Here is a 47,998-nt window from a genome sequence, read left to right as displayed (position 1 = left end):
GATATCTGGCTGTTCACGAACTATGCCTCGCAAAACCCGGGAACGGTCTATTACGATAACTTTACAATAGAAAAGATAAATACGACGACTGCGAAAAGTGTTGTGGCATCTAAACCCAATTCATTTGATCTTTATCCTAATCCTAGTTTTGATATTGTTACTTTGAATAATTTAGAGGAAATTCAAATCAAAGAAATTTATATTTACGATATCACGGGAAGATTAATTAAAAATATTAAACCTAAAATAGCACAAACAGATTTAAATGTGACAATAGATTTATATGATTTTACCGAAGGATATTACATCCTTACTATTCTCGATGTAAATGGTGAGAGGTATCAAAAAGAACTTTTAATTAAATAATACTATTTAAAACTATAAATGGTCTTAGTGATAATAGGGAATAATAAATCTAATAAAGAAGTAGTGACCGTTATTTTTTTCAATTGATTTATATGATTAATGGAGTGTGTGTCACTTGCAATAAAATCAATTAAATTTTCCTTGATCAAATGAATTGCTACTTTATTTACATCTTTACCGTAATAATTGCTTAAGGATAACATATTTAATTGAAAGAACACACCATTTTCCTTTATTCTATTCAGTTTTTTTAATTTACTATGAAAATACACATAACGCTCTGGGTGCGCCAAAATGGTAGAGTAATTTGTACTTTTTATTTTTTTTACGGCTTCGTCAAAATTAATGGAGGCTTGTAAATAAGACATTTCTACCAATAAGTAATTTTTAGCTAAAGGCATAATATTCTTTTCTTCAAGAATTTTTTCAAAACCAGAATCGATCATATGTTCTGCCGCAGCCTCAATATGTACGTGCTCTAAATTATTCATTTTTAAAGCATTTTTTAGTAGTGATAGAGAGCTGTTAATAGAATTGGGGTTGTTAGGGTGGTAATTTTCCATTATATGCGGAGTACATATAAAATCGGTTACTCCAAAATCATTGAAACCTTTTATAAGTTCAATTGAATTTTCAACGGTTTTTGCGCCATCATCTATACCAGGTAAAATGTGATTGTGAATATCTATAAATCCTTCTAAATGATCAATTAAGAAATGTTTTTTAGAGAAAAAGCTGAACATAAATTGAAATTAGGTTTTTAGTTATTTGAGGCTTTATTTTAAAACAAAGTTACTATTTATTACCATTATAGTTATTTAAGAAAACTTCAATATCTAATTGGCATTCTTTTATCAACAGTATGCTACCACATCTCTATAGCAATTAGCTATTTAAGTCATATATTATCTTAAACAAGCTGTTTAAAATATAGCCAGGTTTTTTATTGGCACCGCCAAAAGGTACAATACTCCTAGACTTGCCTCGAAATAAAATGATAATATCTTTGAATGCATCATGGGCTTGCCCTGAGGTGTTTTACTTAAGTATGTAATTGTCTAGACCCATACCAAGAAAAAAATTCTCCGTCAACTAATTCTACTTCCGTATTGTTAAGAAATTTCTTGATTGTATTTAGGTGTACTTCTTTAAAAGGATAAGGTTCTGATGATAATAATACCACATCAGGATTGTGTTCTCTGATTTCCTCTAAAGTTATGATAGGGTAGCGCTTTTGGTTTGCGTATGTATTGATGTATCCACATCGGTGAAGTATGTCGCTAATATAGGTATCGCCACCTACGGTCATAAATGGGTCTTTCCAAATTAAGTATATGGCTTTTTTCTTAGGTTTCTTTGGCTTTAAGTTGTTGATTAATAGATCGGTAATTTCAGAAGCTCTAGTAGCACGATTTGTTATTAAACCAATTTGCTCAATCATTTTTAGACTATCGTCAAAAGTTTTTACATCACTTACCCATACTGGAACAGATGAGCTTAAAAATGATATTTGTTCTTTGTTATTCTCTTCTTTGTTCGCTAGAATTAAATCGGGATGTAAATCTAGAATTTTTTTCAAATTCAAATCTTTAGTTCCTCCGATCATCTGTTTTGTGAGATATGGCTTATTAGGGTGTATGCAGAATTTGGTGCAGCCAACCACATTATCGCCCAACCCTAAATCAAACAATAATTCTGTAATAGAGGGTACTAGGCAAACTATTCTAGATGGAGTGCTGGGAATATTAATTAGAGTTCCTAGTTGATCAGTATACATCATTTGTAAAGCACTAAAAAAGAATTTGTAAATCTACCATTTTTATAAGCCACGTATTAAGGTGATTAATAATCATATCTGTAAAATGTCAATTCTTTAAATTTTGAATCAATAATTATTAATTAATCATATTATGGGACTGGAATCGATAAAAATTTAAAAAATACTAAATTTAATCTCTATTTTCGTAGTCCGCAAAATTGTTGTTGCAACATCAAAAAAAGAAGTGAGAACAATTTTTGTAGCAAGTTGGAATACTATGAATTTTATAAATCCATCTAACGGAAAAACAAACTGAGCATTCAAAATGAACGATACTATTCAAACCCCTTATAAACCAATTAATCATATACGAATTGTTACCGCGGCATCCCTTTTTGATGGACATGATGCAGCTATAAACATTATGCGTAGAATTATTCAATCTACTGGATGTGAGGTTATTCATTTAGGACATAACCGTTCGGTACAAGAAATTGTTGATTGTGCTATTCAAGAAGATGTACAGGCAATTGCAATAACTTCTTATCAAGGCGGGCATGTTGAGTATTTTAAATATATGTATGATTTGTTGAAGGAGAGAGGGGCATCTCAAATTAAAATATTTGGCGGCGGCGGCGGTACTATTCTTCCTGAGGAAATTGAAGAACTACATGCTTATGGTATTGAAAGAATTTATTCGCCCGATGATGGTCGTGAAATGGGACTTCAAGGCATGATCAATGACCTCATAGAAAAAAGTGATTTTGCGGTAGGAGAAATTCTTGCTCAAGAATCAAAAGATTTAGAACAACTTAGTTATGCAGATATAGCAAAACTTATTTCTTGTGCCGAGAATTTTCCGCAAAAACATGAAGATGTTTTAAATAACATCAGACAAAAAGTAGAAACCAAAAAAATTGCTCCTGTTTTAGGTATAACCGGTACGGGAGGTTCAGGAAAATCTTCTTTGGTAGATGAATTGGTTCGTCGTTTTCTTGCCGATTTTGATGATAAAAAGATTGCAGTAATCTCGGTAGACCCGTCCAAAAGAAAAACTGGTGGGGCGTTATTGGGAGACCGTATTAGAATGAACGCAATTTTTAATGATAGGGTGTACATGCGATCTTTGGCTACGAGACAATCAAATTTAGCATTGTCCAAGTATGTAAAAGATGCCGTAGATATTACAAAGGCAGCTGGTTTTGATCTCATTATTTTGGAGACCTCAGGTATTGGGCAGTCCGATACGGAGATTACCGAACATTCTGATGTGTCTTTATATGTTATGACTCCTGAATACGGAGCAGCTACACAGCTTGAAAAGATTGATATGCTTGATTTTGCCGATTTAATCGCTTTAAACAAGTTTGATAAACGAGGAGCTTTAGATGCTTTACGAGATGTAAAAAAGCAATACCAACGTAATCATCAGTTGTGGGAGACTCCCGCAGAAGAACTTCCGGCTTACGGCACCATTGCTTCTCAATTTAATGACCCGGGCATGAACCAGTTGTACAGGGCCGTTATAGATACTTTGGTGAACAAAACGGGAGCAGAAGATCTTAGGTCTAGTTTTCAAAGTTCAAGAGAAATGTCCGAGAAAATCTATATCATCCCGCCAAAGCGTACCAGGTATCTTTCTGAAATAACCGATACTATTCGAGATTATAATGAAAGGACCGAAGATCAAAAAGCTATTGCCCAAAAACTATTTAGCCTTACAGAATCAGCTGAAATACTAAAAGACAAAGATGATGTATTAAAAGCTATTGAAGCTGCGAAGGAAGAACTGCGATTAGACCTTGACCCACACAATCAAAAAATAATTGATGAGTGGAATGAGAAGAAGGCTAATTATGAAGGAGAATTTTTCACCTATATAGTAAGAGGTAAAGAGGTGAAGGTAGCAACCACGACAAAATCTTTATCCCAGACACAAATACCAAAAGTAATCTTACCAAAATATGAAGGTTGGGGAGATATCCTAAAATGGTCTTTACAGGAAAATGTACCTGGAGAGTTTCCTTTTACATCGGGCGTTTTTCCTTTTAAAAGACAAGGGGAGGATCCAACCCGAATGTTTGCAGGGGAAGGCGGACCTGAAAGAACGAATAAGCGGTTTCATTACGTTTCTAAAGGATTGCCTGCAGCTAGGCTGTCTACGGCATTTGATTCCGTAACCTTATATGGCGAAGACCCTGGAAATCGTCCTGATATTTATGGTAAAATTGGTAATTCTGGTGTAAGTATTTGCTGTTTGGACGATGCTAAAAAACTATATTCAGGTTTTGATCTATGTGCGCCCACAACTTCTGTTTCCATGACCATTAACGGACCTGCAGCTACTATAGCAGCATTTTTCATGAACGCAGCTATTGATCAGCAATGTGAAAAGTATATTAAGGCCAATGGATTAGAAAATGAAGTAAATAGAAAAATTGACGCAATTTATAGTAAGTTAGGTGCTAAGCGTCCTGCCTATTCAGGAGAACTGCCAGAGGGTAATGATGGTCTTGGTCTATTACTTTTGGGTGTGACCGGTGATCAAGTATTAAAGGCTGATATCTATGAAGAATTAAAATCGGCAGCATTGTCTAAGGTTAGAGGTACGGTACAAGCGGATATTTTAAAAGAGGATCAGGCACAAAATACCTGTATTTTTTCAACTGAATTTTCATTACGTTTAATGGGTGATGTACAACAGTATTTTATTGATCAAAAAGTGCGTAATTTTTATTCGGTCTCCATTTCTGGATATCATATTGCAGAAGCTGGTGCAAACCCTATTAGTCAGTTGGCTTTTACGCTTGCAAATGGCTTTACTTTTGTAGAATACTATATTTCTAGAGGCATGCACATTGATGATTTTGCGCCAAATCTATCTTTTTTCTTTAGTAACGGACTTGATCCTGAATATGCCGTAATCGGTAGAGTGGCACGTAGAATTTGGGCAAAAGCCATGAAGTTGAAATATGGGGGTAATGAAAGATCACAAAAATTGAAATACCATATTCAAACATCTGGTCGCTCTTTACATGCCCAGGAGATAGATTTTAATGATATTAGAACTACGTTACAAGCACTTTACGCTATTTATGATAATTGTAATTCTTTGCATACCAATGCTTATGACGAGGCAATTACCACACCTACGGAGCATTCTGTACGAAGAGCGATGGCAATACAATTAATAATTAATAAAGAGCTTGGGTTGGCTAAAAATGAGAATCCTATGCAGGGATCTTTTATAACGGAAGAACTGACCGATTTGGTGGAAGAGGCCGTTATGGTTGAGTTTGATAGAATTACCGACCGTGGCGGAGTTCTTGGGGCAATGGAAAGTATGTACCAACGTAGTAAAATTCAAGAAGAGAGTCTTTATTACGAAACTAAAAAGCATACGGGTGAATTGCCTATTATTGGGGTAAATACATTTTTGTCTTCAAAAGGTTCACCTACCGTAATACCTGATGAAGTTATTCGCGCAACAGAAAATGAGAAGAAGGTTCAGATCAGTAATCTTCAAGAATTACAGCAAAGAAACGCTGCAAATGCAGAAGTATCATTAAAAAAATTACAAGATATTGCCTTAAAGAATGAAAATACTTTTGAGCAATTAATGGAAACAGCTAAATACTGTTCTTTAGGGCAAATTACACATGCTATGTTTGAAGTAGGAGGACAGTATCGTAGAAATATGTAGCTATTTTAAGGTTTATACGTTGCTACTGATATCCTGTTTTCAAAAATTAAAATCACATTGTTTGTTGTAATCTCTTAACTGACACCTACTTTTACATAAAACGAATATCATGCTGCATTTAAAACTTGCTACTGATCCGCGCTGGGTCAATATTGTTGAGAAAAATCTAGAAGAGATTTTAACTGATCATGCATGGTGTGAACAGAAAGCGGCAACCAATGCCATTACTATAATTACACTTAATTCTGAATATCCTGATTTGGTGACTGATCTGCTTCTTCTAGCTCAAGAAGAATTAGTGCATTTTCAAATGGTTCATAATATAATCAAAGAAAGGGGTTATACACTGGGTAGAGAGCGTAAGGACAGTTACGTGAACGAGTTGTATAAGTTTATGAATAAAGGAGGAAGCCGATTGCAGTCTATGGTAGATAGGCTGTTATTTTCTGCTATGATAGAGGCAAGAAGTTGCGAACGCTTTAAATTACTTTCAGAACAAATTAAAGACCCTGAATTAGCTGAATTTTATCGAGATTTAATGATTAGCGAAGCGGGTCATTATACCATATTTATTGGTTTTGCCCGTAAATATGGTCAAGATGTTGATGTAGATAAACGTTGGCAAGAGTTAGTTGAATTTGAAGCAAAAGTAATTCAGAATTACGGTAAGGACGAAACCATACATGGTTGATCTATAGTATTGATATTTTATTTCCCGATACAAAAATTAGCAAATATATTTCCCAATAATTCGTCATTGGTAACTTGCCCGGTAATTTCCCCTAAATGGTAAAGTGCTTCACGAACATCAATTGCCATTAAATCGCTAGAAAGTTCTGCTTTCATGCCAAATTGTACTTTTTCTATCTCTTCTAATGCTTTTAACAAAGAGTCGTAGTGGCGTGTGTTGGTAACTATGGTTTCGTTATTGCGTAATGCACCGGTATTTACAAATTCTAGAAGGCTATTTTGTAAATCTTTTACACCTTCACCTGTTTTTGCAGAAAGGTATTTTACATCATTTAAATAGGTGCCTATTTTATTTTTATCGTCTTCGGAAAGGGTATCGGCTTTATTAACTAGTAGAACTAAAGGTTTTAAAGGATTCTTGTTCTTTATTTTTTCAAAATCTATAACCGTGTTTTTTAACTTTTGGTCATCCGCCAAAAGCTTTGATCCATCAACAAGTAATAGAATAACTTGTGCCTGTTCTATTTTTTCAAAGGTTTTTTTAATACCCATACCTTCAACAATATCTTCGGTTTCTCGAATTCCGGCGGTATCAATAAATCTAAATCCTATACCTCCTATGGAAATTTCGTCTTCTATAGTATCTCTGGTAGTTCCTGCTATATCTGATACCAAAGCACGTTCTTCATTTAAAAAGGCATTTAAAAGAGTAGATTTACCTACGTTTGGTTCACCAACGATGGCAACTGGTATTCCATTTTTAATAACATTTCCTACGGCAAAGGAATCTATTAAGCTTTGTAGAACTTTTTGAATACGGGTCAGTAATTCCTTAAATGCGGAGCGATCGGCAAACTCTACATCTTCTTCAGAAAAATCGAGTTCCAATTCAATCAAAGAAGCAAAATTCAACAATTCTGTACGTAGCTGCTTTATCTCGTTACTGAATCCGCCGCGCATTTGTTGAACTGCAATTTGATGACTGGCCGCGTTATCACTCGAAATTAAATCGGCAACAGCTTCCGCCTGGCTTAAATCCATCTTACCGTTTAAAAAGGCCCTTAATGTAAATTCGCCTGCATCTGCCGTTCTACAACCGTTTCTAAGAAACAATTGAATAATTTGTTGTTGAATATAAGGAGAGCCATGACAGGATATTTCTATGACGTTCTCCCCGGTATAAGAATGCGGATTTTTAAAAATTGAAACAAGTGCTTGGTCCAAAACATTCTCTCCATCCTTAATATAGCCTAAGTGTATGGTATGGCTTTTTTGATTTTTTAAAATCTTACCGGAAACTGATTCAAATTGTTTAGAGGCGATGGTAATTGCATCTGCACCTGAAAGCCTAATAACCGCAATAGCTCCTGCGCCTGCCGGTGTTGCTAATGCTATAATAGTGTCTGTTTGAATCATGCTGCAAAAATAATCAATTATTACTGTTGTAGTTTTCTTAATTTATCGCGATTTTATTTTCGGTATATAATTATGTATTAATTTCGCATGCAATAAAATGTATATTAAATATGAAAAAAGTAATTCTATTGTTGGCGTTCATGTTTGTTGGTGCTATAGCCGTTGCCCAAGATAATGCCCCTGAAACATCTGAGGAAGTTTCCGTAAATTATGATAACGAGTTGGAGCAGGTGAAGAAAGATGTTGAGGATGCTAAAGCCGAAGCTAAAAAAGCAAAAAAGGAAGCTGCTGAACAAAAGAAAAAAGATGCCGCAAAAAAGAAAGAAGAGAAGCTAAAAAAACAAATTAAGGCAAAAGAGAAATCTATTTCTAGTTCAGAGAAACAAATTGAGAAGTTAAAAGGACAGCTAGAAAAAGGGAAGGTAAAAGGTACATTGTCTCCGGTTGATATTCAGAAAAAAGAAGATAAGATCGCTAAGAGTCAAATGAAGATTATGAAAGAGCAGGAAAAACTTAAAAAGTTGAACAGAAAACTATAATTTTCCTAAAATTTGTAACAAATTGAGCGTTTGTGCGTCATATTTATAGTATTCATCATTAAATCAATCAAAAATGGAACTAGTAAATAAAAACGCAGTAGTTGTTCGTGAAGACCGTAATTTGTTGGTCATTACACATTTGTCTCAGTATTTAGATTTTATAACAGGTTTTGGCGGACTTATAGTTCCGCTAGTTATTTGGCTAACTACCAAAGATTCAGTTATAGGTATGGATGAGCATGGCAAATCTGTTATCAATTTTCAGTTATCTTTAATATTGTATTTGGTAATTGGTATTCCTGGTATATTGTTATTTGGGCTTGGAATATTGTTATTGATCTTTGCAGGTATTTTGTCAATCGTTATGCCGGCCGTCAATGCTATAAAAGCTAGTAATGGAGAATCACCAAGTTATTTTGGCACTATAAGATTCATATCTTAATTAGATTATAAAAATAAAAAAAGGGTCAGTTTTTTAACTGACCCTTTTTTAGTTTATGAGTATTTGGTATTAACCGTTAAGCATTACCGGCATTACCAGCATGGTTACAAATTCACCCTCGTCTAAGCCATCTGTTGGTGTCAAAATACCTGCACGGTTTGGTAAACTCATTTCTAAAGAAACCTCATCTGAACCTAAATTGTTCAGCATTTCAGTTAAGAATCTAGAGTTAAAACCAATTTGCATGTCATCACCTTGGTAAGAACACGTTAACCTTTCTTCTGCCTTGTTAGAGTAATCTAAATCTTCTGCAGATATATTCAATTCTGCCCCGGCTATTTTTAAACGTATTTGGTGTGTCGTCTTATTTGAGAAAATAGAAACCCTTTTAACTGAACTTAAAAACTGATTTCTAGCGATCGTAAGTTTGTTCGGGTTCTCCTTTGGTATAACCGCTTCGTAATTGGGGTATTTACCATCAATAAGTCTACAGATAAGTTCGGTTTCGTCAAAGCTAAACTTCGCATTACTTTCATTATACTCAATAAGAACATCAGACTCGCTACCTGCCAATATACCTTTTAACAAAGTCAAAGGTTTTTTAGGCATGATAAATTCCGCTACCTGAGAAGCCCTAACATCTGTACGTTGATATTTAACCAGTTTATGTGCGTCTGTAGCAACAAACGTTAAGTTCTCTGGAGAAAATTGAAAGAAAACTCCGCTCATTACAGGTCTTAAATCGTCATTACCTGCAGCAAAAATTGTTTTGTTGATTGCTGTTGCCAAGATATCGCCAAGCAAGGTCGTAGAACTTGGACTCGTCAATTCTACAGCTTTAGGAAATTCGGCTCCATCGGCATATGCAAGGGCATATTTACCATGGTTAGAGCTAATTTCTACCGTATTGTTATCCTCTACTACAAAAGTAAGAGGTTGTTCTGGAAAAGTTTTTAAAGTTTCTAAAAGCAATCTTGCCGGTACAGCTATAGTACCTTCGTTGTCAGAATCTACTTTTATAACTGAACTCATAGTGGTTTCCAAATCGGAAGCAGAAACGGTCAGTTTGTCCTTCTGCAAATCGAACAGAAAATTATCCAATATCGGTAATGTATTACTGTTGTTGATTACACCTCCTAATATTTGAAGTTGTTTTAGCAAATAGGTACTTGAAACTATAAATTTCATTCTTTAATTTTTATTGATATTTCTCCTGAAATTCTCAAGGGAAATAGGTTTAAACTCCTTTTTAGTTGGCAGTTTTCGTTACCAACAAAGATATTTTAATTGCCCTTTTTAAGGAAACAAACTTATTAACAGTTTGTTATTGCTCAAGGTAGTGTATATTTCTAGTTATTAATAAGTTAACATGATAATATTTGTGTTTGTCTATTAGTTATTAACTTTTGCGGATCTTAATTAATTTAAAAATAAGCCTAATTTCTCAGGTGATCATATTTGCTTCATTATTCAAAATCTATCATTATAGTATCCCTATAATCTAAACCTAATAATGTAGAAGCACCACCTACTGTGGTAAGATTACTTTTGTAAATGGCCAATTCAATATAATTGGATGAATTAAATATTGCCAAAAGGTCACCTGCACTTTTGCGTTGGTTCTTTTCTAGACTGTAATCTATAAATTCATTATAAGCTCTATGAATCTTTGTTATTTTATGATTTCGTGCCAAAACGGTATAGTCCCTGCCTTTTCTGTAGGCATCGAACAAGTTTTTACGAATATTGGTAATTACATTTCCATAGTTGTCAATATAGATAACACTACCAATAATTTTTTTGCCGTCTTCTACAATTCTAGGAGCAAATTCTCTTAAATCGTTAAGTTCGGTAAAAGGTTTGCCAACTAATTCCAATGTGCCGCCACGAGCTATATGGCAGGCAACTTGTATAAAAACATTTAAGACGGGAAAAGAGTTGGCAATAGAATCAGGTAAATTTATTTCAAATACTTTTTCAGGAGTCATTTCAGAAGTGATGAGCCCAATGACACCAGTGTTTGCACCAATAAAATAGTGTCCGTTGATTAGAGCGACAATGTGCTTGTTTTCTGGTGTTTCTTCAGAATCCACACCTACAATATGTATAGTTCCTTTAGGAAAACTGTTGTAAGAGTTAGAAAGAATATATGCACACTCTTGAATGTTAAAAGGCATGATATCATGCGATATATCAACAATTTTGGCATCGGGCAATTCTGTGTATATGGAGCCTTTTAAAACAGCTACAAAGTGATCTTTTAATCCGAAATCTGTTGTGAGGGTGATAATTGCCATACAGCAATGTTGATATGTTTTTGGTTAGTCGAATTTAAAATTTGCTTAAATTTGATATACAAAATTAAACAAAAAACAGCGATTAGAAACTAATCTTCGCTAACTATAAATCATTATAAAACCGACTGTTTGAACGAGATAATTCTAGAACTTACCGAAATAAGCCCAAGAGAGTTTTTTGGGCAGCAAAATGAGCATATTGATTTATTAAAAAAATACTTTCCTAAATTGAAAATTGTTGCCCGTGGTAACAAGATCAAAGCTTTTGGGGATGAAGAACTTTTGGAAGAGTTTGAAAGGCGGTTCGATTTGCTGACGCAACATTTCATTAAATACAACAAATTAGACGAAAACAGCATAGAAAGAGTGTTGACAAGTTCTGAAGATGAGGAACTAAAATCATCTAAGAATAGCGGAGAAACATTGGTTCATGGTGTAAGCGGCAGGTTAATAAAAGCACAGACTGCCAACCAACGTCGTTTGGTAGACGCCTCTAAAAAGAACGATATGGTTTTTGCCATTGGTCCGGCCGGTACCGGTAAGACCTACACTGGTGTTGCGCTTGCCGTTAAGGCCTTAAAAGAAAAACAGGTAAAGAAAATTATATTGACCAGGCCTGCCGTTGAAGCCGGTGAAAATCTAGGTTTTTTACCGGGTGACCTTAAAGAGAAGCTTGACCCTTATATGCAACCATTGTATGATGCCCTAAGGGATATGATCCCTGCGGAGAAGTTGGTACATTATATTGAAAATGGTACCATACAGATAGCACCAATGGCATTTATGCGTGGTAGAACTTTAGATAATGCCTTTGTAATTTTAGATGAGGCACAGAATACTACCCATGCACAGATGAAAATGTTCTTAACAAGAATGGGTAGAAACGCCAGATTTTTAATTACCGGTGATCCCGGGCAAATAGATTTACCTAGAAGAACAATTTCCGGTTTAAAAGAAGCTTTGCTAATTTTACAAAATGTACCAGGTATAGAGATTATTTATCTAGACGATAAAGATGTAATTCGTCATAAACTGGTTAAAAAGGTTATTGAAGCATACAAAACTATAGAACACCACAATTAAGAATTAACATGTCAAAGAATACTATTTACGAAACCGAATTTAATTTTCCGGGTCAAAAGAACGTCTATAAGGGCAAAGTAAGATCTGTGTATACTTTAGAGAACGATATGTTGGTCATGGTGGCAACCGATCGGTTGTCTGCGTTTGATGTGGTAATGCCTAAGGGAATACCTTATAAAGGGCAGATTCTAAATCAGATCGCGACCCAAATGATGGCTTCTACCGAAGATATCGTGCCTAATTGGTTATCGGCCACACCTGATCCCAATGTTGCCGTTGGTGTTGCTTGCGAGCCATTTAAAATTGAAATGGTAATCCGTGGCTATTTATCTGGTCATGCCGCTAGAGAATATAAACTTGGAAAAAGATCGTTATGTGGTGTTGCTATGCCCGATGGACTGAAAGAGAACGATAAATTTCCAAAACCAATTATTACTCCTGCCACCAAAGCGGAAATGGGTGATCATGATGAGGATATTTCCAAAGAGGATATTCTTGGTAAAGGCATAGTTTCCGCAGAGGATTATGCGCTGCTAGAAAAGTATACTTATGCGCTTTTTCAAAGAGGAACGGAAATCGCTGCCGAAAGGGGCTTGATACTGGTGGATACCAAATATGAATTCGGAAAGACAAAAGATGGTGAAATTGTTTTGATAGATGAGATACATACCCCGGATTCTTCTAGATATTTTTATTCACAAGGGTATCAGCAAAGACAAGAGGCCAATGAACCTCAAAAACAACTTTCTAAGGAGTTTGTAAGGCAATGGCTTATTTCAAATGGTTTTCAAGGTCTAGAAGGACAAACCGTTCCTGAAATGTCCGATGAATATATTGAATCCGTATCTGAACGTTACATTGAGCTTTACGAACACATTACGGGCGAAACTTTTGTAAAAGCCGATACTACCCATATACACGACCGGATCAATAGAAATGTTTTAAATTATTTGGAAAGCCTTTAAGTTTATCTAAGCAAATATTTGAGGGAAAAGTTTTTCTTTTCTTTTAACCGAGAGGTAATTTTTAAAAAGGCGACGGCTGTTATGTAGGCGTCGCCTAGTGCTGTGTGCCTATCTTTTCTAGAAATAGAGAATTTTTCGGCAAGTTCGTCCAAGGTGTAATTTGGTTTTGGTTGTACCAAGTAAGATTTTATGAGCGTTTTTTTATAAATGACTCCGGTATCAAGTACCGTATTTTTTAATTTAGGTAAACCATGTCTCTCTAGAGCGTTGTTTAGCATGCCTATATCAAAACCTGCATGGTGTGCTACAATAATGGCGTTGCCAACGTAGGCCAAAAACTTTTCAAGAGCCAAAATTTCACTAATACATTCTCGTTGTCCATTTTTTAATAGACCGTGAATGTGCACCGTCTCTTTACTGAATTTTTCTTGTTCTAAGTAGCTATCGAAAACTTCTTGAACCGAGATGGTCCCATCTTTGATTTTTACGGCGCCAATTGAGAGTATACGATCATCTTTGAAACTAAACCCTGTAGTTTCTGTATCCAAGACAACAAAAGTTAATTCCTTAAAATTTTTACTTTGTGTTTCCTTAAAAAGATTCTCATAGTTTTTCCAAAAAGTGGGTAGGTTTTTAGATGTTCTATTAAATAATCCCATTAGCCTAAAATATTTGTGATCTTAAAACGAAGTGTAATTAATTCCTGTATCTCTTTAATAGCTTTAAAGGTGCGCTTTAATTTCATTTTTTCTTGCTTGCTCAATTGATCCAATTGAATGAACCTGCCCGAATCATGATTGGCCAAGCCCTGTCTTGTTCTAAATTTCAATAAAGCTTTTGTGGCATAAGAGCAGGCCATATACAATTCTTTGTTGTTAGGTTCAAGTTCCGCTAATTTTTCATAGCGTTCCCAAGTGTTGCTAATTGCCTTAACGGAATGTGATAGTATTAAAACACGCGCAGCATCTACCAAGGGTCTTAAAGCCCTACTTTTTAGGTCAAAGGAATCTTTATGTTGCCCATCTTGTTCAACAACAAATTGCCTAAAAAAACCTGTGGGTGACGGACTTTGAAGTGCTCCATTTGCCAAATGCACTAAAAATATAGGATAGTTCTTAACGGTTCTAAAAATATGGTCGGACATGTTGTCCAAAAGGCTTCTTTCGCCGTATGCCAAACTGTAATCAAAAAAAATAGACGACATCAGTACTTCGTTTGGTCCGGGGTTGCCGATCCAGTAGGATAGCTTATTTTTCCATTCTTCTAAACTTAGGCACCATTTTGGGTTAGAGGCCATCATATCTGCAGGGCAATACTCATAACCAATGGTGTTCAATCCTTTGGTAACATGTTTGGAAAGTTCAAGAAAATAAGTGGTTGTTTTTGGTAGGTCTTCTTCCGGTACATTTTCAAACACCAAGGCGTTGTCTTGATCGGTATGTAAAAGTTGCTCGCTTCTGCCTTGGCTTCCCAGCGCAAGCCATGCAAATTTAACGGGTGGGGGCGAGTCCATTTTGGCAAGAGAAATTTCTACTACCTGTTTTATACACGTGTCGTTTAGTTCGGATATGATTTTGGCAATTAATCCCAACGGAATGTTTTGCTCCAGATAGCCGGTCAAAAGCACCATAACACTTTTGCGTATCTGCTTAATCTTTTTAATTCTAGAGGTGCGTTTTATTGCTTTTACCAGTACTGCGGGATTATCACCTAAAGAAACCATTACATCATGCTTGGACAGGATGCCCAATGCTGATGAATTTGGCGTACCGTCTTCGGTGATGACCAAGTGGCTAATGTTACTTTTCATCATAGCCATTTGTGCTTGGGTAATGGTCAGGTTTTTTGGGTAAGTGATGACCGGTGTGGTCATTATTGATTTCACAGAAGCCGATATGGGCTGTTCTCCAGATATTACCTTGTTTCTAAAATCTTTATCTGTTATAATACCTACGGGCAACTCATTAGTAGTAATCAATAATGATCCAATATTCTTTTTGGTCATCATATCGGCAGCCTTTTTAATAGTGGTTCTTGTGGAGCACGTCACTAATTTCTTTGAGTAGCTGGCCAACTGTAAATCTGGCAGTGCTATTTCTTCGGTGAGCTCTTCTTGATCTTCATTATCGTAAAGCTGTCCTTTTTGACTTTTTGCGTATGGATTACGGGTGTTACTGGCAAAACTTTCCATTAGAAATATAGTTACCTGATCGTTCTGTTTTGCAATCGGTTTAAAAATATCTATTGGAATTGCATATAGAATGCACTCTTCATGCGCTCTAGCTTCTAATTTATAATTTTCATTGGCGAAAAGCGGGCGTAAACCGAAAATATCTCCTTCATCACAGTAATCTACAATATTTGAGGTTGACGGATTGTTTAAGGTAACGGCTCCTTTATGAACCACATAAAAATGAGAATGCTGAGGTTCATCTATAGTGAAAATAATACTGTTCTTTTCTTTATAGATGATAAGTACCTGTTCTGCCAACTGAAAGAGAGATTTGCTGTCAAGAACATTAAACGGAGGGTAGTTCTTAACAAAATCGGCTACCCTTTCAGAAATCAGATTTTTCATAAATTAAAGTTAGCTGAATAATTGCGGATTTAAAAGATTCAGGTGCATATGAAAATATTAAATAAACTGAGGCTTGTTATAGAACATGCTTAACAATCACTCAGAAAAACACCTACCGCTAATCCGCCTTCAGAGGTTTCTTTATATTTTGAGCTCATGTCTTTTGCTGTTTCCCACATGGTCTGTACAACCTTGTCCAATGGTACCTTAGCTGCTGTAGGATCGGAACCTAGGGCAAGTTCGGCCGCGTTAATAGCTTTTATGGCACCCATAGAGTTACGTTCAATACATGGTATTTGCACCAATCCGCCAATTGGGTCGCAGGTAAGCCCTAAATGATGTTCCATGGCAATTTCCGCAGCCATAAGTACTTGTTCTGGTGAACCGCCCAATAACTCCGTAAGTGCACCTGCGGCCATAGCGGAAGAAACTCCAATTTCAGCTTGGCAGCCACCCATTGCTGCTGAAATGGTGGCTCCTTTTTTAAAGATGCTCCCAATTTCACCGGCTACCAGTAAAAATTGTTTTACATGCTCAAAATTACCGGCATGGTTTTCAATGACCATATAGTACATTAGTACTGCAGGTATTACACCGGCGCTTCCATTAGTTGGTGCCGTAACTACACGCCCCAAAGATGCGTTTACTTCATTTACACTTAGTGCAAAACAACTTACCCATTGTAAGATTTGCCTAAATTTAACTTCTGTCTGTCTAATACTTTGTAACCATTCTTCGGGGGTAGAATAGGGCAGGTTACTCTTTAACTTATTGTGCATTTCAAAAGCCCTGCGTTTTACGTGCAAGCCGCCAGGTAAAGTTCCTTCCGTATGGCATCCCGTATACATACATTCTAGCATGGTAGACCAAATACGGTTTAGTTCATGATCAATTTTCACATCATCCCGTAGAGACCTTTCATTCTCCAGGACAAGTTCTGAAATTTTAAGGTTTTTATTTCTGCAAAAATCTAAAAGTTCTGTTCCCTTTTGAACAGGAAACGGAAACTTTGCAAACATATCAACCTTACGCTTGGCATTTTTGCGTTCTTCACTAATGACAAATCCGCCTCCAATGGAATAATAAGTCTTTGATATTTTTCTGCCCGATTTCAATTTGGCTTGAAACTTTAATCCGTTCGCATGAAAAGGAAGAAATTTTTTGTTGAATATAATATGTTTGCTAGGGTCAAAAGAAATACTGTATTTACCATCTAAAAGTAGCACATGTTCTTTTTTTATTTTATCTATCAAGGAATCGATAGTGTCAATAGGAATTATTTCAGGGTCCGTACCCAATAAACCTAGCATTACGGCATAGTCAGTGGCATGGCCTTTACCTGTCAAAGATAAAGAGCCATATAAGTGAACTTCTACTTCTTCTACTTTTTCAAGATTGTCTTTAGAATTTAATCTGGCCAACCACCTTTCGGCAGCGCGCCATGGACCTAATGTATGTGAACTAGAAGGACCTACGCCTATTTTTAGCATATCAAAAACACTAATGCTTTCTATCTCCAAATCGTATAAATTTTGTAGGCTAAGGTACAATGTTTTGGTAATGTTTTACTATTCTGTATTGGCATAATTATACCGTGTAAATTCACTTTAGTGACATCATGTCAGTTTTTGTGGCTTGGCATATTGTTTGTCATTTACATATCGATTGTAAAATAAAGCACTTAATTTAAAACATATAAAATGAGTAAGATTATAGGAATAGATTTGGGTACTACCAACTCCTGTGTTTCCGTAATGGAAGGTAATGAGCCAGTAGTAATTCCAAATGCAGAAGGAAAAAGAACTACACCATCTGTCATCGCTTTTGTTGATGGAGGTGAAATTAAAGTAGGGGACCCGGCCAAAAGGCAAGCGGTAACCAACCCACATAAAACCATTTATTCTATTAAAAGGTTTATGGGCAATAAATATTCAGAATCAAGTAAAGAGGCTGAAAGAGTACCGTATAAAGTAGTTAAAGGTGATAACGATACACCAAGAGTTGATATAGACGGTCGTTTATATTCTCCACAAGAATTATCGGCTATGATTCTTCAGAAAATGAAGAAAACGGCTGAAGATTATTTAGGTCAAGAAGTTTCTCGTGCAGTAATTACCGTACCTGCATATTTTAATGATGCGCAAAGACAAGCTACTAAAGAAGCTGGTGAAATTGCTGGTTTAACTGTAGAACGTATTATTAACGAGCCAACGTCTGCTTCTTTAGCATACGGTATGGACAAAAAAGATACAGATCAGAAGATAGTTGTTTTTGACTTTGGTGGTGGTACACATGATGTATCTATCCTTGAGTTAGGTGACGGTGTATTTGAAGTATTGGCTACTGATGGTGATACTCACTTAGGTGGTGATGATGTTGATCAAAAAATTATAGATTGGTTAGCTGAGGAGTTTAAATCTGAAGAAGATATGGACCTTAGAAAAGATGCAATGGCGTTACAACGTTTACGTGAAGCTGCTGAAAAGGCCAAGATTGAATTGTCATCTTCTGCACAAACAGAAATTAACTTGCCATATGTTACCGCTACGGCTTCAGGACCTAAGCACTTGGTAAGAACTTTGACAAGATCTAAGTTTGAGCAACTGATCGCTGATTTGGTAAAAAGAACTATTGAGCCATGTGAGACTGCCATGAAATCTGCAGGACTTTCAAAGAGCGATATTGATGAGATTATCCTAGTTGGTGGTTCAACTAGAATACCTGCGGTACAAGAAGCTGTTGAGAAATTCTTTGGTAAGAAACCTTCTAAAGGTGTAAACCCAGATGAGGTTGTTGCAATTGGTGCGGCAATACAAGGTGGTGTTTTAACCGGTGATGTTAAAGATGTATTGTTATTAGATGTTACTCCGCTTTCATTAGGTATTGAAACTATGGGTAGTGTAATGACTAAATTAATAGAGGCTAACACAACGATACCAACTAAAAAGTCTCAGGTATTCTCTACTGCTGCTGATAACCAACCATCGGTTGAAATTCATGTATTGCAAGGAGAAAGACCAATGGCAAACGATAACAAGACAATTGGTAGGTTCCACTTAGATGGTATTCCACCGGCAAAGAGAGGTACTCCACAAATTGAAGTAACTTTTGATATTGATGCTAACGGTATTATCAAGGTTTCTGCTACTGATAAGGCTACGAACAAAACTCAGGATATTCGTATTGAAGCTTCTTCTGGTTTAACTGAAGAAGAAATCAAGAAGATGAAAGCTGAGGCTGAAGCAAATGCAGAATCTGATAAAAAAGCGAAAGAAACTGCTGATAAGTTGAACGAAGCAGACGGAATGATTTTCCAAACTGAATCTCAACTTACTGAATTTGGCGATAAATTATCTGACGATAAGAAAAAACCAATTGAAGATGCTTTAGCAGAATTGAAAGCGGCATATGAAACTAAAGATTTGGCTGTTATTACACCAGCTTTGGATAAAATCAATGAAGCTTGGAAAGTTGCTTCTGAAGAAATGTACAAAGCGCAAGCAGATGCTCAAGGTGCTCCACAAGGAGAGCCAACTGCTGATGGTGGTGCTTCTGAAGGTGATAATGTTGAAGACGTAGACTTTGAAGAGGTTAAATAATATAACTTTAAGTTGTTATAAAAAAAGGGACGGTATTTACCGTCCCTTTTCAATTTTACGGGATATTCTTTTATCCCTATCATTAATAAAGTAATTTTGTAGTATGGTCAAGAAACGATATTTTCTGTTTTTATTTGTTTTTACTGCGGCTTTTTCTATCGTAAGAGGACAAGAAATTCAAATCTTTACATTAGAAGATTTTGATTTAAAAGGTGATGTAAAATTCTGTTTGGTAAGTACCGATTATGGTAAAGAGGAATACGATTTTAATAAGAACGGACTATTGACCAAATCCGTAACCAGATATAATGAGGCAGATTATGATGTTGTTTATTATAAGTACAGCAAAGGGGAGCTTTTAGAGAAAAGAGCTGAATCTTACAGGAACAATACTTTTGATCCAAGTACATCTATAGCCCATTTTTATGAAATAGATTCTACAGATAATTTAACCATACAAGAGCGCATATTTTCTTATGACAAGCAATTTTTAGATCAGTATATATATGTTTATGATGAGTTTGGAGATTTGGCAAGTATTGAGAGAACAAATAATGATGGTACAGATAAAACGTTGGTAGAGCACAAGAAGTTTAAAGGAGAAAATACCGTAACTTATTTGTTAAACGACACTCCAGTAAAATCTATTAGAACTTCTACTTTAAAGCCTGCAAATAAACCGGCACAAAGGGTCGTTTTGACTAAAGAGTATTTAAATGGTGAAGAAAGCGAAGCTTTTGAGGAAGTGTTCAGTATGGATGGGAGATTAATGGCGCAACAAGAATTTGAATATAATTCTGAACTGAAAAAATTTGAGCCAACGACGCGTACCAGCTATGAATACGATGAAAAAGGAATGTTGATAGCCGAAACCGCCAAGAGAGGTGCCGGAATTATAAAGAAAGAATACATCTATCAATATGATAATTCAGAGCTAGGCAATTGGATCAAACAAATTGTGACGCCCGATAATACCTATACTACTAGAAAAATTACGTACTATCTTGCCGAGAACAAAATCATAGAGTAGTCATGCTTATTTGTTTCCGTTTAGCCATTCTTCGCGCAGAAGCCCATAACAGCATGTATTTCTTTTAAAACCATCTAAAAGGTACACATCTTTTCTAAGTACGCCTTCTAAGGTGCACCCAAGTTTTTCTACTGCTTTTCTTGATGCTATATTTCTTTCGTCTACACGAAACTCTACTTTTTCAAAATCCATTGTTTGGAAAGCATAGTCAAGCATTAGTTTTTTCATTTGTGTATTTAATCCTGTACCGTGAAATTCACGGCCGATCCATGTAGATCCAATATGTAGCACTTTGTTAATTTTATTGATATGCATGAAACGGGTAGAACCTGCATAGACTTTTTGTTTTTTATCATAAATAATAAAGGGTATACTTGTGCCTGCCGCTAATTGCTGTAAAGCTATTTCTGCATAATTTTTTAAACTGCTTGGTGTTTCAATATCAGTAGGAGAATATTTAACTAATTTTTCTTGTGACGCAATAGGAATCAGCTTTTCGTAATTTTCTAAGGTTAACGCGCTCAATATCACCCGTTCATTTTCTAAAGTTGGTGTGTTGTTCATTCTGCCAGTTGATTTATAATTTGTTTTTTAACCTCATGTCCGCCATCAAAAGTAATATGTTGAATAGTATCCCCAAAAAGAATTTTAAGTTTATTATTCTCTTCTTTTAATTTATTTGGTGTTAAATATTCATCTTTATCACCAATGATAAAAATGACTTGGCTTTTACCATTTAAGTGACTAAAATCTGATGTTTTTAATTCTTTTGGGATTCCGCCGGCATAAAGAATCAATTTGGAACATGGCATTTTGGAATATGCTAAATACCTAAGAGCTATTGAAATACCCTGTGAAAATCCGAAGAAATAAATCTTACAATCTGATGGAAGCTTTTCATTTTCTATCACCGCATCTAAATAATGATATAGATTCTTGGTTTCAAGTGCCGTATTCTCTTTTGTCAACCAACTTGCGCCTACATGTTTATATTCATTTTTTAAGTAGTATTTAGAAGGTGCTTGAGGAGCAATGATATAATTTTCACTTTTGGGCAACTCATTAAAATACTTTAGAAAAAATCGGCTTAAGAAACCTATGCCATGAAAAACAATCCAAATTTGCTTGGTGTTGCTATTCAATTCGTTTAACGTTTCATACGTATTCGTAGTTCTGTAGCTTACATTTTTTATTTGGTTTTTCATAAAACGATCATTACTGTTATCCTTTTCTTTTGGTAATGTAATGCTTAATTTTACAAAAAAAAGAATGAACGACTACAAAGAGAAAATTCTTAAAATTTGTAACGAATCTTCTAAAAATACCTTGATGGAGACTCTGGAGATCGAATACATTGATGTAGGAGAAGATTTTTTGTTGGCTAAAATGCCCGTAACCCCCAAAGTACATCAACCGGACGGGGTTTTGCACGGTGGGGCTACAGCGGCATTGGCAGAAAGTATTGGTAGCGCTGCATCTTATGTTTTTCTAGACGGTAATAAATTCTTTGTTAGGGGTTTGGAGATTACTGCCAATCACGTTAAAAGCGTAAAAGATGGTTTTGTCTTTGCTAAAGCTACCATTATGCACAAGGGTAGAACTACGCAATTGTGGGAAATAAGGGTTACCAATGAAGATGATCAATTGGTCTCTCTTTGTAAATTAACCACTATCGCATTACCCAGAAACTAGTATGGTGCAACCACTTTTTTATCGTGCCAAAGATTGCTTTAAAAAGCAGTTGCCTTTTGTATTGTACAGTAAGCCAAATGAAAATGAATTGGTGGGTATTTTTCAAGATGACGATGCCCTTCATAAGGTTGTGGATTTTACTGAAACCGGATTCGTTTTTGCTCCGTTCGATTTAAATTCGGATGCTATACTAATGAAAATGGACGCTGTAGAAAAAGTTGGTTTAGATTCTTTTGATGAGGTTTTACAGCGCGGGTATGGAACACCACAGAATGATGCTGCGGAGAAGGGCAGATATCTTAAATTGATATCAAAAGCTATTGAAAGTATCGGTAGAGAAGATTTCGATAAGGTTGTACTGTCAAGAAAAATAGAGGTCGTTTGTAAGGACGATTATTTTAAAATTTATCAACGCATTCTTTCAGCATATAAAAACGCTTTTTGTTATTTCTGGTATCATCCAAAAATTGGAGCTTGGATGGGAGCTACACCAGAAATTCTAGTAAAGGGTATTGGCTCTCAATTTACGACAATGTCATTGGCAGGTACACAAGTTGCGGTAGGTGATAAGGAGCCAACTTGGGCCAATAAGGAATTACAGGAACAGCAATTGGTTACCGATTATATTTTTAAAACTTTAAAGAATAAGGTTGTATCTATAAATAGTTCTAAAAGAGAGTCTATTAAAGCTGGTCAGCTTTGGCATCTAAGAACAGAAATGAATGGCACCTTTGCACCCAACAAATTTGGTGATGTACTAAAGGCGTTACACCCAACACCCGCGGTTTGCGGAAGTCCGTTAGAAAACGCTAAAAAGTTTATTTTAGAAAACGAATTGTACGAACGTAGTTTTTATACCGGATTTTTAGGAGAGCTGCATACGAAAACAGAATTGCCACGAAATAAAAATCGTCGTAACCAAGAGAATAGTGCCTATAGAAGCGTTATGAAAACTTCTGAACTTTTTGTGAATCTCCGCTGCATGCAATTGTGTGATCAAAAGGTTAATATATATGTAGGTGGTGGTATTACAAAGGACTCTGTACCTGAAAAGGAATGGGAAGAAACTGCTTTAAAAAGTAGTACCATGTTGCGTGTTCTACTTAGTAAATAGATACCCAACTTTTGGGAGATGATCTGCTTTGGTCGTATTTTTGAACTACATGAAATACTCCGCTATACCTACCGCACAATCTATTGTTCAACATTGCCGGGCAAAAGATATTACCAATATAGTAATATCACCAGGATCCAGGAATGCACCTTTGACAATAGCATTTGCGGAGAATCCTTATTTTACCTGTTATAGCATTGTTGACGAACGTTGTGCCGCTTTTTTTGCCTTGGGCATGGCGCAACAACTGCAGAAGCCTGTTGTAGTTTTATGTACTTCTGGGAGTGCTCTTTTAAACTATTATCCCGCGGTAGCAGAGGCGTATTTTAGTAATATTCCGCTATTGGTTATTTCTGCAGATAGACCGGTTTATAAATTAGGAATAGGGGATGGGCAAACAATAAATCAACAAAATGTATTTGAAAATCATATTAGATATTCTGCCAATCTAAAACAAGATGTAAGTCATGCCACAAATAAGGTATTGCAATATAGACCAGAGTGGATTTCTGATAAAGAAGTAAGCGATGTTCAGCAAGAAGTTCAAAATTACAATGATGCCGAATTAAACCTTGCTTTAGAAATTGCGCTGACTACCAATACTCCTGTACACATAAATGCCCCTTTTGAAGAACCTTTGTACAATACACTTTCAGAACCTTCAATAGCTCCTCAAATAAGTGCTATACCTGTAAAGGTGGAAGATGTGATCAGTTTAGAAGAACATAAACGCATTTGGAATACTTCTACCCGTAAAATGGTTTTAGTTGGGGTAAATACTCCAAATATTATTGCAAATATATTGCTAGAGAAATTAGCTAATGATCCAAGTGTTCTGGTGTTGACAGAAACTACATCTAACATTCACCATCCTAATTTTTTCAATAGTATTGATTCTTTAGTTGCACCTATAGAAATGCATACTAACAGGGAATTGTTGTTTAAAAAGCTAAAACCTGAGGTGCTTATTACTTTTGGCGGACTCATAGTTTCAAAGAAAGTAAAGGCTTTTTTAAGAGATTATGTGCCAGAACACCATTGGCATGTTGGCGGGCAATTTGCAAACGATACTTTTTTCTGTTTAGAAGAACATATAAAAGTTTCTGTAAGTGATTTTTTTAGTGAAATGTATACGGATAATACAATCACAAAAAGTGATTATTTTACGCATTGGAATTTGATTAAAAAGAACTATGAACAAAAAAGAGAGGCATATTTAAAAGAAATTCCATTTTCGGATTTCTTGGCTTTTGAACATATTTTATCAGCTATACCAAATGACTATACCCTACAATTGGCGAATAGCTCTACCATTAGATATGCCCAGTTGTTCAACATCAACCCTACCGTAAAAGTCTTTTGTAATAGAGGTACCAGTGGCATAGATGGCAGTACTTCTACCGCTGTAGGGGCATCTGTGGTTAGTAGTGCACCTACACTTTTCATTACAGGTGACCTGAGTTTTTTTTACGATAGTAATGCATTGTGGAATAGTTACTTAAGATCTGACTTTAGGATAATTTTGATTAATAATGGTGGTGGTGGAATTTTTAGAATACTTCCGGGAAAAGAGAATTCACATGTTTTTGAAACCTATTTTGAGACCAGGCACTCATTAAAGGCAGCGCATCTTTGTGCCATGTATGGCTTTAATTATATAACGGCGAGAACATCGGTAGAGCTACAGGATCAATTGGGTAGTTTTTTCAAAGTATCTAGTCGTCCGCAATTACTGGAAATTACTACGCCTACATTAATAAACGATAAAATTTTGATTGATTATTTTCGTTTCATATCTTAGTGGTGTATTAACCATTAATTATAACACATTTAACATGAGTAAAAGAGACGATTTAATCGAAAAGTATGCTGCAGATATCAAAGATAAATTTGGTGAGAATGCAGATATGGATTTGCTTAAAAAAGTAACTGTTGGTCTTGGACCATCTATTTACAATATTGATGCTTCTAAAGTATCTGGTAGCGATCAAAAAGAATTGGATACAGTAAAGAACAATTACTTGATCAAAAAGTTGGGTCTACCTGACAATGCTAAATTAGATGAAGCTATTGCAACTGTTATGGACAAGTACGGTTCATCTAACAGAAACAAGCACAGAGCTGTAATTTACTACAAGCTTTGTCAACATTTCAAAAAAGAATCTGTTTACGATAAATAGTCAGATGACAAATAAAGTAAAGACCGTTACCCTTTAGGTAACGGTCTTTTTTTTTAGCTTAAATTTTAAATATTTAAAATGTAATTTTGCAACATGATAGAATTAGGACGTATAAACAACCTTGAAATTTTAAGAGACACTAGTGTGGGGCTTTTTTTGGGAGATGAAGAAGGAAATGATGTATTGTTGCCAAATAAATATGTGCCAACAGCATATGAAATAGGTGAGAAAATTAAAGTTTTCTGTTATTTGGATTATGATGAAAGACCAGTTGCAACTACCTTGGAACCGGACATAATGTTGGGGGAATTTAGATTATTACAAGTAGCGGAGGTAAACGAATTTGGCGCATTTATGCAATGGGGCCTTGAAAAACATCTTTTGGTTCCATTTCGTGAACAAAGGGTAAAGATGAAAGAAGGGCAGTGGTATGTTGTCCACTGTTATTTAGATGATCGTTCCGGTAGATTAGTGGCTTCTAACAAGCTCGATAAATTTTTGAGTAATGATACCATTGACCTTAAGGAATGGGAAAAGGTAGATTTGGTGGTTACCAGACAAACAGATTTAGGTTGGGAGGTCATTGTAAACGAAAAGCACAAAGGTCTGGTTTACTTCAATGAAGTATTTAAACCAATTAATATTGGTGATGTAATACCTGGTTGTATTAAGACCATTAGGAAAGATAATAAATTAGATATTTCATTACAGCCATTAGGTGCAAAAGTACTGGAGCCTGCAGCTAAAAAAATATATGAAGTTCTGGTAGATAGCGGTGGGTTTTTAGGTTTGCATGACAAATCTGCACCCGAAGAAATTAGAGACGTTTTTCAGATGAGCAAAAAGACCTTTAAAAAAGGTCTGGGTACATTATATAGAGAACGTAAAATCAAAATAGAATCTGATGGTATTACTCTTTTGGACGATTAAACTAAAATTGTAAGAATATTCAATTCTTATTGATTTTCAACAGAATATTTCAAATAGTCGTCTAGTTTTTTGTAATACCCTACATTTAATTTTATTTTTGTTGTAAATAAAAAGTTATTAACAATTTTTGGCTTACATTTAAGTTTTAAGCTTAAAAATTACCCCTGTAATTATGCCTTTTATAGAAGAAAGTGATTTATTGGAATTACATAAAGATGTCGATAAGGCCCAGATTATTAATGAGCGCTTATTGGATCAAATAAAGTTCAAGAATAAAGAATTAAAGAAGAGTAAGATTCAGCGAAATATATTGGCTGGTATAACTGCCTTTTTTATTATTGGCGGTTTGGCTTTTACCTCTTACACGGCAGGTATCTCAAGTTCAGGAGGGTTTAGTAGAAACTCATCGAACGATTTAGTTTTAACTTCTATCGATAGTGTAGATGCCATTAGAACCCGACTTGAAAATTTAAAAGAACAAAACGAAGAATTAAGTCTTGTAAAAGAGTTTTACCTGGCTAAGGAATTTTTGCAAAAAGAAAAGATATATTCTGTTCAGGTTAAGTCTTTTGTAGATAATAACGTGACCTTGGCTTCAGAAGCTTTGACCAATACGCTTTTTGTAAAAACAAACCCTTTTTATTCTTATTCATTAGGTAATTTTGAGACTTTAGAAGAAGCTCAATCTTTTAGAAAACAATTAGTGGATATTGGTTTTGGAGATGCTTTTGTTGCTTCTTACCAAGATGGTAAAAGAATTCAAATAGAAGATCCGTTTTAGTGACTAAAGTTAAAGCTTGGCTAAACGCAGCAAGACTTAGAACGCTCCCTTTATCCATTTCTGGTATACTTGTAGGTAGTGCTTTGGCCGCTTATCATGGGATTACCAATAGCACTATTTTTATATTGGCGATATTAACTACTATTGGGTTACAAGTTACCTCTAATTTTGCCAATGATTATGGAGATGGCGTAAAAGGTACGGACGGTGATGATAGATTAGGACCCAAACGTGCTTTGCAGAGCGGTCTTCTCACAGCTGCTCAATTAAAGACAGGTATTTATATTAGCATCATTGTAAATGCATTTCTCATTGTATCGCTAATTATTACGTCTTTTGGCTTAGATAACATGCTATATCCCTTATTGTTCTTATTATTGGGAGCTTTTGCAATTTGGGCCGCAATAAAATACACGGTAGGTAAATCTGCCTATGGTTATAATGGACTTGGCGATATTTTTGTATTCATATTTTTTGGGTTGGTAAGTGTTTTAGGTTCTATGTTCTTATACCTAAAAGCTATTTCTTTTATGACCGTTTTACCGGCGATTTCTATTGGTCTTTTGAGTGTTGGAGTCCTAAACCTTAATAATATGCGGGACTATAGATCTGATGCTGCTGTAGGTAAGAACACCATGGTAGTAAAAATGGGTTTGCCAAGTGCAAAAAAATATCACTACGCATTGTTAATTATCTCGTTTTTATGTCTGTTTTGTTTTTTGATTACAACAAATGGATCGCAATTGCGTTATGTATGTCTTGTAGGCTACCTTTTCATATTTGTACATTTAAGAAAAGTAGCACGTACTAATAATGAGGCAGAACTAGATCCAGAGCTTAAAAAATTGGCTTTAAGTACCTTTTTTATCGCCCTGTTGTTTTTTATTAGTTATTATTATTTTTTGTAATTTTGAGTATAACCCACAAACCAATTTAAACCTTGGAACAACCCATAAAAATTCTAATTGTTGAGGATAATGTGATCATCGCCGATGATATGCAATCTATGCTAGAGGAAATAGGATATGAAATTGTAGATAATGTAATTGTCTACGAACAAGCTGTAGAGGTTTTAAAGACCCAACAGGTAGATCTTGTTTTAATTGATATCATTCTTGCATCTGATAAAACGGGTATTGATTTAGGGAAACATATTAGGGAGAATTATGATATTCCTTTCATTTTTGTAACTTCTAACTCTGATAGGGCAACAGTTGAAAATGCAAAGACAGTGAAGCCAAATGGTTACCTGGTTAAACCATTTGAGCAGCAAGATCTATATACTTCTATAGAAATAGCATTATCCAATTTTATTTACGGTAAGCAGACTGCGGCAAGTAATGGTACGGCAAATACTGCCAACACTGAAGATGTAGCAATGTCCAATTCAATTTTAAAGGACTCAATTTTTGTTAAAAAACAACATCTGTATTATAGAATACAATTTGGTGATATTCAATTTATAAAAGCAGATAATGTTTATTTGGAGGTAAATACGATCGATAAGAAATTCTTGGTACGTTCTCCTTTAAAAGATTATTTAGAGAAATTACCGCAGAATAAATTTTATAGAGCGCACAAATCATATATCGTAAATGTTGATCATATAGATGCAATTAATTCTAAGGATATTATGATAAATAATACATTGATTCCGATTTCTAAAGATTTTAAGGAATTTATAATTTCAGCTATGAATTCTTAATTAGAAAACTAATATTTTTTAAAAGACACCTTTTTAAGGTGTTTTTTTTTGAATTTTACTTAGATGAAATGTATTTTATCATCGATAAAGTGTATATTTTTATCGATGAAATGCTCGTAAAAAGAGGTGAAATAGATTTCACAACAACTATTGCGGGTTACACAACAATTAATCTTAACACCAACGTCTTCTTTTTAATTTTGAGATATTAGGAATCGCGACTATTTTTCTTCAAAACTTAGTTTTAAGTGTAGAATTTGTTTCGGTTTTCTATGAATTTTTAAAAAGTACGTAGAACACGCTTTTTGAGCTGTCGGTTATTTGAAAATCATGTAACGAAGGCTCACAACAAAAATTTAGTAGATTCAACAATAAGATTTAAGTTTGATTCTGCTTTTATTGAGATATGAAAAAACAGAATATTTTGAGATTATTGTGCACTTTGGTTTTAGGTGTATATACGTGCCTAGTTTTTGCACAAGACAATACTACAACTCAAAATGAAGACTACTACAAACAGTTTCAAGATTTAGAGAATGGTGAATTACGTTCTTTTTTCTTTTTCAATACGCCAAATCGTTACAATCAGAATTCTCCGTATGATTGGTTAGATACCGTAAAGGTTTATTTGAACAGTTCTGAAAAAACCAAAGATTCCGTATCTATCCGTAATTATCAACTTATTGAGTCCCAAATTTATTATGATTTAGGTAACTATGAGAAAAGTTTGGCAATTGCAAGACCTTTATATGATGACTTGTTAAAGTTAGATGTGGAGTCTAAAAAGACTATTCTGGGCATTTTGGACAATAATTATAAAATGCTTGAATTATATGACAAGCAAATAGAGATTAGAAGGGTTAAACGTGAATTAGGTTTCACTGATAATGTCGCTTTCTATGACATTTATGCAAGTTTAGGTCAGTATAGAAAGGCTATGCGAGATTATATGACCGAAGAAAAGAAAGTACTTAAAGACGATGATTACTACGGTCAAGCAATCTACAACAATACTATAGGTGATTATTTAAGATTAGATAAATCAACAGCTACAGCGTTAAGTTATTATAAGAAAGCAGAAGGATTGATAAAGGTATTTTTAAGTGATGTCACCAATGAGCGCTCTGATAAAGAAATTGCTGACGGAAGAATTCTTAACGGTTTGATTATTGGTAATATTGGTAAAAGTCATGTTCAGTTAGGTGAGTATGAAAAAGCTATTCCGTTTTTAGAAGAAAGTAGGGATATCATCAAGAAATATAATAAAAGTAAATTCTCTTCTGATATTATTGAAAATACCTTGGCTTTAGCAGAATGTTATTTAAAGTTGGATGATTATGCCAAAGCTACCGATTATTTGAGCGATGACCTTAATCCTATAAAGTCTGATAATATTTTAAAGCGTAATAGAATTTATGCAGATTATTACTTTAAAACCGGGGATTACAAAAACTCTACGGTATACCTTAAGAAGAACATAAGAATTAGGGATTCTATTGATGCATTAGCATCGAATATCAAGAATCAGCAATTAACTTCTGTTGTTGCCCAAGATTTAGAGAATTCTAGAAAAACTATGGAGCAACAAAAAGCTCAGTTAGAAGAATCTAGAAAAGATATTAAGGCAAGAGATGATAAGATTAGTTTGGTGTTTGTATCCTTGATTTTTACACTTATAGGTTTTGCCGGTTTAGTATATGCGTATTTAAAGAGTATTAAAAACCAACGTTTAATTGCAGAGCAGAAATTTATTATTGAAAATTCATTAGTAGAGAAAGATTCATTACTTAAAGAGATACATCATAGGGTTAAAAATAACCTTCAAATGGTCTCTAGTTTGTTGAGCTTACAAACTAAAAATACTAGAAGTAAAGCTGCTATTGCTGCGTTAGAAGAAGGTAAGAGTAGGGTAAAAGCCATGGCCCTTATACATCAGAAGTTATACCAAAACGATGATTTATCGGTAATTGAGATGCAGGGCTATATTGAAAGTTTAATTAATAGTATTCAATCGGTTTACAAAAAAGGCGGACATAATATTAATATTACCATTGATGCAGAAGGAGTAGAATTGGATATTGATAGGGCGATACCATTTGGACTTATATTGAACGAGTTGGTTTCTAATTCATTTAAATATGCATTCCCGAACGATGATAGTGACGGAAAGATATATATTCATTTACGAAAAATAGCTGGTCAAGAAGGTTTCTTTGAGTATACCGATAATGGAATAGGTTTACCTGAAGATTCAGACGAAAGGGCAAGCTCCTCAATGGGTATACGTTTAATGAGCAGATTGGCAAATCAGCTTCAAACTTCATTGAATACAGATAAAACCCAAGAAGGTGTGCGTTTCTGGTTTAATTTTAAATAGGCTTAACGAACTTTACTGTTCATAACCACTTTATGTAAAAGTCTAGGGAAGAATCTTTTGAGGTAAATACCAAATTTTTCTTTTCCGCCTATGTAAGTTTCAAATCGTTTCTTTTTAATTGCAGAGATTATTTTTTGTGCACATTCGTTAACCGGCATTCCGTTTTCTGTGGCATTGTCTTCTTTTTGTAATGCAGAACCATCACCCGTTAATGCATTTTTAGCCACATTGGTTTGTATAAAGCCAGGGCAGATGATAGAAACATTGATATTGTCTTTTTCGTGCTCCATTCGCAATGCGTCAAAGAAGCCATGTAACGCATGTTTGGCACCACAATACCCAGATCGATAAGGAGACGAAAATTTACCCATTAAACTAGTAACGGTAACAAAATGGCCGCTCTTTTGAGCTATAAAATGGTCAAGTAAGTGTTTGGTCAATTTTATGGTACCCAGATAATTAACGTCTATCATTTGTTGGTAGACTTCAAATTTTGTGTCAACTATGAGGGAACGCTGGCTTAATCCGCCATTGTTGATTAAAATATCAATATGCCCATTAATTTTAAGAGCTTTTTGAGTAACGATTCCTAAAGAATTGAAGTCCGTTAAGTCTAGAGGCAATATGGTTACATGATCTTGATATTTGCACTTGTTTTTTACTTTTAATAGCACAGTTTCCCTTCTTGCGGAAAGTATAATTTTAGCGCCAAGTTCGTTTAGCTGGTATGCTAGTTCTTCGCCAATTCCTGAAGATGCTCCTGTTATCCAGATCACCTTATTTTCTATACTGTCCATAACATCATGTTTAAACTCAAAATATAGTTAAATTTGAAGGATAATATGAAAGCAACATTTAAAAAGTATCTTTTAGATTTTAAAAATCCTAGCGGAACTTCTAGGGGAATTCTGCGAACTAAACAAACGTGGTTTTTGATTTTGGAGGATGAAGGTAAATGGGGAATAGGTGAATGCGGACTTTTTAGAGGACTTAGTTTTGATGATGTGCCTGAATATGAGCAAAAATGTAATTGGGTTGCGGAGAATATTGAATTAGGGGAAGCTAAATTAGTAGAACAGTTAAGAGATTTTCCTAGTATTCAATTTGGTTTGGAACAGGCATTTTTGTCCATGCGTTCTAATAATCCTTTTCATCTTTTTGATTCCACTTTTTTAGAACACCAACAACCAATTTCAATTAATGGTCTGGTTTGGATGGGCGATAAAGAATTTATGCATCAGCAAATAAAAGATAAGCTGAAAGATGGTTTTTTATGCATTAAAATGAAGATTGGTGCCATTGATTTTGATACGGAAATTGCATTGCTTAAATCTATTAGAGAGCGCTACTCTAAAGATGAAATTGAATTGCGAGTAGATGCTAACGGTGCATTTTCTCCAAAAAAAGCCTTGTCGAAGCTAGAAATATTGTCAAAACTTGATTTACATTCAATTGAGCAACCTATAAAACAGGGACAATGGGAAGAAATGCAAAGACTTTGTAAAAGTACACCGCTGCCAATTGCTTTAGATGAAGAATTAATTGGTGTAGTAGATGTAACGAAAAAGGTAGACTTGCTACAAACTATACAACCACAGTATATTATTTTAAAGCCCAGCTTGGTAGGTGGTTTTGCAGGTAGTAATGAATGGATTAAAATTGCCGATAAGAATAAAATTGGTTGGTGGGTTACCAGTGCATTAGAGAGTAATATTGGTTTAAATGCCATTGCACAGTGGACCGCAACGTTAGGTAGCCAAATGCCACAAGGTTTGGGTACGGGGTCTTTATTTACAAATAATATAGATAGTCCGTTAGAAGTAAATAACGGAGGGTTGTTTTACAACAGCTCTAAAAAATGGAATAAAAATTTAATAGATAGTTTATGTATATAGAGCAAGGGTATAAAGGAGATATTGGATTATGGAAATATTTAATAATTCCTGGTTGTTTTATTGGTTTTATGATTTTGAACTATATAGCAATCTTGTTATCTCCGGTTAGTGTTGAAGATAGTATGGCACAGATGATTAATAGCTTCGGCTCTAACCTGGTTTTAATTATACTATTGGCTCCATTGGCAGTTGGTTTACTTGTGGTGCTTGGTTGGACAAAATTAGTACACTCTCAAAGTATAACTTCTTTAACTACATCTCGAAAGAGAATAAGTTGGAAAAGAATCTTTTTTTCTTTTGTATTATGGGGAGTTTTAACTGTTTTAATGACATTAATAGCAGTTTATTTGTCACCTGAGGATTATGTTTTTAATTTTAAACTGGTACCATTTTTAACTTTAGCAGTGATAGGTGTCTTACTAGTTCCTTTGCAAACAAGTTTTGAAGAATACTTATTTAGGGCACATATGATGCAGGGTTTAGGTATTGCGGTGAAAAATAGATGGGTACCTTTAATAGTTACCTCGGTATTTTTTGGGTTAATGCATTTAGGTAATCCTGAAGTAGAGAAGTTAGGGTATGGGATAATGGTGTATTATATAGGAACTGGTTTTTTTCTTGGTATTATTACGCTTATGGATGAGGGGTTAGAGTTAGCATTAGGTTTTCATGCGGCCAATAATTTAATTGGAGCTCTATTAATGACTGCAGATTGGACCGCTTTTCAAACAAATTCAATTTATCGAGATATTTCAGACCCAGTTTTAGGTTGGGATATTTTAGTTCCTGTGTTTATTACTTTTCCTATTCTTTTACTCATCTTTTCAAAAAAATATGGATGGACCGATTGGAAAGAAAAATTAACCGGTAAGGTTCTATCTAAAGAAGAATTTTTATTGACACAAGAGTAAAACTAAAATTTATTCAAAATGAAAATACACCCTAGTTTTTCAATTCAAGGTAGGACAATTTCTTTTGATGATTTAAAAGAGGTTGGTTATAGTTTAATTAAAGAAGGAGAGGAATTTGAAAAGCATATAGGTGAATTCCTTTTAGATTGGATAGATGATTTGCCAACACTTTCTGTAAAAACCTCTGGATCTACGGGCGCTCCAAAGACTATACTATTGAAGAAAGAACAAATGGTAAATAGCGCTCGTGCAACCGGTAATTATTTTAACCTTAAGCCTGGGGCAACGGCTTTACTCTGTCTGCCCGCAACATATATAGCCGGTAAAATGATGCTTATAAGAGCAATGGTTTTGGGCCTAAATATTTATTTAGTGCCACCAAGTTCATACCCATTGGAAGGTATTACGGATTCTTTTGATTTTGGGGCTATGGTACCTTTACAGGTAAGCAACTCTTTATCTAAACTACATCAAATACATAAATTAATTATTGGTGGTGCACCTATTTCTAATTCAATAAGAGAAGCATTAAAGGGTGTTGAAAATAGCAGTTATGAAACCTATGGTATGACGGAAACCATTACTCATATCGCTATAAAACCGTTAAACGATAAAGAAGTTGAAGATGCTACTTTTACGGTTTTGCCAAATGTAGAACTTACTACAGATGATAGAGGTTGTTTGGTAATTAATGCTCCAGAAATTTCAGACGAAACGGTAGTAACCAATGATGTGGTCCAAATGCTTTCAAAAACTAAGTTTAACTGGTTGGGCAGACTTGATAATGTTATTAATTCTGGTGGGGTAAAGTTGCATCCGGAACATATTGAAAAAGTAATATCGAACTATATAGATACTCCGTTTTTTGTTGCCGGTATTACAGATAATGAGTTAGGGCAAAAAGTAGTTTTAGTAGTTGAAGATGCAGAAATTAAAGACATTCAGAAAACTATTGATGGTATTTCTGAATTCAAGAAATTTGAGAAACCTAAAACGATTTTGATAGCTAAAGAATTTCAAAGAACCGATAGTGGAAAAATTCAACGTTCTAAAACTTTACATCAAATTTTGAAGCTTTAATATATTCCGCTATTTTCATCATTAGAAAAACCACTATCTAATGATCAAACAACTAATTACCGTATTTATTTTTATTCAGGGCTTTTTATTGAACGCTCAACAAATTCTCAATGAAAAAGAAAGGGCCATTGTTATAGATGAAATTCTAGACGATCGTTTTAACAATTTACTTCCAAAACTTATGGATGCCGCTGACCTAGATATGTGGGTGGTAATTTCAAGGGAATACAATGAGGATCCGGTCATTAAGACCATGCTGCCTGCAACATGGTTAAACGCTCGTAGAAGAACTATTCTTTTGTTTTATAGAGATAAAGCAAAAAACACTATTGAAAAATTAGCCGTTGCTCGTTATAATGTTGGTAAGAATATTGTTTCCGCTTGGGATAAGGAAAAGGAGCCTGATCAATGGAAGAGGTTAATGCAGTTAATATCAGAAAGAAATCCAAGAAAAATTGGACTTAATTATTCTACAGACCATAATATTGCCGATGGTTTGGTAAAGACGGATTATGAGGAATTCATGGCAAATTTGCCTAAAAAATATACTTCAAAAGTGACATCTGCTGAGCAACTTGCCGTACGCTGGATTGAAACTAGAACTGAACGTGAAATGGTTATCTATGATCAATTGGTAGATATTACACATGATATCATAGCCGAAGCATTCTCGGAGAAAGTAATAACTCCCGGTGTAACCACTACGTCAGATGTAGTGTGGTGGATGAGACAGAAAGTCACCAATTTAGGTTTGGAAACTTGGTTTCACCCAACTGTAGACGTTCAAAGAAGTGAGAAAGGAAAAAAGAGTGAATTTTATTCTTTTGCAAATAAACCCGAGAGTATGGTAATCTTACCTGGGGATCTAGTACACTGCGATTTTGGAATTACATATCTGCGTTTAAATACCGATTGTCAAGAATTGGCGTATGTATTAAAGCCAGAAGAAACTTCTGCTCCGGAGTTTTTGGTAAACGGACTAATGGAAGGGAACAAATTACAAGATTTTTTAACAGGCAACATGGTTAGCGGAAAGTCTGGAAACGAAATTCTTAAAAAATCTCTGGACGAGGCTAAAACTGCAGGATTACGACCTTCTATTTACACGCATCCGTTGGGTACTTATGGTCATTCTGCCGGTACAACCATTGGAATGTGGGATGCCCAAGGTGGTGTAATGCGTGACGATGGAGAAAACTATGGTCTTAATCCGAATACTGTTTATGCCATTGAATTAAACACGACCATCAACATACCGGAATGGAATAGAGATATCAGAATCATGCTTGAAGAAGCCGGTTTCTATGGTGAAGATGGATTTAGATATGTAAATGGAAGACAGACCGAATTGTTGTTAATTCCACGAGTTAAGAATCATCAAGGGAATTAATTTTGATATTCATTATGTGTGTATTAATGAATAGTTCAACAACTATATGTTGAAAAGTCAATAGAATGGAATGCGGTAAATATTGTTGCCAGTTATCTTGGTAAACTTTTTACAACACATAGACTATTGATTTAGTTATTAAAAAAACCACAATACATTTTAAATGTATTGTGGTTTTTTTAATGTAAATAGTTTAAAATGTTGATACTTAATATTTTAAATAAATTACACCTGCAAAACCCCCATGTTAAAAGGCTTTTCAATAGGTGCATGATCAGCGGCTTCAATACCCATTGAGATCCATTTACGCGTGTCCTTTGGGTCTATAATAGCATCGGTCCATAATCTTGAAGCTGCGTAGTATGGAGAAACTTGATTGTCGTAACGCTTCTTGATTTTATCGAATAGCTCAGTTTCCTTTTCTTCTGTAATAGTTTCTCCCTTCTTTTTCAAAGACGCCTTCTCAATTTGTAATAATACTTTTGCTGCCGAGTTTCCGCTCATTACGGCTAGTTCTGCGCTTGGCCAAGCAACAATTAACCTAGGGTCATAAGCTTTGCCGCACATGGCATAGTTTCCGGCTCCGTAGCTGTTGCCTATGACGATGGTAAATTTTGGAACCACCGAGTTACTTACCGCATTTACCATTTTGGCGCCATCTTTAATAATGCCACCATGCTCACTTTTGCTACCAACCATAAAACCGGTAACATCCTGTAAAAACACCAGCGGAATTTTCTTTTGGTTGCAATTGGCTATAAATCTGGTTGCCTTATCTGCAGAATCGGAATAAATGACTCCGCCAAACTGCATTTCTCCTTTTTTGGTCTTTACAACTTTTCTTTGGTTGGCAACAATACCAACTGCCCATCCATCTATTCGTGCATATCCGGTAAGTATGGTTTGTCCGTATCCGGCTTTGTATTCTTCAAATTCCGAGTCGTCTACCAATCGCTTAATAATTTCCATCATGTCATACTGTTCCGCTCTTGAGCTAGGTAGTATACCATAGATATCATCAGGATTTTCTTTTGGTTTTATACTTTTCTTTCGGTTGTATCCCGCTTTTGGGAAATCACCGATCTTATCCATAATATTCTTTATGGTGTCCAAAGCAGCTGCATCATCTTTCGCTTTATAATCGGTTACTCCGCTAATCTCGCAATGCGTAGTAGCGCCACCTAAAGTTTCATTATCTATGCTTTCACCTATTGCGGCTTTCACCAAATAGCTTCCTGCCAAGAAAATACTGGCGGTCTTATCTACTATTAAAGCTTCATCGCTCATAATAGGTAAGTAAGCGCCACCGGCAACACAACTGCCCATAACCGCAGAAATTTGGGTTATGCCCATACTGCTCATAATCGCATTGTTTCTAAATATGCGCCCAAAGTGTTCTTTATCCGGAAAAATCTCATCTTGTAATGGTAAGTACACGCCGGCACTGTCTACTAAGTAAATAATAGGTAGTCTGTTTTCAATAGCAATTTCCTGTGCTCTTAAATTCTTTTTGGCGGTAATAGGAAACCATGCGCCAGCCTTTACCGTTGCATCATTGGCAACTACTATACATTGCTTTCCTTTTACATATCCAATTTTTATGACAACACCGCCAGAAGGGCAGCCACCATGTTCTTTATACATGCCTTCGCCAACAAAGGCTCCAACTTCAATCTGTTCGGTTTTTGGATCAAATAGATAATCAATACGTTCTCTGGCGGTCATTTTACCTTGATCGTGCTGCTTGGCAATTTTTGCTTTTCCTCCACCTAAATAAACCTGGTTCAGCTTTCGTCTAAGGTCAGATAATAACAACTTATTCCTATCTTCGTTTTGATTGAATTTTAAATCCATTCTGTATAATTATTTTCTTCGCATAAAGATAAGAAGTTAATTTTGGTGTACATGCAACAAAAATAAAAAGTATGATAAAGTGGGGTATTGTGGGGGCAGGTAACATAGCACATAGTTTTTCTAAAGATCTAGCTTTGGTAGATGGCGGTCAATTGGTTTCGGTAGCATCTAGAAGCTTGGAGAAGGCCCGCACATTTGCCAAAGAATATGGAGCTCCAAATGCTTTTGGCAGTTATGAAGAGTTGTTTCATAGTAATACGGTAGATATAATTTATTTGGCAACACCGCACACTTCCCATGCAGATTTGAGCATTGTTGCCATGAAAGCCGGTAACGCCGTACTTTGTGAAAAACCATTGGGTGTCAATGCTTCGGAAGTTCAGGCAATGTTAGCTGCTGCTAAAGAGAATAATGTATTTCTTATGGAAGCATTATGGTCACGTTTTAATCCTACCATTAAAAAAGTAAAGGAACTTGTAGATAATGGGACTATAGGAGATATAGGTTATTTACATTCAGATTTTGCTTTTTATGCTCTGGATAGGGATGAAACCGGTAGGCTGTTAAATCCTGATCTTGCAGGAGGTTCTCTGCTAGATATAGGAATCTATCCTATATTTTTAGCTTATTTACTGTTGGGGATGCCCAAGGATATTAAGGCAACTGCCAATTTTTATAAAACCGGGGTAGAGGTGCAATGTAGTATGATTTTTAATTATGATAACGCACAAGCCATTTTGTATAGCGGACTCAATTCTAACTCTGAAAAGAAATCTGAAATAGCAGGAAGTAAAGGAACAATTTTTATTCATCCAAGATGGCATGAAACTACAGGTTTTACCTTGGAAAAAGATGGGGTTGTAGTAAGTAATGAAGTCGGTAAGAGGGGTAAAGGCTATGTTCATGAAATAGAAGAAGTGCATAATTGTTTAAATTCTGGCAAGAAGGAAAGTGCATTTTGGAGTCATCAAAACAGTTTGGATCTCATTACAATTATGGATACGGTTCGTGAAAAAACGGGAATTGTGTTCCCGTTTGAATAATAGCAGCGGTATTAGTGAGTAAATATTTTAAAATTTACGATATTTGATGCTCGCTTAAATTTTAATTGATTCAAAAATGAACAAGAACACTGTGCTCACTTGGGCTACTTTTATAATGATCTTCGTAGGGCTTGCACTTATTGCATTAGGGGCCTTTAGATATGATGATGTCGCTGGTTGGGGTTTTGCATCTGTTGGAATAGGTTTTTTTGCCATTGCTTGGGTGTTCAATGCCCTTAAAGGTAGAGTATAATCAATATTTTTGACTAGTAGGGATTTCTTCTACTGGATGATAATTTTTTCACTAAACACTATAATTTTATGTCAGACGATAAGAAGGTAATCTTCTCCATGTCAGGAGTTACGAAAACCTATAAGAATGCTAATACCCCAGTTTTAAAGAACATATACTTAAGTTTTTTCTACGGTGCCAAAATCGGTATTTTAGGTCTAAACGGTTCTGGTAAATCTACCTTATTAAAAATAATAGCAGGTGTAGATAAAAATTTTCAAGGTGATGTAGTCTTTTCTCCAGGATATAAAGTTGGTTACTTGGAACAAGAGCCAGAACTGGATGAAAACAAAACCGTTTTGGAAATTGTAAAAGAAGGCGTTGCCGAAACGGTGGCCATTCTTGATGAATACAATAAGATAAACGATATGTTTGGTCTTCCCGAGGTTTATGAAGATGCGGACAAAATGCAGAAGTTGATGGATCAGCAGGCTGTATTGCAAGATAAGATAGATGCAGCCAATGCTTGGGAACTAGATACCAAATTGGAAATTGCTATGGATGCCTTGCGTACCCCAGATCCTGATAAGAAAATTTCTGTGCTTTCGGGTGGTGAGAGAAGAAGGGTTGCCTTATGTAGGTTGTTGCTACAAGAGCCGGAAATCTTATTGTTAGATGAGCCTACCAACCACTTAGATGCAGAATCTGTACATTGGTTAGAGCATCACCTGGCCTCTTATAAAGGAACGGTAATTGCCGTAACGCACGATAGATATTTCTTGGATAATGTTGCCGGTTGGATTCTTGAATTGGATAGAGGTGAAGGTATACCTTGGAAAGGGAACTACTCTTCTTGGTTAGATCAAAAGTCTAAACGAATGGCACAAGAAAGTAAAACAGCTTCTAAAAGACAGAAAACATTAGAGCGAGAACTGGAATGGGTTCGTCAAGGAGCAAAGGGTAGACAGACCAAACAGAAAGCACGTCTTAAGAACTACGATAAGTTGATGAGTCAAGATCAAAAACAACTTGATGAAAAACTGGAAATCTATATTCCTAACGGACCACGTTTGGGTACCAATGTTATTGAAGCTAAAGGCGTAAGTAAGGCATACGATGATAAGTTGCTTTATGAAGACCTTAATTTTAAATTGCCACAAGCGGGTATTGTTGGTATTATTGGACCAAACGGTGCTGGTAAGACCACTATTTTTAGAATGATCATGGGGGAGGAGACACCGGATAAAGGTGAATTTGAAACCGGAGAAACTGCTAAAGTTGCCTATGTAGACCAGAGTCATTCTAATATAGATCCTGAAAAAACCATTTGGCAAAACTTCAGTGATGAGCAAGAGTTGGTGATGATGGGTGGTAAGCAGGTCAATTCTAGGGCTTACCTAAGTAGATTCAACTTTTCGGGTAGTGAACAGAATAAAAAAGTGAGCATGTTGTCCGGTGGTGAACGTAACCGTTTACATTTGGCAATGACCTTGAAAGAGGAAGGTAACGTGCTTTTATTGGATGAGCCTACCAATGATTTGGATGTAAATACATTACGTGCTTTAGAAGAAGGTTTAGAGAATTTTGCAGGTTGTGCCGTAGTCATCTCTCACGATAGATGGTTCTTAGATCGTATCTGTACGCACATCTTGGCATTTGAAGGCGATTCTCAAGTGTATTTCTTTGAAGGGTCGTTCTCCGATTATGAAGAAAACAAGAAGAAGAGGTTAGGCGGAGATCTTATGCCGAAACGGATTAAGTACAAGAAATTAATTAGATAGTATTTCAACTATAAAGAAAAAGCCCGCAATTGCGGGCTTTTTTATTTTCAAAAAACAGCTAACATTAATATTCTTCATTAGGGTACCAATCTAACTGAATCACTTCAATATCTTGATTGCCTGCATCTACTAATTGCTTAAATTTAGCCACATCGCTTACATCTGGCTTGCCTCTGTAATGATAAGGGTATACTTGCTTAGGTTTAAAGTCCAATACAGCGGCAGCGGCACTTTCTTCTGTCATAGTGTATGGTAAATTCATACATATAAAAGCTTTGTCAATATTTTTTAAAGAACGCATTTCAGAAATATCTTCGGTATCTCCGGAGAAATAAATACGTTGACCGTCAATATTTAGAATATAGCCGTTACCACGTCCCTTTTCATGAAATTTTAAAGCTTCCTTTCTTAAGTTGTACATTGGTATGGCTTCTATAGTTATATCGCTAAGTTCTTTACTGCTACCATTGGATAAAATGACCAACTGTTCCTTATATTTTTCAGATAATTTATCGGCAACTGCTTGCGGTACTACAATTGTTGCGTTAGTAGTATCTAAGGCATCTAATGTTTCTGAACTTAAATGATCACCATGTATATCTGTTATCAATATTAACGTAGGTTTTTTTTGGTCCTTAAAAGCGTCAGCTCCACCAACAGGGTCAATATAAACAACAATATCGTTATATTCTATTACTGCTGTAGCATGTTCAATGGGAATGATTTTAATGTCTTCTGATTTTCGTTCGTTTATTATCTCGGTAACCGATTTTTTTTCGTCAGTCTCAGTTGTAGCATTGGTTTCGACTTCGGCTTTTTTTACATCTTTACATGAAATAACAAAGGCAAAAGCGAGAGATAAAAAGAGCAATTTATTTATTTTCATTAGGTTACGTTTAAAAGAGTTAGTTCCATTTTAACATCAGATCGAAGATACTCTAAATTATCTTCTAAGGATACCTCTTTAAATCCAAATTTCTTATATATATGCAGAGCGGCATCTAATTTTGTGCTAGAATATAACTCTAGGGTTTTCCAATTTTCGGTACGGGCAACATCAATTGCATAAGCCAGCATAGACTGACCTATTTTTAATCCGTGATGGCTTTTGTTTACTGCCATTTTACCCAATTCATAACGGTCTATTTCCTTTTTGATCAATGCAAAGCATCCAACAGGCTTATTATACCATAATCCTATAAAGATATACCCACCTTTAGCTATAATGGAAGATTGCGGATCGTTCAATAGCTCCCTGTCTTTTTTTCCACTTTAAAATATTCATTGATCCAAGCAATATTCAAGTCTCTAAAGTTTTGATTATATTTAGGCTCGTAAGGTACAATGGTTAGCATGGTTTCTAAATATTGTTTTATTAATGCCCAAGTTATATCTTCTTGTATTGGTATAAGCCAAGTATTATAAATTAATTTAACAGCAAAAAATCTAAAATTTAAATTGCCACGTATATAACTCGAACAAACAGACACTTTATTAAATTTAAAATTATGACTGAAACAAAAAACAACAACGGCTTAAAGGTTTTGACCGCTCTTTTAGGTGTTGTGCTTTTAGGTACTATCATTTATACAGTAAGTCTTTACCAAGATAAAAAGAAGACCGAAGTAGTACTTACAAAAGAAAAAGAATTAGTAGTTGAAGATTTGAATAGCTTAAAATCTGAATACGACAAAGCTATCTTAGAAAGTAATGCAACTAATGAAGAGTTGGTAAGTGCTAGAGACAATATTGCCAAGTATATTGATTCTGTTAAGACAATGAAAGCTGATATTGGTTCCTTATCTAGGTATAGAAGACAGGTAAGTGTGCTTAAAGCTGAGAGAGAGCAATTATTAAAGCAAGTTGATTCTTTAACTCGTTCAAATACTGCTATTGCCATGCAACGTGATAGTACTTATGTTGAGTTGGAAAAGCAAACTGTTTTTAATGACTCTTTGGTAGTACAAAATACAAACTTGGCTCAAGTTGTAGAAAAAGGTTCTGCATTAAACCTGTCTAAATTTAATGTTGATGCAGTAAAAGAACGTAACAGTGGTAAATTGGTCTCTACACAGAGAGCCAAGGCGACCGATAAATTTAAAATTTGTTTTACTGTTGCCGATAACGTAATTGCACAAGCCGGTGACAGAGAATTTTTCTTGGAAGTTTTGGATCCCCAAGGTAATGTACTTGGCGGTAGCAATTCTATGACAAATGATAATGGGGCTTCTATAACTTATAGTAAGCAAACAAATTTTTACTACGAGAACAAATCTTTAGATGTATGTGATTATATCAGTAAGCCTTCTGGTGATTTTAAAGATGGAAATTACATGGTAAACGTATATGACGACCAATTAAAATTATTGGGTACTTCTAAGTTTATGTTGAAGTAATAGTTTGAAAATTCATAATAGAAAAGGCGACCAGTTTGGTCGCCTTTTTTTATTTAAGGTAGGGTTGATTTTAGTCTTTTAAACTACCTACCATATTTTCTGGTTTTACCCATTCATCATAATCTTCGGCGGTTACATATCCTAAGTTGACAGCCTCTTCCTTTAATGTAGTTCCGTTCTTATGTGCTGTGTTGGCAATCTCTGCAGCTTTGTAATACCCAATTTTTGTATTTAAAGCAGTAACCAACATTAAAGAGTTGTTCAGTAATTCTTTGATCACACCGTGATTTGGCTCTATACCTGCAGCACAATGCTCTTCAAAACTTACACAGGCGTCACCAATTAATTGTGCAGACTGAAGAATATTGGCTGCCATCATTGGTTTAAAGACATTTAGTTCATAATGACCTTGGGTTCCACCAACGCTTATAGCAACGTCATTACCCATCACTTGTGCGCAAACCATTGTCATTGCTTCACATTGTGTAGGGTTCACTTTACCTGGCATTATTGAACTACCTGGTTCGTTTGCGGGAATAATGATTTCACCTATTCCTGAACGTGGACCAGAAGCCATCATTCTAATATCGTTTGCTATTTTGTTCAATGATACAGCCAATTGTTTTAAAGCTCCGTGGCTTTCCACAATGGCATCATGCGCAGCTAGCGCCTCAAACTTATTTTCAGCGGTTATAAAAGGCAAGCCTGTGAAGTCTGCAATATATTTTGCAACAAGCACGTCATAACCTTCCGGTGTGTTCAATCCAGTTCCAACGGCAGTACCACCAAGAGCCAGTTCACTTAAATGAGCTAAGGTATTTTTCAAAGCTTTTAAACCATGGTCCAATTGAGAAACATAACCGGAAAATTCTTGACCCAAGGTTAGGGGAGTGGCATCCATTAAATGCGTACGACCAATTTTAACTACGTTCTTGAATTCAACCGATTTTTTCTGAAGTGTATCTCTCAATTGAGTGACACCCGGTATGGTCACCTCAACTATTTTTTTGTATGCAGCTATATGCATACCTGTAGGGAAGGTGTCATTTGATGATTGTGACTTGTTTACATCATCATTTGGCTGAATTGTCTTTTCACCTTCACCAATTACTTTGCCGGCAATTTCATGGGCCCTATTGGCAACCACCTCATTCACGTTCATATTACTTTGCGTTCCAGAACCTGTCTGCCATATAACCAAAGGAAATTGGTCATCATGTTTTCCTTCTAAAATTTCATCACATACCTGAGCGATCAAATCTCTTTTTTCTTCAGATAAAACCCCTAGTTCGCAATTGGTGTACGCTGCAGATTTTTTTAAATATGCAAATCCGTAAACAATGTCCAAGGGCATAGATGCCGATGGTCCTATTTTAAAATTATTACGCGAGCGTTCTGTTTGTGCACCCCAGTATTTGTCTTTGGGAACTTCAACATTGCCCATGGTATCTTTTTCGATTCTGAACTCCATAATTTTATAATTTATATGAATCTTTAGTTAACTTATTAAATATCCTCAAAAATAAGGTTTACATTTATTTTTCTTAGGACAACTTTGTGGCGAAAAGTGAAATTAATTTTACAGAACGTTTGCAAAAAATAATTCGTTTATGGTATCTTTGTAATATATAAGTAAGAAGATATGTTTGATTTTGACCAATATTTAGGATTTTTAGCTTTTTTAACCATACTGACCATAGGTTTTTGGTTAATGATGTTTTTGTTATTATTTGTTGTCCCTTACTGGTTAGGTGGTAACATTATGGAGTTATTGAAAGAAAGACGCGACAAGAAAAAAGCAGCAAGAGAAGCATAGATATAGAATTATATAAAAAAAAAAAGGAGCCTTTAGGCTCCTTTTTTTATGTCTTGTTATTTGTATTTAACCTTCTATTTCATCTCCGTCATCATCATTGTTTCCTCTTCTGTTACCTTTATTACGCTCTTTTGGTTGATTAAAACGATATACAAAGACCATAGTTATTTGACGTTGTCTCCATTGAAATTCACTGTCTGAAGTAAAGAACTCCGTTTCCGTGTAAGAGGTTCTTTTTCTAGAGTTCAATAAGTCGCTTACATTAAGTGAAAGTGTTCCATTGTCGTTTAAAATATCTTTGCTAAAGGCTAAATTCAATGAGAATATACCACCGTTTTCAGTCTGTGCCGTAGAAGATGGTCCTCTATAGAATGCATTTGTTTGCCAGTCTACTTTTGCCGGTAAGGAAACCTTTGAGCTAAATCTAGCGAACCAGCTGGTATTTGTAGTACCATAATCAATACCGTTAAAAGCACCTTCGGTGGAGAACTGGAAGAAATTAAAGCTAGAGTTCAATCGCAACCATTTTGCTGCGTTATATAAAATACCTGCTTCAACCCCAATTCTGTCATTTGTGGATAGGTTGATTGGAATAGACCTGATAATTTCAATGCCATCTGTAGTGGTTTCACCGGTTTCTTCTTGTATACGTTCAAATGAATCTGTTTCTCGTTGGTAATACACAGATGAGGTAAGAGTTAGTTTATCCCATCTCTTTAAGTAACCAACGTCAAAAGCATTGGAGAACGCAGGGTCAAGGTCAGGGTTTCCTTGAAAAATATTTGTTCTACTAGATCGTGAAGGAAAAGGGTTAACATACCTGCCCCTAGGTCTATTTATCCTTCTATTATAGCCTAATGAAATGCTTTCATTTTCACCCAGTTCGTAAATCAAGTTTACAGTTGGGAAAAGCCCTAAATAATTTTTATCGAAATTTGCATCGACATCTACTCCTAATTGATCCTCTAGTTCAGAAGAATCATACAAAGAGGTCAATTCTCCTTTTAACTGGGTGTTCTCTAAACGTAAGCCTAAAAGAAAGGAAAATTTACCGAATTTGTTACCATATTGAGTATATAGGGCATTTACATTTTCAGTATAGGCAAATAAGTTGGTTAGGTCTTGGTTGATATCGAACAGACCGGTGGTTTGGTTCAAAGAGTCCAATCTATAATCTGTTTCTGTTTTTTCAAAAGTACCTCTATACCCAGCTTCAAATTGTGCATCGCCCATAGGTAAAACATAATCTGCTTGTACCAAATATTCATTTTGGGTTTCTTTTTCAAAGACATTTTCCAAGACTATTAAATCATCATTAGGCAATGTATTGTTTTCCTGTATGATGTTGGTCTTATCTTCTACGCCGTTAGAGTATTGAGCGTCTACGGTTAGTTTTTGTCCGTCATCATCAAGATTATTAATATAATTCAAAGAAAATTGATAGTTCTCGTCATCTTCACCTTCATCTTCAGTTCTAAATGTTTCACTATCTAGCGTACTGTTGACAAACCTTTGGTTGGTATTTTCAGTTTCATCTTCACTTTTAGAGGTTCTATAAAATATACTTCCTGTAATTGAAGATTCTTCTGTTATAAAATACTCAAGTCCCAAATTAGTGTTGAAACCTTTTCTAAGTCTAAAATAGTTCCTGTCCTCTATAATCCTATCATATGACCCAGAGGTGTAAGTGTTATCATAAAATGCATTACCTGGAGCGTCTCTATAGTTATAACCTGTGGTGTTGAACAGGTTAAACTTATCTGTTCGTAAGTTGGCATTCACGGAAATACCACTATTAACAGGATATCCTATAGTTGTATTTACCGAACCATTAAAACCAAGTGTTTTTTCTTTCTTAAGTACAATGTTCAAAATACCTGCTGTACCTTCTGCATCATATCTTGCAGATGGGCTGGTAATTACCTCTACTTTTTCAATTGCATCTGCCGGTAGTTGTGTTAGGGCATCTGTTGAACCAAACCCCGCTAGGGCAGATGGTTTGCCATTAATGAGTATTCTAACGTTCTCATTACCTCTTAAACTTATAGCACCTTCAACATCAACATCAACAGATGGTACATTATTAAGGGCGTCGGTAATGGTTGCACCACTATTGGTTAAATCTTTACCAATATTATAGATTTTTTTGTCCAAACGTACTTCTACGGTAGTCTTTTCGCCAACAACCTCTACAGCTTCTAATTGGGCTACATCTAAAGCAAGCTTTATTGTCCCCAGGTCTGTAGATGCTCTTAAAATTTGATCGGGCAATTTGTACGTTTTATAAGAAATGTATTCAATGGAAATGTTGTATTTACCTGGTGGAGTTTCCACTTTAAAATTTCCGTCAATAT

At 35.3% G+C, this 47,998-nt stretch carries 43 protein-coding genes (1 of these 43 running past the window's edge); 27 read left to right on the top strand and 16 right to left on the bottom strand.

The features are described 5' to 3' along the window. A partial coding sequence (locus PXC01_RS14775) for a T9SS type A sorting domain-containing protein (protein ID WP_276473060.1) occupies positions 1-366 on the top strand: 366 nt, incomplete at its 5' end. A gap of 2 nt (positions 367-368) precedes the next feature. Here the strand turns inward: PXC01_RS14775 and PXC01_RS14770 are convergent. Together PXC01_RS14770 and PXC01_RS14765 are read right to left on the bottom strand one after the other, a co-directional pair. Beyond that, the gene (locus PXC01_RS14770; RefSeq protein WP_276473059.1) at positions 369-1,109 is read right to left on the bottom strand and encodes a tyrosine-protein phosphatase; all 741 of its coding nucleotides are present in this window, start codon (positions 1,107-1,109) and stop codon (positions 369-371) included. Between the two features lie 299 nt (positions 1,110-1,408). Further along, positions 1,409-2,146 (bottom strand): helical backbone metal receptor, encoded by a 738-nt coding sequence (locus PXC01_RS14765; RefSeq protein WP_276473058.1) that lies wholly within the window; start codon positions 2,144-2,146, stop codon positions 1,409-1,411. 304 nt (positions 2,147-2,450) lie between these two features. Here PXC01_RS14765 and PXC01_RS14760 point away from each other — a divergent pair, with 304 nt between their 5' ends. Both PXC01_RS14760 and PXC01_RS14755 read left to right on the top strand, forming a co-directional pair. Continuing rightward, entirely contained in the window at positions 2,451-5,828 is a 3,378-nt protein-coding gene (locus PXC01_RS14760) for a methylmalonyl-CoA mutase family protein (RefSeq protein WP_276473057.1), read from the top strand. A 109-nt stretch (positions 5,829-5,937) separates the two neighbouring features. Then, positions 5,938-6,519, top strand: a complete 582-nt coding sequence (locus PXC01_RS14755; RefSeq protein WP_276473056.1) for a MiaE family protein — start codon at positions 5,938-5,940, stop codon at positions 6,517-6,519. A 17-nt stretch (positions 6,520-6,536) separates the two neighbouring features. On the opposite strand, the gene mnmE is transcribed toward PXC01_RS14755, so the two are convergent. Further along, complete coding sequence (mnmE, locus tag PXC01_RS14750; protein ID WP_276473055.1) at positions 6,537-7,934, bottom strand: tRNA uridine-5-carboxymethylaminomethyl(34) synthesis GTPase MnmE; 1,398 nt, start codon at positions 7,932-7,934, stop codon at positions 6,537-6,539. Between the two features lie 110 nt (positions 7,935-8,044). Here mnmE and PXC01_RS14745 point away from each other — a divergent pair, with 110 nt between their 5' ends. Continuing rightward, entirely contained in the window at positions 8,045-8,473 is a 429-nt protein-coding gene (locus tag PXC01_RS14745) for a hypothetical protein (RefSeq protein WP_276473054.1), read from the top strand. A 73-nt stretch (positions 8,474-8,546) separates the two neighbouring features. Further along, on the top strand, positions 8,547-8,915 hold the full coding sequence (locus PXC01_RS14740; protein WP_276473053.1) for a DUF4870 domain-containing protein: 369 nt from the start codon (positions 8,547-8,549) through the stop codon (positions 8,913-8,915). A gap of 69 nt (positions 8,916-8,984) precedes the next feature. On the opposite strand, the gene dnaN is transcribed toward PXC01_RS14740, so the two are convergent. Both dnaN and PXC01_RS14730 read right to left on the bottom strand, forming a co-directional pair. After that, complete coding sequence (dnaN, locus tag PXC01_RS14735; protein ID WP_276473052.1) at positions 8,985-10,103, bottom strand: DNA polymerase III subunit beta; 1,119 nt, start codon at positions 10,101-10,103, stop codon at positions 8,985-8,987. 278 nt (positions 10,104-10,381) lie between these two features. Then, positions 10,382-11,212, bottom strand: a complete 831-nt coding sequence (locus PXC01_RS14730; RefSeq protein ID WP_276473051.1) for an SAM hydrolase/SAM-dependent halogenase family protein — start codon at positions 11,210-11,212, stop codon at positions 10,382-10,384. A gap of 129 nt (positions 11,213-11,341) precedes the next feature. On the opposite strand from PXC01_RS14730, the gene PXC01_RS14725 reads away from it, so the two are divergent. Continuing rightward, positions 11,342-12,295 (top strand): PhoH family protein, encoded by a 954-nt coding sequence (locus PXC01_RS14725; RefSeq protein WP_276473050.1) that lies wholly within the window; start codon positions 11,342-11,344, stop codon positions 12,293-12,295. 8 nt (positions 12,296-12,303) lie between these two features. Then, entirely contained in the window at positions 12,304-13,260 is a 957-nt protein-coding gene (locus tag PXC01_RS14720) for a phosphoribosylaminoimidazolesuccinocarboxamide synthase (protein ID WP_276473049.1), read from the top strand. 2 nt (positions 13,261-13,262) lie between these two features. On the opposite strand, the gene PXC01_RS14715 is transcribed toward PXC01_RS14720, so the two are convergent. The 3 genes from PXC01_RS14715 to PXC01_RS14705 all read right to left on the bottom strand — a co-directional run bounded on the left by PXC01_RS14715 (position 13,263) and on the right by PXC01_RS14705 (position 17,352). Beyond that, a complete protein-coding gene (locus PXC01_RS14715; RefSeq protein ID WP_276473048.1) occupies positions 13,263-13,919 on the bottom strand; it encodes a 3'-5' exonuclease in 657 nt (218 codons plus the stop codon). Continuing rightward, entirely contained in the window at positions 13,919-15,838 is a 1,920-nt protein-coding gene (locus PXC01_RS14710) for a DUF294 nucleotidyltransferase-like domain-containing protein (RefSeq protein ID WP_276473047.1), read from the bottom strand. Before PXC01_RS14710 ends, PXC01_RS14715 begins: the two co-directional genes overlap by 1 nt. Before the next feature lie 89 nt (positions 15,839-15,927). Further along, a complete protein-coding gene (locus PXC01_RS14705) occupies positions 15,928-17,352 on the bottom strand; it encodes an L-serine ammonia-lyase (RefSeq protein WP_276473202.1) in 1,425 nt (474 codons plus the stop codon). Positions 17,353-17,538: 186 nt separating this feature from the next. On the opposite strand from PXC01_RS14705, the gene dnaK reads away from it, so the two are divergent. After that, entirely contained in the window at positions 17,539-19,437 is a 1,899-nt protein-coding gene (gene dnaK / locus PXC01_RS14700) for a molecular chaperone DnaK (RefSeq protein WP_276473046.1), read from the top strand. A 103-nt stretch (positions 19,438-19,540) separates the two neighbouring features. Then, the gene (locus tag PXC01_RS14695) at positions 19,541-20,467 is read left to right on the top strand and encodes a hypothetical protein (protein WP_276473045.1); all 927 of its coding nucleotides are present in this window, start codon (positions 19,541-19,543) and stop codon (positions 20,465-20,467) included. 6 nt (positions 20,468-20,473) lie between these two features. Here PXC01_RS14695 and PXC01_RS14690 read toward each other — a convergent pair whose 3' ends face one another. Continuing rightward, positions 20,474-21,031: a GNAT family N-acetyltransferase gene (locus PXC01_RS14690; protein ID WP_276473044.1), complete on the bottom strand. Its 558-nt coding sequence runs from the start codon at positions 21,029-21,031 to the stop codon at positions 20,474-20,476. Next, positions 21,028-21,672, bottom strand: a complete 645-nt coding sequence (locus tag PXC01_RS14685; protein ID WP_276473043.1) for an alpha/beta hydrolase — start codon at positions 21,670-21,672, stop codon at positions 21,028-21,030. Before PXC01_RS14685 ends, PXC01_RS14690 begins: the two co-directional genes overlap by 4 nt. A 64-nt stretch (positions 21,673-21,736) precedes the next feature. Here PXC01_RS14685 and PXC01_RS14680 point away from each other — a divergent pair, with 64 nt between their 5' ends. The 9 genes from PXC01_RS14680 (at position 21,737) to PXC01_RS14640 (ending at position 31,246) form a co-directional block, all read left to right on the top strand. Beyond that, positions 21,737-22,159, top strand: a complete 423-nt coding sequence (locus PXC01_RS14680) for a PaaI family thioesterase (protein ID WP_276473042.1) — start codon at positions 21,737-21,739, stop codon at positions 22,157-22,159. A 1-nt stretch (position 22,160) separates the two neighbouring features. After that, on the top strand, positions 22,161-23,273 hold the full coding sequence (locus PXC01_RS14675; protein ID WP_276473041.1) for a chorismate-binding protein: 1,113 nt from the start codon (positions 22,161-22,163) through the stop codon (positions 23,271-23,273). A gap of 49 nt (positions 23,274-23,322) precedes the next feature. Continuing rightward, on the top strand, positions 23,323-25,074 hold the full coding sequence (menD, locus tag PXC01_RS14670; RefSeq protein ID WP_276473040.1) for a 2-succinyl-5-enolpyruvyl-6-hydroxy-3-cyclohexene-1-carboxylic-acid synthase: 1,752 nt from the start codon (positions 23,323-23,325) through the stop codon (positions 25,072-25,074). A gap of 34 nt (positions 25,075-25,108) precedes the next feature. Next, positions 25,109-25,453, top strand: a complete 345-nt coding sequence (locus PXC01_RS14665) for a DUF2853 family protein (RefSeq protein ID WP_133673696.1) — start codon at positions 25,109-25,111, stop codon at positions 25,451-25,453. A gap of 93 nt (positions 25,454-25,546) precedes the next feature. Then, positions 25,547-26,383 (top strand): CvfB family protein, encoded by an 837-nt coding sequence (locus tag PXC01_RS14660; protein ID WP_276473039.1) that lies wholly within the window; start codon positions 25,547-25,549, stop codon positions 26,381-26,383. A gap of 172 nt (positions 26,384-26,555) precedes the next feature. Next, the gene (locus PXC01_RS14655; RefSeq protein WP_276473038.1) at positions 26,556-27,164 is read left to right on the top strand and encodes an SPOR domain-containing protein; all 609 of its coding nucleotides are present in this window, start codon (positions 26,556-26,558) and stop codon (positions 27,162-27,164) included. Further along, positions 27,164-28,072, top strand: a complete 909-nt coding sequence (gene menA, locus PXC01_RS14650; RefSeq protein WP_276473037.1) for a 1,4-dihydroxy-2-naphthoate octaprenyltransferase — start codon at positions 27,164-27,166, stop codon at positions 28,070-28,072. Before PXC01_RS14655 ends, menA begins: the two co-directional genes overlap by 1 nt. 32 nt (positions 28,073-28,104) lie before the next feature. Beyond that, on the top strand, positions 28,105-28,869 hold the full coding sequence (locus PXC01_RS14645) for a LytR/AlgR family response regulator transcription factor (protein ID WP_276473036.1): 765 nt from the start codon (positions 28,105-28,107) through the stop codon (positions 28,867-28,869). Between the two features lie 406 nt (positions 28,870-29,275). Further along, positions 29,276-31,246 (top strand): sensor histidine kinase, encoded by a 1,971-nt coding sequence (locus tag PXC01_RS14640; RefSeq protein ID WP_276473035.1) that lies wholly within the window; start codon positions 29,276-29,278, stop codon positions 31,244-31,246. A gap of 2 nt (positions 31,247-31,248) precedes the next feature. Here PXC01_RS14640 and PXC01_RS14635 read toward each other — a convergent pair whose 3' ends face one another. Then, a complete protein-coding gene (locus PXC01_RS14635; RefSeq protein WP_276473034.1) occupies positions 31,249-32,043 on the bottom strand; it encodes an SDR family oxidoreductase in 795 nt (264 codons plus the stop codon). 45 nt (positions 32,044-32,088) lie between these two features. Between PXC01_RS14635 and PXC01_RS14630 the strand changes: the two genes are divergently transcribed. Genes PXC01_RS14630 through PXC01_RS14615 form a run of 4 tightly spaced genes read left to right on the top strand, consistent with a single transcriptional unit; the run spans position 32,089 to position 36,522 of the window. Further along, positions 32,089-33,141, top strand: coding sequence for an o-succinylbenzoate synthase (locus PXC01_RS14630; RefSeq protein WP_276473033.1), 1,053 nt, complete (start codon positions 32,089-32,091; stop codon positions 33,139-33,141). Then, positions 33,132-34,052, top strand: coding sequence for a CPBP family intramembrane glutamic endopeptidase (locus PXC01_RS14625; RefSeq protein ID WP_276473032.1), 921 nt, complete (start codon positions 33,132-33,134; stop codon positions 34,050-34,052). Before PXC01_RS14630 ends, PXC01_RS14625 begins: the two co-directional genes overlap by 10 nt. A gap of 18 nt (positions 34,053-34,070) precedes the next feature. After that, positions 34,071-35,132 carry an AMP-binding protein gene (locus PXC01_RS14620; protein ID WP_276473031.1) on the top strand — a complete coding sequence of 354 codons (1,062 nt, stop codon included), beginning with the start codon at positions 34,071-34,073 and terminating at the stop codon, positions 35,130-35,132. A gap of 40 nt (positions 35,133-35,172) precedes the next feature. Then, entirely contained in the window at positions 35,173-36,522 is a 1,350-nt protein-coding gene (locus PXC01_RS14615; RefSeq protein ID WP_276473030.1) for a M24 family metallopeptidase, read from the top strand. A 225-nt stretch (positions 36,523-36,747) separates the two neighbouring features. Here the strand turns inward: PXC01_RS14615 and PXC01_RS14610 are convergent, their stop codons facing one another. Beyond that, positions 36,748-38,376, bottom strand: a complete 1,629-nt coding sequence (locus PXC01_RS14610) for an acyl-CoA carboxylase subunit beta (protein ID WP_276473029.1) — start codon at positions 38,374-38,376, stop codon at positions 36,748-36,750. Between the two features lie 71 nt (positions 38,377-38,447). On the opposite strand from PXC01_RS14610, the gene PXC01_RS14605 reads away from it, so the two are divergent. From PXC01_RS14605 to ettA, 3 genes are all read left to right on the top strand, one after another. Next, positions 38,448-39,419: a Gfo/Idh/MocA family protein gene (locus tag PXC01_RS14605; protein WP_338089474.1), complete on the top strand. Its 972-nt coding sequence runs from the start codon at positions 38,448-38,450 to the stop codon at positions 39,417-39,419. A 76-nt stretch (positions 39,420-39,495) separates the two neighbouring features. After that, a complete protein-coding gene (locus PXC01_RS14600) occupies positions 39,496-39,672 on the top strand; it encodes a CAL67264 family membrane protein (RefSeq protein ID WP_091605214.1) in 177 nt (58 codons plus the stop codon). 68 nt (positions 39,673-39,740) lie between these two features. After that, positions 39,741-41,432 (top strand): energy-dependent translational throttle protein EttA, encoded by a 1,692-nt coding sequence (gene ettA, locus PXC01_RS14595; RefSeq protein WP_276473028.1) that lies wholly within the window; start codon positions 39,741-39,743, stop codon positions 41,430-41,432. Between the two features lie 64 nt (positions 41,433-41,496). On the opposite strand, the gene PXC01_RS14590 is transcribed toward ettA, so the two are convergent. Then, a complete protein-coding gene (locus PXC01_RS14590) occupies positions 41,497-42,318 on the bottom strand; it encodes an MBL fold metallo-hydrolase (RefSeq protein WP_276473027.1) in 822 nt (273 codons plus the stop codon). Continuing rightward, positions 42,318-42,680 (bottom strand): GNAT family N-acetyltransferase, encoded by a 363-nt coding sequence (locus PXC01_RS14585; protein ID WP_276473026.1) that lies wholly within the window; start codon positions 42,678-42,680, stop codon positions 42,318-42,320. The genes PXC01_RS14590 and PXC01_RS14585 overlap by 1 nt, the downstream gene beginning before the upstream one ends. Before the next feature lie 260 nt (positions 42,681-42,940). Between PXC01_RS14585 and PXC01_RS14580 the strand changes: the two genes are divergently transcribed. Then, positions 42,941-43,828 carry a hypothetical protein gene (locus PXC01_RS14580; protein ID WP_276473025.1) on the top strand — a complete coding sequence of 296 codons (888 nt, stop codon included), beginning with the start codon at positions 42,941-42,943 and terminating at the stop codon, positions 43,826-43,828. A gap of 70 nt (positions 43,829-43,898) precedes the next feature. Here PXC01_RS14580 and fumC read toward each other — a convergent pair whose 3' ends face one another. Next, on the bottom strand, positions 43,899-45,299 hold the full coding sequence (gene fumC, locus PXC01_RS14575; RefSeq protein ID WP_276473024.1) for a class II fumarate hydratase: 1,401 nt from the start codon (positions 45,297-45,299) through the stop codon (positions 43,899-43,901). Between the two features lie 171 nt (positions 45,300-45,470). Here fumC and PXC01_RS14570 point away from each other — a divergent pair, with 171 nt between their 5' ends. Then, the gene (locus PXC01_RS14570) at positions 45,471-45,644 is read left to right on the top strand and encodes a hypothetical protein (protein WP_167333102.1); all 174 of its coding nucleotides are present in this window, start codon (positions 45,471-45,473) and stop codon (positions 45,642-45,644) included. 66 nt (positions 45,645-45,710) lie between these two features. Here the strand turns inward: PXC01_RS14570 and PXC01_RS14565 are convergent, their stop codons facing one another. Next, positions 45,711-47,998, bottom strand: the 3' portion of a protein-coding gene (locus PXC01_RS14565) for a TonB-dependent receptor (protein ID WP_276473023.1). It continues 205 nt past the right edge of the window; 2,288 of the gene's 2,493 nt are visible here — the last part of the coding sequence; the start codon falls outside the window, past its right edge; its stop codon occupies positions 45,711-45,713.

The sequence above is a fragment of the Maribacter huludaoensis genome (assembly GCF_029350945.1).
Taxonomy (GTDB): Bacteria; Bacteroidota; Bacteroidia; order Flavobacteriales; family Flavobacteriaceae; genus Maribacter; species Maribacter huludaoensis.
Note: the sequence above shows the minus strand (reverse complement) of the source record. Positions and strands in the feature narration are given on the sequence as shown.

Coding starts and splice junctions, on each gene's coding strand:
- PXC01_RS14765 (WP_276473058.1), bottom strand. CDS start 2,146: ATGATGTATACTGATCAACTAGGAACTCTAATTAATATTCCCAGCACT.
- PXC01_RS14570 (WP_167333102.1), top strand. CDS start 45,471: ATGTTTGATTTTGACCAATATTTAGGATTTTTAGCTTTTTTAACCATA.
- PXC01_RS14690 (WP_276473044.1), bottom strand. CDS start 21,031: ATGAACAACACACCAACTTTAGAAAATGAACGGGTGATATTGAGCGCG.
- PXC01_RS14660 (WP_276473039.1), top strand. CDS start 25,547: ATGATAGAATTAGGACGTATAAACAACCTTGAAATTTTAAGAGACACT.
- PXC01_RS14685 (WP_276473043.1), bottom strand. CDS start 21,672: ATGAAAAACCAAATAAAAAATGTAAGCTACAGAACTACGAATACGTAT.
- PXC01_RS14695 (WP_276473045.1), top strand. CDS start 19,541: ATGGTCAAGAAACGATATTTTCTGTTTTTATTTGTTTTTACTGCGGCT.
- PXC01_RS14625 (WP_276473032.1), top strand. CDS start 33,132: ATGTATATAGAGCAAGGGTATAAAGGAGATATTGGATTATGGAAATAT.
- PXC01_RS14580 (WP_276473025.1), top strand. CDS start 42,941: ATGACTGAAACAAAAAACAACAACGGCTTAAAGGTTTTGACCGCTCTT.
- PXC01_RS14615 (WP_276473030.1), top strand. CDS start 35,173: ATGATCAAACAACTAATTACCGTATTTATTTTTATTCAGGGCTTTTTA.
- PXC01_RS14740 (WP_276473053.1), top strand. CDS start 8,547: ATGGAACTAGTAAATAAAAACGCAGTAGTTGTTCGTGAAGACCGTAAT.
- PXC01_RS14720 (WP_276473049.1), top strand. CDS start 12,304: ATGTCAAAGAATACTATTTACGAAACCGAATTTAATTTTCCGGGTCAA.
- PXC01_RS14680 (WP_276473042.1), top strand. CDS start 21,737: ATGAACGACTACAAAGAGAAAATTCTTAAAATTTGTAACGAATCTTCT.
- ettA (WP_276473028.1), top strand. CDS start 39,741: ATGTCAGACGATAAGAAGGTAATCTTCTCCATGTCAGGAGTTACGAAA.
- PXC01_RS14620 (WP_276473031.1), top strand. CDS start 34,071: ATGAAAATACACCCTAGTTTTTCAATTCAAGGTAGGACAATTTCTTTT.
- PXC01_RS14770 (WP_276473059.1), bottom strand. CDS start 1,109: ATGTTCAGCTTTTTCTCTAAAAAACATTTCTTAATTGATCATTTAGAA.
- PXC01_RS14675 (WP_276473041.1), top strand. CDS start 22,161: ATGGTGCAACCACTTTTTTATCGTGCCAAAGATTGCTTTAAAAAGCAG.
- fumC (WP_276473024.1), bottom strand. CDS start 45,299: ATGGAGTTCAGAATCGAAAAAGATACCATGGGCAATGTTGAAGTTCCC.
- PXC01_RS14710 (WP_276473047.1), bottom strand. CDS start 15,838: ATGAAAAATCTGATTTCTGAAAGGGTAGCCGATTTTGTTAAGAACTAC.
- dnaN (WP_276473052.1), bottom strand. CDS start 10,103: ATGAAATTTATAGTTTCAAGTACCTATTTGCTAAAACAACTTCAAATA.
- PXC01_RS14745 (WP_276473054.1), top strand. CDS start 8,045: ATGAAAAAAGTAATTCTATTGTTGGCGTTCATGTTTGTTGGTGCTATA.
- PXC01_RS14635 (WP_276473034.1), bottom strand. CDS start 32,043: ATGGACAGTATAGAAAATAAGGTGATCTGGATAACAGGAGCATCTTCA.
- PXC01_RS14715 (WP_276473048.1), bottom strand. CDS start 13,919: ATGGGATTATTTAATAGAACATCTAAAAACCTACCCACTTTTTGGAAA.
- PXC01_RS14640 (WP_276473035.1), top strand. CDS start 29,276: ATGAAAAAACAGAATATTTTGAGATTATTGTGCACTTTGGTTTTAGGT.
- PXC01_RS14665 (WP_133673696.1), top strand. CDS start 25,109: ATGAGTAAAAGAGACGATTTAATCGAAAAGTATGCTGCAGATATCAAA.
- PXC01_RS14760 (WP_276473057.1), top strand. CDS start 2,451: ATGAACGATACTATTCAAACCCCTTATAAACCAATTAATCATATACGA.
- PXC01_RS14755 (WP_276473056.1), top strand. CDS start 5,938: ATGCTGCATTTAAAACTTGCTACTGATCCGCGCTGGGTCAATATTGTT.
- PXC01_RS14605 (WP_338089474.1), top strand. CDS start 38,448: ATGATAAAGTGGGGTATTGTGGGGGCAGGTAACATAGCACATAGTTTT.
- PXC01_RS14600 (WP_091605214.1), top strand. CDS start 39,496: ATGAACAAGAACACTGTGCTCACTTGGGCTACTTTTATAATGATCTTC.
- dnaK (WP_276473046.1), top strand. CDS start 17,539: ATGAGTAAGATTATAGGAATAGATTTGGGTACTACCAACTCCTGTGTT.
- PXC01_RS14610 (WP_276473029.1), bottom strand. CDS start 38,376: ATGGATTTAAAATTCAATCAAAACGAAGATAGGAATAAGTTGTTATTA.
- PXC01_RS14590 (WP_276473027.1), bottom strand. CDS start 42,318: ATGAAAATAAATAAATTGCTCTTTTTATCTCTCGCTTTTGCCTTTGTT.
- PXC01_RS14655 (WP_276473038.1), top strand. CDS start 26,556: ATGCCTTTTATAGAAGAAAGTGATTTATTGGAATTACATAAAGATGTC.
- PXC01_RS14630 (WP_276473033.1), top strand. CDS start 32,089: ATGAAAGCAACATTTAAAAAGTATCTTTTAGATTTTAAAAATCCTAGC.
- menD (WP_276473040.1), top strand. CDS start 23,323: ATGAAATACTCCGCTATACCTACCGCACAATCTATTGTTCAACATTGC.
- mnmE (WP_276473055.1), bottom strand. CDS start 7,934: ATGATTCAAACAGACACTATTATAGCATTAGCAACACCGGCAGGCGCA.
- PXC01_RS14730 (WP_276473051.1), bottom strand. CDS start 11,212: ATGGCAATTATCACCCTCACAACAGATTTCGGATTAAAAGATCACTTT.